Below are 56970 nucleotides of genomic sequence, written 5' to 3' on the forward strand. Positions count from 1 at the left end.
GAGACACCGTCTGTGCCCCGAGGCGCAGGTTGTGCACCGGTGTCTCGGGGCACAACGGGTGTCTCGCGGGTGGTCAGGAGGGGCGGGCGCGCGTGTGATGGCCGATTTCCGCTAGGGGGGATGCTGGGGGCGTGTCAGGCTGGGAGGGTGTTCACCTCCATGACCTTCGACGAGCGCTACCGCGCGATCGACGCACGCGATGCGCGCTTCGACGGTCAGTTCGTCACGGCGGTGCGCTCGACGGGGATCTACTGCCGACCGAGCTGTCCGGCGCGCACCCCGAAGCCGGCCAATGTGAGTTTCTTCCCCACCTCGGCGGCGGCGCACGAAGCCGGCTATCGCGCCTGCAAGCGGTGCCTGCCGGAAGCGGCTCCCGGGTCACCCGAGTGGAACCTGCGCGGCGATGTCGCCGGCCGCGCGATGCGGTTGATCGCCGACGGCGTGATCGAGCGGGAGGGCGTTCCGGGGCTCGCTGCGCGGCTCGGGTACTCGACGCGCCATCTGACACGACTCCTGACCGCCGAGCTCGGCGCCGGGCCGCTCGCGCTCGCGCGTGCCCAGCGCGCGCACACGGCGCGGATGCTCCTGGTCGCCACTGATCTGCCCGTCGCCGATGTCGCGTTCTCCGCCGGGTTCGCCAGCATCCGCCAGTGCAACGACACGATCCGTGAAGTGTTCGGGATGCCGCCCGTTCAGCTGCGTGCGCGGCGCCATGCTCCGCGAGACCTCTCTCAGGTTGCGCACAGCGGCTCCGAGACCGCCACGGGCGAGGTCTTGCGGGAGGTGCGCGGAGCGATCGACCTTGTTCTTCCGTATCGGGGTCCGCTCGATGGCACGGGACTCTTCGCCTGGATGGCCGCGCGCGCCGTCGCCGGTGTCGAGACCGCGAGAGCCGACGCGTTCGCCCGCACCCTGCGGCTTCCCGGAGGTCCCGCGTGGTTCGAGCTCCGCGTCGATGACACAGGCAGCGCCCGCCTGCGCGTGCAGCTTTCGGAGCTGCGCGACCTGCCGGTGGTCGTCGCGCGCGTCCGGCGCCTGTTCGACCTCGACGCCGATCCGCTCGCGGTCGACGCGTCCCTCGCTGCCCATCCCGAGCTCGCGCCGCTCGTCGCACAGACGCCCGGCATCCGGATGCCGGGCGCCGCCGATCCGCACGAAATGCTCATTCGCGCCATGATCGGTCAGCAGATCACAGTAGCGTCGGCCACGGCGGCGCTGAGCGCATTGACCGAGGCGCTGGGTGAACGGATCACCGCGCACGAGGGCACCGACCGGCTGTTCCCCACGATGACGGCGATCGCCGAGCACGGCGCCGAGGTGCTGCGCGGCCCAGGGGCACGCATCCGCGCGATCACCGGAGCCGCCGCGGCCCTGGCCGATGGGTCGCTGACCCTGACCTCGGGCGATGACGGGCCGCGCCAGCGTGCGGCGCTGCTCGCCATGCCCGGGATCGGGCCGTGGACGGCCGACTACGTCCGCATGCGCGTGCTGGGCGGCACCGATGTGTGCCTCCCCGGCGACGTGGCCGTGCGAGCTGGTGCGGCGGCGGCCGGCATCCCGTCGGATCCGCGTGGATTCGAGGCGTGGTCTGCGCGTACCGCACCCTGGCGCAGCTACCTCATGGCGCACCTCTGGCGCGCCGCGCCGGGTGGCCGCGTTCAAGACGACGCCCCCGCGGCACCCGCCTCGCACACAGCGACGAGGACCAGGCGATCCGCATCGCGGTCGCGGTCCACCGTGACTGAGTGCCCGCACCAGGAGAAGACATGACCGCGACCATCCAGACCCTCGATACACCCGACGGACCGTTCACACTGCTGGTCGATGACCGCCAGCGCGTGCTCGCGAGCGGCTGGACGGACGACCACGGCGCCATCCTCGGCCGGCTCCAGGTGACGACCGCCGCCATCCGGGAGGGTGAGGCGGATGCCGCGGCGGCCGTCCGCGCATACTACGCGGGTGACCTCGGCGCGATCGATGCCGTCGAGGTCCACCAGCCGGGTACGGCGCTTCAGCTCGCCGGCTGGTCGGCTCTGCGTCGCATCGTGGTGGGGCATCCGCTCAGCTACCGCGAGTTCGCCGGTGTCCTCGGCCGCCCGTCGGCCGTGCGGGCCGCGGCGTCCGTCTGCGCGCGGAATGCGCCGGCGCTCTTCGTACCGTGCCACCGCGTGCTCCGTGGCGATGGTGCGCTCGGCGGATTCGCTTGGGGGATCGAGATCAAGCGATCGCTTCTCGCACGCGAGGCGGCGGCGAGCTCATAGGGTGACTTGCATTCGATGAATCCTCCGGCATAGTCTGGAAGGCTGTTGCGTCTCCGGTTCGGGGACCTCGGCACCGCGTCCGCACGACAGAGGAGGTAGCCATGTATCAGGCCATCGTCATCGCCACGCCGTCGGCTGCCGTCCCCGCCCGCGGGCTCCGCATCCTCCAGGGATAGTTCGAACCGGTCCGAGGCGGCGCGCGCCGCCCGCAGTCGTTTCCTCCAGGGTCTCATCCCGGCGCCGTTGCGCCCGCCATCATTCGCCGTTCCCCGGCATCCGCACCACCAGCCCAGTCAAGGATCATGACTACTTCTGCCGAGACACCCCTCGAGAAACAGCCGCAGCTATCCACTCTGCGCGCGCTCGCGCGCCTCTATCCGTTCGCCAAGCCGGTTCTGCCGCGGCTGGTGATGGGCGCGTCGAGCGCGCTCGCCGCCGCGCTTCTGGCCCTGTCGATTCCCCTCGTGCTCGAGGTCCTCGTGCAGGGGCCGATCAGTTCTGGCGACCAGGCCCAGTTGATCTGGGGCGCCGTCGCGGTGCTGGTCCTCGGGCTCCTCGAAGCGCTGATGGTGTGGCTGCGCCGCTGGTTCGTTCTCGGGCCGTCGACCGCGGTCGAGTACACCCTCCGTATCAGCTTCTACGAGCGACTGCAGCGTCTTCCGGTCGCCTTCCACGATCGCTGGCAGTCCGGTCAGCTGCTCAGTCGCATGATGCAGGACATCAGCATGCTGCGCCGCTGGCTCGCTTTCGGCGTGGTGCTGCTCGTCGTCAATGTCCTCACGATCGTGGTCGGGGCGGCGCTTCTCTTCCGCTGGCACTGGGCACTGGGTGTGACGTTCCTCGTCGTGTGCGGGCCGCTCTGGTACGCCGGATACCGCTTCCAAAGCAGCTATGGGGATCTGGCACGTCAGAGCCAGGACCAGACCGGCGACCTCGCGACCGCGGTGGAGGAGAGCGTCCACGGCATCCGGGTGCTCAAGGCATTCGGTCGCGGCGGCCATGCGCTGCAGAAGTTCACGCGGCAGGCGGAAACGCTCCGCGAGACCGAGATCAGCAAGGCGCACGCCATGGGCTGGATCTGGTTCTGGCTCGTGCTGCTTCCCGACATCGCCTTCGCTCTGTGCCTCGGTGTGGGCATCGCGCTGCAGCAATTCGGTCAGCTGAGTGTCGCCGAACTGGTCGCCTTCTTCGCCATGGCGACGGTCTTGCGGTGGCCGATGGAATCCATCGGGTTCCTCTTCTCCTTCCTCCTGGATGCCCGCACCGCCACAGATCGCATCTACGAGGTGTTCGACGAAGAGAACACGATCGTCGACCCGGTCGCGCCGACCACGCTGCGGACGGTTCGCGGCGCGCTCGCATTCGAGGCGACGCATTTCCGGTATCAGGATGCCGCGGCTCAGGAGCGCGACCTGCTCGACGGAATCGACCTCACGGTCGAGCCCGGTGAGACGATGGCGCTCGTGGGTCTCACGGGCTCCGGCAAGACGACCCTGACGACCCTGCCCGCGCGCCTGTACGACGTGACGGCGGGGCGCGTCACTCTCGACGGGGTCGACGTGCGCGATCTCACGCTGCGCGAGCTTCGCACGCACATCGGCATGGCGTTCGAGGATGCGACGCTGTTCTCTCAGACCGTGCGCGAAAACGTCCTGCTCGGGCGTGAGGATCTCGCGCCCGGCAGCGCCGACGCTGAGGCAGTCCTGCGAGAAGCACTCGGTGTTGCACAGGCCGGCTTCGTCGAGGATCTGCCGAACGGGGTCGATACCGTCATCGGCGAAGAGGGTCTCAGCCTGTCGGGCGGGCAGCGTCAGCGCCTCGCTCTCGCGAGGGCGGTCGCGGCACGTCCTGCCGTCCTCGTGCTGGACGATCCGCTGTCGGCGCTGGATGTCGAGACCGAAGCCCTCGTCGAGGAGGCACTCCACCGCGTGATGGCCGCGACGACGACGCTGGTCGTCGCGCACCGGCCGTCAACGGTCATGCTCGCCGATCGGGTCGCGCTGCTCGAAGCCGGACGCATCTCGGCGGTCGGCACGCACAGCGAACTCCTCCGCACGAGCGAGCACTATCGCTACGTGATCTCGAGCCTTGAGAGTGGTCTTCGGCGAGCGCAGGGTCAGACCCGGACCCAGACCCGGACCGAGGAGGTGGACCTGTGAGCACAACCGTCACCGGAACCAGCGGCGAAGACCGCTCCGACTACACGCGTGATGAGTCCCGCGCGATACGACGCCGTTCGCTGCGCCTGCTCGGTTCGCTCGTCGAACCGCTGAGGCTCCAACTCGCGCTCGCCGGAATCGTGCTGGTCGTCTCGACAGCGCTGCGGGTGGCCGGGCCGGCACTGATCGCCTACGGCATCAACTCGGCGCTCCCGCAGGTGATCGAGGACACGAACTGGATGCCGACGATCGCGGTCGTCGCGGTCTACCTCGTGTCCGGCATCGGCGGTGCGGCGCTCATCGGCTGGTACGCCGTCGTCGCCGCGCGCCTGACACAGGCCGTCATGCTCGATCTCCGCACACGCATCTTCCTGCACACGCAGCGGCTCAGTCTGGAGTTCCACGAGTCGTACACGTCGGGCCGGATCATCTCGCGCCAGACGAGCGACCTCGACTCGATCCGCGAACTCCTCGACGGCGGTCTGAACGAGCTCGTGTCGGGCGTTCTCTACGGCGGTTTCACCCTGGTCGCGCTCCTGCTGATCGACTGGCGATCGGGGTTGGTCCTGGCTGCCGCCGGTGTGCCGCTGTATCTCCTGATGCGGTGGTTCTACCGCAACTCTCAGCGTGCGTACCGCGAATCGCGGGTGATCAGCGCGAAGGTGATCGTCAAGTTCGTCGAGACGATGACCGGCATCCGCGCCGTGAAGGCGTTCCGCAAGGAGGAGCGCAACGACGACGAGTTCGGCGAGCTGTCCGGGCAGTACCGTGACGTGAATGTCCGCTCGCTGCGCCTGTTCGGCACGTTCGAGCCGGGAATGATGGTCGTCTCGGCGGTCGCGGTCGCGGGGGTGCTCCTCTGGGGCGGTTTGCGCGTGGGTTCCGGGACGCTGGCGATCGGCACCCTGCTGGCGGCCGTGCTGTACGTGCGCAACTTCTTCTCGCCGTTGCAGGATGTCGCGTTCTTCCTGAACTCGTATCAGTCCGCCACCGCTGCGCTCGAGAAGGTGTCGGGGGTGCTCGAGGAGCAACCCACGGTCGCCGACCCCACCCGCCCGGTGGACCTCTGGAACGCGCGCGGGCACGTCGAGTTCCGCGACGTCGTCTTCGGCTACGCGAGCGACCGGACGATCCTGCCGCGCTTCTCGCTCGACATCCCGGCGGGGCAGACGATCGCCCTGGTCGGGACGACGGGCGCGGGAAAGACGACGCTCGCGAAACTGGTGTCGCGGTTCTACGACCCGTCGAGCGGGGTGGTGACTCTCGACGGCGTCGACCTGCGGTCGCTGCACCCGAAGGATCTGCGCCGCGCGATCGTCATGGTCACGCAGGAGGCGTACCTGTTCAGCGGCACGGTCGCCGACAACATCGCACTCGGCAAGCCCGACGCGACGCTCGACGAGATCAAGGCCGCCGCCCGCGCAGTCGGGGCGGAGGGCTTCATCGAGAGGTTGCCGCAGAGCTACGCCACCGACGTGAACAAGCGTGGCGGCCGGGTCTCGGCGGGTCAGCGCCAGCTGATCTCGTTCGCGCGCGCGTTCCTGGCCGATCCCGCGGTGTTGATCCTCGACGAGGCGACCGCCTCGCTCGACATCCCGAGTGAGCGCCAGATCCAGCATGCCCTCCAGACGCTGCTCGCCGACCGGACCGCGATCATCATCGCGCACCGCCTGTCGACGGTGGCGATCGCCGATCGCGTGCTCGTGATGGAGAAGGGCGAGATCATCGAGGACGGCGCCCCCGAGACCCTGATCGCCGGCGCGGGCACGTTCGCGCGACTGCACTCGGCCTGGCAGGAATCGCTCGTCTGACGGTCATGCGGCCGACCCGTCGGCGGGGGAGGATGCCGGGGGTCGGCGTTACAGGCGGATCTCGGCAACGACCTCGCCGAACTCGGTCTCACCGGTCGGAGTGAACCCCACGCGGCGGAAGAACGCTTCCGGGCCCTCTTTGCCGGCTTCGTAGATCACGTCGACATGGTCGATTCCGCGCGCGCGCGCCTCCGCAAGGAGCCCGTCGATGGCGAACCTGCCGACTCCGCGGCCCTGGTCGTCGGCGTCGACGTTGATACGCCACAGTACGGAACGGAAGTGCTCCTGGGGCGCTTCGGGATCGAAGTTCGCACTGACGAACCCGACGACCTCATCGCCGTCGAGCACGACGCGCTGCCACGCGGTCGTCGGATTGACGACGGCTCCGGCGACGGCGTAACTGATCGGGGCCAGAAACTGCTCCTGACCGGGTTTGAGGGACATCGTGTTCACCGCGACGATGGTCGCGGCGGACAGTTCCACGAGGCGCAACTCGGTCATGACCCCAGGGTAGCGGTCGATTCGTACTTCGGTACCCGCTGCGGCCGGGTTTACTCGACCGGTGGTGCCCGCGAGACGGCCGCGAGATATCTCGATATCGAGATACTTTCGGGCGGTGGGGTAGGCTGAATCGCGAACCGCGACGATCGAGCAGAGAGATCAGACGTGTCTGAATCCACCATCATTTACACCCACACCGACGAGGCTCCGGCACTCGCGACCGCTTCGTTCCTGCCGATCGTGCGGGCCGTGGCCGGACGGGCCGGAGTCGAGGTCGACAGCCGCGACATCTCGCTCGCGGGCCGTATTCTCGCCGCGTTCCCACAGCGGCTCACGCCCGAGCAGCAGGTCGGAGATTCTCTCGCGGAGCTCGGCGGTCTCGCCACGCTCCCCAAGGCCAACATCATCAAGCTCCCGAACATATCGGCATCCACCCCTCAGCTGAAGGCAGCCGTCGCGGAGCTTCAGGAGCAGGGCTACGACATCCCCGACTATCCCGACGACGCGTCGACGATCGAGGCGAAGGATGTGCGCGCGCGCTACGACCGCATCAAGGGCTCGGCCGTGAACCCCGTCCTGCGGGAGGGGAACAGCGACCGTCGTGCACCCCTGTCGGTCAAGAACTACGCCCGTAAGCATCCGCACCGCAACAAGGCGTTCCCGATCGGCTCGAAGACCCGCGTCGCCACGATGGCGCGCGACGACTTCAAAAGCAACGAGAAGAGCTGGGTAGCCGCACACGACGACGTGCTCTCGATCCGCCACACGGCCCCGGACGGCACAGTGACCGTACTCAAGCAGGGATTGAAAGTCCTGCCGCGCGAGGTCATCGACGCGACGTTCCTGTCGGCATCCGCCCTCGACGCCTTCCTCGCCGAGACGATCGCGCAGGCGAAAGCCGAGGACGTGCTTTATTCGGTCCATCTGAAGGCCACGATGATGAAGGTCAGCGACCCGATCATCTTCGGCCATGTGGTCCGCGCGTTCTTTGCGGATGTCTTCGACACCTACGGCGAGCAGCTGTTCGCGGCCGGTCTCGATGGCAACAATGGGCTCGGCGCGATCCTCGCCGGTCTCGCCGAGGTCGAGGGCGGTGCCGACATCGCGGCCGCGTTCACGGCCGGCCTCGAGAGCGGCCCGCGTCTGTCCTACGTGAACAGCGACAAGGGCATCACGAACCTGCATGTGCCCAGCGACGTCATCGTGGACGCGTCGATGCCCGCCCTCGTCCGCAACGGCGGAAAGCTCTGGGGCGTCGACGGCAGCGAGGACGACACGATCGCCGTCATCCCCGACTCGTCCTACGCGGGCGTGTATCAGGCCGTTCTGGACGATGTCATCGCGAACGGACCCCTGGACCCGGCGACGATCGGCACCGTGCCCAACGTCGGTCTCATGGCCCAGGCGGCCGAAGAGTACGGCAGCCATGACAAGACATTTGAGATCCCGTCCGCGGGTGTCGTGCACGTGCTCGACAGCAAGGGGACCGTGCTGATCGAGCACGAAGTGGGCGCTGGGGACATCTGGCGCGCGACACAGACCAAGCACATCGCCGTGATCGACTGGGTGCGCCTGGCCGTCGGGCGAGCGCGCGCGACGGGAGTGCCGGCCGTGTTCTGGCTCGACGTCACGCGCGCGCACGATGCTCAGCTCATTGCGAAAGTCCACCAGGCGCTCGCGACGCTGGACACGCACGACATCACGATCGTGATCCTCCCGCCGGCCGAGGCCACGCGGTATTCCCTCGCGCGCATGCGCAGGGGGGAGGACACGATTTCGGTCACAGGCAACGTGCTGCGCGACTACCTCACCGACCTCTTCCCGATCCTCGAGGTCGGCACGAGCGCCAAGATGCTCTCGATCGTGCCACTGCTCGCCGGCGGTGGACTGTTCGAGACCGGTGCCGGCGGCTCAGCCCCCAAGCACATGCAACAGCTGCTGGCGGAGGACTACCTGCGCTGGGATTCGCTCGGTGAGTTCTTCGCCCTTGCCGCGTCGCTCGAGCACTTGTCGGAGTACACCGGCAACGCGAAGGCCAAAGTGCTCGCCGACACGCTCGACGCTGCGACCGGCACTTTCCTCGAGAACGACAGGTCGCCGGGGCGCGCACTCGGCACGATCGACAACCGCGGCAGCCACTTCTACCTCGCGCTGTACTGGGCACAGGAGCTCGCAGCGCAGACCGCTGACGCCGAGCTCGCCGCCGCGTTCGCGCCGATCGCGGCGGACCTGGCTGCTGGCGAACACCAGATCGTCGACGAACTGCTCGCTGTGCAGGGAAACGCGGTCGACATCGGCGGCTACTACCACCCGGACACGGCAAAGGTCCAGGCCGTCATGCGCCCGTCGGCCACGCTGAACAAGATCATCGACGCGCTCTGAGGGTGACGTGGTGCGGCGCTTGTCCCACTTTCGGCTGGCTTCCACGGCGCTAGACAACCAGAATCGGGACATGGTGGCCGAGCTGATCAACGCCGGCAGCTGATCAACGCCGGGAGCTGATCAACGCCGGGAGCTGATCGACGCCGGGTTGCTCGACTCAGTCGTGAATCCACACATCGGCGCCGGTGGGCGCCCAGTCGTAGATGCGCTTGGCCTGCGAGTTCGGCATGCCGACGCAGCCGTGGCTTCGCGGGTTGCCGAAGTCGTTGTGCCAGTAGACGCCGTGGAAGGCCTGGTCGCCGTTGTAGTACATGACCCACTGGACGTTCTCGACCTCGTAGTTCCAGTACGGGTTGTCCGGATCGGAACTGGTCATTGTCTGCGAAGTGATGTGGCTGTTGATCCGATAGTGTCCCGTGTGGGTGGGCGACTCGGCGATGCCGCTCGAGATCGGCCACGAATCGACGACCGCGCCATTCTCTTTGAGGTAGAGAACCTGTGCGCCGAGGTCGACCTCGAGAAGCCGCGCGAGCGTCGTCGTGGTCGCGGGCGTGATGCCGACGGGCAGCGTGTAGACGCCGTTCGCGGAGCTGAGCTGCGCCGCGAAGTCCGTCGCGATCGACGAGGTGTCACCGAGCACGCGTCCGTCTAGGCCGGCTTCACTCGTCGAGAGGACCGTGTTGTCGGAGTTGACGACCACCGTGCCGTTGACCGGGCTGCGATCCACGGCGGCGGGAAGTGTATCGACGACGGACTGGATCTTCGCGGCATCCGCCGTGATGGAGAACGCGCCGGTCTCGTCGGGGGCGATCGTCAGCCAGTTCGCGGCGGTTGCGGCGTCGACCGGCACCGTACGCTCGTCGCCGACGTAGAAGCCGATCGTCCCGAGCATCGCATTGGCAGTGTCCGCGGCGCCCTGCGCGGCGTCGGTGGTGGCCGCTGCGGGGACCACCGCGGGGTCGGTGGAGACGATGGAATCGGAGGATGCGCCGCCGAGCGCGCTGCCGAGCGCTGCGGTGACGGCGGTCAGGTCGATGCCGGCGCCATCGACGGCGGGCGTGACGGTGAACTGCCCATCCGAGAAGACCACGGCCGCGGGCGTCGGGTCGGTGTAGGCGGCCGGAAGCGCGTCTCGGAGCGCCTCAGCGGCCATGGCCGGATCGACGGCGATCTCCACGTCGATGGGGTCACCGAACCACTGCGGCAGGTTCCAGAGCGGCCGCTCGGCGAAAGCGCCCCCGGCCAGGGCGGCGGCTTCGATGGTCGCGCCGAGCTCCGCACCGCTCAGCGCGGGTCCGTCCGCGCCGAGCACGACTGCCGTCTCGGCAAGACGCTGCTCTATCGCGTCCGTCGCTGCGCCCTCGGTGAGGAAGCCGACCGAAACGCCCCCGACGGACGTTCCGGGGGCGATGAGGACCATGGATGCTGCTGCCGCGCCACCGGCGACGACGAGGGCGGGGATGCCGATCCAGAGCCACCGCCGACGCTTCTTGGGTACGGCGGATCCGGCGGGCGTCCACTCGACGGGAGCGGATTCCTGTGGCGAGGGCCCCGACGGGGTGTCGGTCACCAGGGTCGGAGCGGTGTCGTCAGCCTCATTCTTGGTGGCCAGGTCAGTCACGTCTTCTCCCCGGATTGGCGCATTCACGTCCCTCCATGGTACGGGACGGCCGACGATGGCGGGGGCGGGGCGAACACCTTCCCCGGGTTGAGGATGCCGGCCGGATCGAAGACCCGGGCGATCTGCCGCTGCAGCTGCCACTGGTCCTCTCCGAGCTCGACCTTCAGCCACCGGCGCTTGAGCACCCCGATGCCGTGCTCACCGGTGAGGGTTCCGCCCAGCCGGAGGGCGGCGCGGAAGAGATCATCGGCGGCCGCCCACACGGCATCCGGCACGTCTGGCCCGGTGAAGACGAAATTCGGATGCAGGTTTCCGTCGCCGGCGTGGCAGACGGTCGGAATCGTGAGGGCGTACTCGCGCTCGATGCGGGCGATCTCGTCGAACATCGCCGGCAGCGCGCTGCGCGGGACCGACACGTCTTCGATGAGCGTCGTCCCGAGCGCTTCCATCGCGGGGTGCAGCGACCGGCGTACGCGCCACAGCTGCGCGGCGTCGGAGTCGTCCTCCGCGAGGCGAACCTCCCCGCCGCACGCGGCGAGGACAGCCGCGATCGCGCCGGCGTCGTCGGCGGCTGTGGGACCATCGGTCTGAACCGTCAGCTGGGCTTCCCCGCGGCTCGGGTCCGGGAGCGCGAGGTGGGCGTGCACCGCCGCGAGGGAGGCGGCATCCATCAGCTCCATGATCGCGGGCTGCCTGCCCGAGGCGGTCACTGCGGCGGCAGCATTCGCTGCGTCTCTGACTCCGGTGAACGTGGCGGTGAGCGTACGGGGTGCGCCGGGGACTCGACGGCGAAGCTTCAGCGTCGCACCGACGATGACCCCGAGTGTGCCTTCGGAGCCGATCATGAGTGCGGTGAGGTCGAGTCCCGTCACGCCCTTCACGCTCCGGTGCCCGAGGTGCAGCAGGCGCCCGTCCGCGAGGACGACGTCGAGGGCGAGCACCGCATCGCGGACGACCCCGTACTTGGCGCACAGAAGTCCGCCGGCGCCCGTGGCGATGTTGCCGCCGACGGTCGACACCTCGCGACTGGCGGGGTCCGGGGGCCACCACAATCCGTGCGGCGCGAGCCCGCGATCGAGGTCGGCGTTGAGGATGCCGGGTTCGACGACAGCGAGGAGATCCTCGGCCCGCACCTCGAGGAGGCGGTTCATCGACCTCATCGACAGCGCGATCTCGCCTGCGCCCGCGTTCGCGCCACCGGCGAGCCCCGTCGCGGCACCGCGTGTGACGACGGGCGTACCGGTCGCCGAGGCGGTCCGCAGCGTCTCCTGGACGTCGCGGACCGAGGTCGCGTGGACGATCGCGAGCGGTGTCCCCACGGCGGCGTGCCCCGATTTGTCGGCGCGGGCGGCTTCCCGCGATGCGGTGGAGGTGTCGACGCGGTCGCCCAGCGCTGCGCGCAGGAGTGCGACGACATCGGCGGTCATGCGAGGCGGCGGCGTCCCGTGATGAGGCCCGCGGCGACGGCGACGGCGGCGAATGCGAGACCGGCCCACGGTGATCCGCTGGTCCACCAGACGATCGTCGCAGAGGCGTAGACCAAGAGCTCGACGAGTGCCCGGATGAAGGGATGCACGACCACGACGGCGCGCGGAGAGACGAACAGCGCCCAGAGCAGGATCGCGATCACCGGCGCGCCGATGCCGACGACGATGTTCCACGGGAACGGCCATGCTGTGAAGCCCCAGACGGCGAGCGTGCCGATGGCGAACAGCTCGCAGAGAAGCGTCACAGCGTCGACAGCATCGACGGACGGACGCATGCCCGCCGGAAGCGGCTCGGCCGGCATCTCGGGTCGGACGGGGGGAAGATCGGCCATGCTCTCAGTTTAGGCGGCCGGCCGGGTGAAGGCTGGGCTCGGCGTTCCGGTCGGCTCGGCTCGCAGCGGACGGGTCACGAGAGGGCGAAGAACCTCCAGATGGTCTCGGTGGCGGTGATCGCCGAGCCGCCAGGACCGCACCTCGTCGCCCGCCGCTCATGGCGTCCTGGTTTCGTGGCGGAGGTGGATGCCGCGGTCCTGGAACGCCTGCTCGAGTTCGGCGAGTATGGCCTGCACGTCGGCGCCGTACCCGCCTGCCTCGGCGTTCTCGCGGATCTGCTGCCGGAGCTCCGGCCGATCCTCGGCAGGCGCGGCCTGGACCTCGGCGATGTCGGACCTCAACTCTGCAGGCAGGGCATCCAGGCGCTCGTCGATGCGGTGGGCGACGACCAGGGCGCGCCGCCCGTAGTCACCGGCCTCGGCCTGTTCGATGATCTTCCGGAACAGCTCAGGTCGGTCCTCGGGGTCGGCCGCGGCGAGCCCTCGGAGGTCTTCCCGCAGCGCCGGCGGGATCGCAAGGCGCCCGGGGGTGTCAGCGGTCACGGTCGCAGCGGGCTCCGCGCCGACGGCGCTGGTGACGGCCACCGTCCCGACGGCGCCGACCACGAGGCCGGCCGCTGCGACACCGGCGACGAGCCGGCGGGTGCGCCGCGCGAGCCGGTTCGTCGGCATGGCCGGCGCTGCGGTGCCGACCGTGGGGGTGGGATCGGGGGTCGGGGTCGAGTCGCTCTGGTTCATGGTGGTCCTCCTCGGTGGTTCGCCGGTCACCGGCGGGTATGGGGTGTTGCCGCCGAGCGTACGAGGGGGATGTGCGGGGCCGATTCGGCTCGTGTTCGGGAAATGTTCGGGCGCGTTCGGGCGCCCCGGAGCGGAATCGTACCCGAATACCATTGCTCGCATGGACGAGGCGCGCGGGCTGGTGATGGTGCTGGAGGACGAACCGCACATCGCCGAGCTCGAGCGCGAATACCTGCGAGCCGCCGGATACGGGGTGCACATCGAAAGCGACGGCCTGACGGCGCTGGCTTCCGTCGAGCGGCTGAGCCCGGTGCTGATCGTGCTGGATGTCGGCGTGCCCGGCATCGACGGGGTCGAGTTGTGCCGACGACTGCGGGCGCGGGGGGACTGGACTCCGGTGATGTTCGTCACCGCTCGCGACGACGAGGTCGACCGGGTCCTCGGGCTCGAGCTCGGTGGCGACGACTACCTCACCAAACCGTTCTCCCCCCGCGAGCTGGTCGCCCGGGTCGGCAGCATCCTGCGTCGCCATCACGGCCCACCCACCCTCGCCCCGCTGAGCCTCGGTCAGGTCGTGCTGCACCGGGACAGCCGCCGGGTCGAGGCGGACGGGCGTCCGGTGGAACTCACCCCGACCGAGTTCGACCTCCTCGCCGAACTCATCGGGAGCCCGGGGCGGGTGTTCAGCCGACCCCGGTTGCTGGCGTCGGTCTGGGGCCAGGCCGACTACGGACAGCAGCGCACTGTTGACGTGCACGTCGCCCAACTGCGCTCCAAGCTCGGCCAGGCCTGCCCGATCCGCACGGTGCACGGCATCGGCTACCGGGCCGATGACTCCTGATCCGGCCGATCCGCCTGCGAGCCGCGCTCGGGCAGGATGGGGCCTGCGCGCCCGCATCACCGCCCTCGTCGTCGCGGTCGCTGCGCTCGTCGCCCTGATCGGCGGCCTGCTCAGCGTCCAGTTCGTCAGGACAGCCCTCGAAGGCCAAGCCCGCGAGCAGCTCCGCACCAGTCTCACTGCCCTCGACGATCGTGGTGACCTTCTCGTCGGCGACGCGCTGGCTGACCTCGTCGGTGCAGGCATCCTCTGGGCGGTCGTGCCCGCCGACGGCAGTGTGCGCGGACCGGCGGCCCGCTACATCGATGAGGTGATGGCAGAGACGCTGCGCGGCGGGCATCCCGTCTCCGACACCGCACGCGTCTGGCGCGCCCCCGTCGTACTCGAAGGCGTTCCCGTCGGCGGCGGCGGACTTGTGCTGGCCACCGCCGAGGGGCAGATCAACACGGTGACCCGGCAACTGGTGTGGCGGATCGCCACGGCCCTCGCCATCGGGGTGCTCGTCGCCGCGACGGCCGGGGCGTGGTTCGCCAGGCAGCTCTCCGGCCCGCTCACCCGCACCGCGGCGGCCGCCGACCGCATCGCGCGCGGAGAGCGCGGAGTGACCGTCTCCTCGGGCGGCACGATCCCCGAGGTGGCGGCGGTCACCGACGCGCTCACCGCCCTCGACCGGAGCCTCGCGGCGAGCGAAGGTCGACAGCGGGAGTTTCTGCTGTCGATCTCTCACGAGCTGCGCACCCCGCTCACCGCGATCCGCGGCTACGCCGAGGGACTCGCGGACGGCACCTTCCACGGGGATGCGGTCATCCGCGCCGGCGAGATCCTTCAAGCCGAGACCGCGCGGCTGCACCGTTTCGTCGACGATCTGCTCGAGCTCGCCCGACTCGAGGCCGACGACTTCACGCTCGACATCCATCCGACGGCCCCCGCCGAACTGCTTCTCGCCGTACGCGATGCCTGGAGCGCGACCGCCGCGCGTCACACCATCGCCATCGAGGTGCGGTACGACGGCGCGTCCGGGGACCTCCGGGTCGACGTCGACGCGCGTCGGCTCCGCCAGATCGTCGACGGTGTTGTCGAGAACGCGCTTCGTGTCGCCCCCTCCGGCAGCACGCTCACCCTCGAACTGACCGGGGGTGCCGAGCCTGCCCTCTCGGTCCGCGACCGCGGCCCCGGACTCACCGATGAAGACCTCGCCCGCGCCTTCGATCGCGGCGTCCTCGCCGCACGCTACCGAGGCACCCGCCCCGTAGGATCGGGTCTCGGACTGAGCATCGGGCACCGGATGGCCGCCCGGCTCGGCCTCAGGATCGAAGCCGCCCGCCCGCCCTCGGGGCCGGGCACGATCATGACCATCTACCTGCCGCCTGCGGTGCGTGTCCGGCCAACGTGAGTAGCGCTGGCGCTCCGCCGCAGCGGTAGCGTGAGCACGTGGCCTGGAGTGTCGTGAGTTCGCTGCTCGGTGTGGCGATCATCGGCTACGGGCTGACGGACGTGTTCCTCACGCTCGTCCACCCGCACGCGCGCGGACGACTGACCCGCGCGATCTTCGCGGGCGTCTGGCGCGTCACTGCACGTCTCGGAAGCCGCGCCCGGGCCGCGGCGGGCCCGATCGCCGCGATCACGGCCGTGCTCGTCTGGGCGGCGACTCAGACGGTCGGCTGGGCGTTCGTCTACCTGCCGCACGTTCCCGACGGGTTCTTCTACAGCGACGGGGTCGATCCCTCGCATTACGGGGACTTCTCCGAAGCGCTGTACTTCTCACTCGTCTCCCTCTCGACGCTCGGGTTCGGCGACGTCGTCCCCACCGACCCGGTGATCCGGGTGCTCTCGCCGCTGCAGGCGGTGACAGGGTTCGCCCTGCTCACCTGCGCGGCGACCTGGTTGCTGCAGGTCTTCCCGACGCTCGCGCGCCGACGCTCGGCTGCGCTCTCGCTCACCTTCCTGGGCAGCGTGACCTACGCCGAGCGGATCAAAGAAATGGATGCCGGCGCGGCAGCGTCGGTGATCCTCGGTGTCGCGCAGCAGATGGCGGTCGTGCGGGTCGACCTCAGCCAGAATCCCGAGTCGTATTACTTCCGCGAGGGGGAGGCGCCGACCTCGCTCGGTCACGCGCTGCCCATCGCTGAGGCGCTGGCGAACGCGGCATCCGGCTCCTCTCACGTGGAGTTGCAGACCGCGGCGGCAGTGCTCGATCACGCGCTCGAAGATCTCGGGGCATGCCTTCGAGACAACTTCGGTGCGCAGGGTGAGTCGCGGTCCGAACTGATCGACTCGTTCGCCCGCGATCACTCGTGACAAGAGTCCGGCGGAGAACGGCTCCAGCGTGACCCGAGGATCGCGCATTGCGGTGATTCGCGGCCGATCGCGGCCAAGATCCCCCATCCCCTCGAGACCAGGAACCTCGCAGCGGGGTCGCAGCGGGGTCGCATCGACCCGGCACCGTCGACCCGGCATCCGCTAGGATCGGAGCGTCGCGACTGGCGTTGAGGTGGGCCACCACCGGGGAGCGATCGACATGGCATTTTCGACCGTTCGCCTGGGTCGGCCCTGGTTTGGACATACCGCCGACTGCGATCCCCGGGGATCGCCGGGCAGCGGCACTCAACCACCGGAGGACCCATGACCGATTCGTACTTCAACGCCCCGCTCTCGGAGGTCGACCCCGAGATCGCCGCGGTGCTCGAGCGCGAGCTCGATCGTCAGCGCGGCTACCTCGAGATGATCGCCTCTGAGAACTTCGTGCCGGTCTCGGTGCTGCAGTCGCAGGGTTCGGTGCTCACCAACAAGTACGCCGAGGGATACCCCGGCCGCCGCTACTACGGCGGCTGCGAGGAAGTCGACGTCGCCGAAGAGCTCGCGATCTCCCGCGCCAAGTCGCTCTTCGGTGCGGAGTTCGCCAACGTCCAGCCGCACTCGGGTGCAACCGCCAATGCGGCGGTGCTGCACGCGATCGCTCGCCCGGGCGACACGCTCCTCGGGCTCTCGCTCGACCACGGTGGTCACCTCACCCACGGCATGAAGATCAACTTCTCCGGCCGGCTCTACAACATCGTGGCGTACGGCGTCGACCCCGAAACCTCGATCATCGACATGGAGGAGGTTGCTCGTCTCGCACGTGAGCACCGCCCCAAGGTCATCATCGCGGGCTGGTCGGCATACCCCCGGCAGCTCGACTTCGCACGGTTCCGCGAGATCGCCGATGAGGTCGGCGCCCTCCTGTGGGTCGACATGGCGCACTTCGCCGGGCTCGTGGCCGCCGGCATCCACCCCTCACCCGTGCCGCACGCGCACGTGGTCTCGTCGACCGTGCACAAGACGATCGGCGGCCCGCGCTCGGGCTTCATCCTCACGAACGACGCCGACCTCGCCAAGAAGATCAACAGCGCGGTCTTCCCCGGGCAGCAGGGTGGCCCGCTCATGCACGTGATCGCCGCGAAGGCGACCGCCTTCAAGCTCGCGGCGACGCCGGAGTTCAAAGAGCGGCAGGAGCGTGTCCTTCGTGGCGCGGCCCTGCTCGCCGATCGCCTTTCTCAACAGGACGTGAAGGATGCCGGCATCACGGTCCGCTCCGGCGGCACCGACGTCCACCTCGTGCTCGTCGATCTCCGCGATGCCGCGATCGACGGCAAGCAGGCCGAGGATCTGCTGCACGAGATCCGCATCACGGTGAATCGCAACGCGGTGCCGAACGATCCGCGTCCGCCGATGGTGACGTCGGGCCTGCGCATCGGGACTCCGGCGCTCGCGACCCGCGGGTTCGGCGACGCCGATTTCACCGAGGTGGCCGACATCATCGCCCTCGCGCTCCTGCCCGGCGCCGACGTCGAATCGCTCCGCGCCCGCGCGATCGCGCTGACCCAAGCCTTCCCCCTCTACCCCCACCTCCACCAGTAACCCCGCCCCGCCCCGCCCCCCCGCGAGACACCGTCCCTGCCCCGAGACACGCGTTGTGGACCGGTGTCTCGGGGCGAGACCGGGGTCTCGCGGCAGGCGAACGGGGGCGAACGGGGGGAGAGAGAGAAAGAGAGAAAGAGAGAACATGACGGCGCAGATGCTCGATGGGACTGCCGCGGCGGCGGCGATCAAGGCCGAACTGACCACGCGGGTGGCGGCGCTCGCCGAGCGCGGGATCGTGCCGGGGCTCGGAACCCTGCTGGTGGGCGCGGACCCGGCATCCCGCTCATACGTCACCGGCAAGCACCGCGACTGCGCCGAGGTCGGCGTCGCCTCGATCTCGGTCGAGCTCCCCGAGACCGCGACACAGGAGGAGATCGCCGACGCGGTGCTCGCTCTCAACGCCGATCCCGCGGTCACGGGGTTCATCGTCCAGCTGCCGCTGCCGTGGGGCATCGACCAGAACACGATCCTCGAGCTGATCGATCCGGACAAGGATGCCGACGGACTGCACCCCACCAACCTCGGTCGCCTGGTGCTGGGGGTCGATCCGGCGACGGCGGTCGCGGCGCCGTTGCCGTGCACGCCGGCGGGGATCGTCGAGCTGCTCAGCCGGCACGGTGTCGAGATCGCCGGTCGGCACGTCACCGTCATCGGCCGAGGCATCACGGTCGGCCGCCCGCTGGGATTGCTGCTGACACGCAAGGGCATCGATGCGACGGTGACGCTCACGCACTCGCGCACGCCCGACCTGGCCGCCGACGTTCGCCGCGCCGACATCGTCGTGGCCGCCGTCGGTCAGCCGTACCTCGTGCAGGCGGACTGGATCAAGCCCGGCGCAGCCGTCCTCGACGTGGGGGTCACTCGGGTCGGCACGACCGAGTCGGGGGGCGCGAAGCTCGCCGGTGACGTCGACCCGGCGGTGGCCGAGGTCGCCGGCTGGCTGTCGCCCAACCCGGGCGGGGTGGGGCCGATGACTCGCGCGATGCTGGTCGCGAACGTCGTGGAGATCGCCACCCGGCTCACCCGCTGAGCCCGGGATGCCTGGGCGAGCGCCTCAGGCCGGCAAGCGTGCGAGGAACTCGCGCGTGCGCGCCTCTCGGGGGGAGCCGAACACCGCAGTCGGGGTCCCCTGTTCGATGATGGTCCCCGCATCGAGGAACACGACCCGGTCGGCGATCTCACGGGCGAAGGCCATCTCGTGTGTGGCCATCAGGATCGTCGCTCCCTCTCCGGCGAGTTCACGCACGAGTGCGAGCACATCGCCGACCAGTTCCGGATCCAGCGCCGAGGTGATCTCGTCGAGCAGCAGCACTTCGGGGTCGGTGGCGATCGCGCGTGCGATCGCCACGCGTTGCTGCTGTCCGCCGGACAGGCGATCGGGATGCTCGTCGACCTTGTCGGCGAGTCCGACTCGCTCCAGGAGCGCCAGGGCCCGTGCATCGGCCTCACGCCGCGGCATCCGGTGCACGACGCGCGAGGCGAGCGTGATGTTCTGTTGCACGCTGAGGTGGGGGAACAGGTTGTATGCCTGGAAGACGATCCCGAACCGGGCGCGGACGGCATTCTCGTCGATGCGCGGATCGGAGATGTCCTGCCCGTCGAGCAGGATCTGCCCGTCGTCGATCGGCTCGAGGAGATTGAGGCAGCGCAGCAGGGTCGACTTGCCCGATCCGCTCGCCCCGATGAGGGCGACGACCTCGTGCTGGTTGAGCTCCAGCGACACGCCGCGCAGCACGGCGCGATCGGCGAAGGACTTCCAGAGGCCGGAGGCCTTCAGCAGCGCGCTCACAGGAGCGAGCCTTGCTGCTCGCGCTCGCGCAGCCGCGCGGTGTACCAGTCGGTCAGCCGGATGCTCGGGATCGCCATCAGGATGAACAGGATGCCGGCCAGCACATACGGCGTGAAGTTGTAGCTCTGCGATGCCTCGATCTGAGCGGCGCGCACCGCGTCGACGGCGCCGAGGATCGAGATGAGCCCGACGTCCTTCTGCATCGAGATGAAGTCGTTCATCAACGGTGGGGTCATCTTCCGGAGAGCCTGTGGCAGCACCACTCGGCGCAGGGTCTGCAGGTGGCTGAGTCCCAGTGCGCGGGCCGCGAGTCGCTGCGACGGATGCACGGCCTCGATCCCCGCGCGGATCACCTCGGCGACGTATGCCGAGTAGGTCAGCGTGATGGCGAGCACGCCCAGCCACAGCACGGAGATGCGGGTGTTCGTGATCGTGGGCAGCCCGAACCCGACGAGGTAGGCCACGATGATGAAGGGCAGTCCGCGGAAGATGTCGGTGTAGCCGGCCACGAGCGCCCGTGCCGGGAAGAACACCGGGCCCCGGAGCGTCCGGATGCTCGCCAGCACGAGCGCGACCAGGCCGACGGAGATGACGGACAGGCCGAGCACCTGCAGGTTGAAGAGGAACCCGTTCCACACGCGGGGGAGTGCCTGCAGTGCGACCTGCGGATCGAAGAACGCCTGCTGGACGGCAGCCCACCCGGGGGTGTCGATGACGGTGACCCAGACGATCGCGGCGAACGCGAGGGTCGAGACGATCGCGACCAGCACCGAACGCTGCTCGCGACGGCGCCGGAAGGCACGCCGATCGAGCTCGAGCGCACTCGGCTCGTACCCTGCGGACAGCTCTACACCCACGAGACGACGTTAGCGGAGCTGTTCGGCCTCACTTCAACCGGGTCACGCCGTCGGTGAAGACCGACAGCCACTTCTTCTCGAGCGAGTCGAGCGTCCCGTCCTCGCGCAGCGTGTCGACGGCGGTGGTCACCGACGCCGTCAGCGGGGAGTTCTTCGCCAACAGCAGACCCCACTGATCGGGCACACCCGCGGTCGGCAGCTCGCCCACGATGAAGGAGTTCTCGATGTAGACGTTGGCCGCGACGTAGGCCGTCGGGGTGTCGAGGACGATTGCGTCGATCAGGTTGGCGCCCAGCGCGGCGACGGCGTCTTCGTTGGAGTTGTACAGCTTCGGGGCGACCGACGGCTTCACGGCTTCCGAGATCGTGGTCGCGCTGGTCGACCCGGCCATCGCGCCGAGCTCCAGCCCCTTCAACCCTGCGATGTCGGTGACTCCGTCCGCGGCGCCGCCTTTCAGCGCCACGACCGACTGGCCCGCCTCATAGTAGGGGGAAGAGAAATCCACGGCCTGCCTGCGCTCATCGGTGATCGTGTACTGCTGGATGTTGATGTCGAAGCTCTTCGGCCCGGGTGCGATCGCCGACTCGAAGCTCGTGCGCACCCAGACGACGTCTTCCTTCGCGAATCCCAGCTGGTCGGCCACCGCGTACGCGACGGCCGACTCGAAGCCTTCACCGGTGCCGGGGTCGTCGTTGATCACGTACGGCTCATACGCGGTCTCGCCGGTGGCGAAGGTGAGTTTCCCCGCAGTGACGAAGTCGTCGGGCGCCGGGGCGCCGCCCGACTCGGATCCCGACGGAGCTGTCGATCCGGACGCGCAGCCGGCGAGCAGGAGGGCAGCCGCCGCGGCGGTCGTGGCGAGGACGGTGCGCAGGGCAGAACGCGTCATGGGAGGTCCTTCGGGTGTGGGATACGGGGCCGCGCCTTCGCGGGCGAACGGGCGCGGCCGGTTCTCAGGCGATCGAGACGAGCTGATCGATGTCGTCCACGGGAAGCCTATCGGCGACTGCCGTGATCTCGGTGGAGACGAGATCGGCGCGGCCGCTCAGGACGTTCAGGAACGCCGTGTCGGCGGCATCCCGTCCGGTCGAGATCCGCACCAGGGTCTGGCGTGGCGCGAGCGTGGTCGCGTCGACGACTCTCCACGCTTCGTCGACCCACGCTTCGGCGACGGCGTGGAAGTCCATCGGGTCGAGACCCGGTGCGTAGACGGCGACGAGGCGCGCCGGAACGCCGGAGGCCCGCAGGAGTGCGATGCACAGGTGTGCGTAGTCGCGACAGACGCCCTGGCGGTTCATCAGGGTGCGCGTCGCGCCATCGGTCGGCAGGGAGGATCCGCTCACGTAGCTCAGGTGAGTGCCGACCCATGACGACACCGCGGTGAGGAGGGATGCCGGCTCCTCGATGCCGGCGAACTCTGCCGCTGCGGTCGGTGCGAGCGAGTCGGACTCGGCGTAGCGGCTCGGCCGCACGTAGACCAGTGGTGCCGATTCATCGGTTTCGGGGGATGCGCCGATGCCATCGATCGTCGCGGAGTAGGTCACCACCAGTTCTCCCGGGTGCGCCACCAGGCGGTGCAGGCGGCCGCCGTGGATGTCGTCGATCTCCCGGAGCTGCACGGTGCTGCCATCGACCGTCGCGGTGAGCGTCTCGGTGGTCGGCGTGTACGCGTGACTCACGGCGATGGCGAACACGAGGTCGGCTGTCTCGGAGACGTTCAGGACGATACGACTGGTCACGGTGCGCTGCATCGTCCCAGCCTGTCACGGGTACGCCACCGGCAGATGACAGCCGCATGAAGTTCCGTGCGTCAGGCGAACATGCCCGCACCGACATACGATCCCGCCGGCGCTCCGGGGGGCACGGCCCACACGCCCGACCCGATGTGCTTCACGTACTCGGCCATCAGGTCGGTCGACAGAGCTCGCTGGATCGTGACGAACTGCTCGGGGGAGCGCTGGTACGCGAGGAAGAAGAGCCCGGCATCCAGGCGACCGAGGGCATTGTTGCCGTCGACGTAGTTGTACCCGCGACGCAGGATCCGGGAGCCGCCGTTGGACTTCGGGTGGGCCAAGCGCACGTGGCTGTGGGCATCGATTGCGGTGCCTCCGGTCGCGCCGGGCGCCGAGAAGTCCGGTTCGCTCGCCTCGGTGCCGCCCGACAGCGGCGCGCCGTGCGCTTTGTCTCGCCCCGTGATGCGCTCTTGCTCGGACAGACGCACGCGATCCCACGTCTCGATGAGCATGGCGATCTTCCGCGCCACGAGGTACGAGCCTCCGGCGAGCCACGCGGGCTCGTCAGACGGGCCCACCCAGACGTGCGTGTCGAGGGCCGCCGTGTCGTCGGCGAGGATGTTGGCGGTTCCGTCCTTGAACCCGAAGAGATTTCGGGGCGTGGCCTGGGCGGCCGTCGTCTTCGAGGTCTTCCCGAAGCCCAGCTGCGACCAGCGCAGCCGCGCTCGGCCGAAGGCGATCCGGCTGAGGTTGCGAATCGCGTGCACCGCGACCTGCGGGTCGTCAGCGCAGGCCTGGATGCAGAGGTCGCCGCCCGAGAGCTGAGGATCGAGGTCGTCGCCGAGAAACGCCGGCAGCGTCCGCAGCAGTGCGGGCTGCCGGGACGCCAGCCCGTACCGATCGGCGCCGTCTGCGGCGCGGAACAGGCTCGGCCCGAAGCCGAAGGTGATGGTGAGGCCGTTCGCGGCGAGCCCGAGTGCTTCGCCCGTGTCGTCCGGCGGAGCCTGGGGAGAGCCACCCACCGCGCCGGTTGCGCTGACATCGAGCCCCTGCGTCAGCCGCGCGGCCGCGTATGACCAGTCCTGCAGAAGTTCGATCAGGTCGGCGCGGTTCGTGCGGGCCATCATGTCGAACGCCGCGAAGTGCAGGTGCTCCTGTACGGGCGTCGTGATGCCGGCCTGGTGCTCTCCGAAGAACGCGTGGGCGGATGCCGCGTCCTCGCCCGCCCGCGCACGCCCCGTCGCCACCCCGGCCGCAGTGCCGGCGCCGGCGCCGAGCGCGAGTCCGGCGGCCCCGATGCCCGCGGCGAGCCCGAGCATCCCGCGACGGCTGAGCCCCGCGGTCGGGATCGACTCCGGTGTCTCGGCGGTCACGTCACTCCAGGATCGTGGAGGTGAGCTGCGAAAGAGGCTCCGCGAGGGCGTTGATGAGGTCGATCAGCTGACGCTTGTCGGCATCGGTGAGCTCGCGGAACCCCACGAACCCGGCACTGAGCGAACCGTGTGTGCCCAGCGCCGCGTCGAGGTCGGCGTAGCCCCGGTCGATCGCGGCGACGAGAGTCTCGCCCTCTTCGCCCTGCGCTGCAGCGAAGTCGCGGACGAGTGAGAATGCCATCTCGGAACCCTCGACGTTCGCCGCGAAGTCCCACAGGTCGGTCCCCGACCACCAGTCCTCCTCGCCCGAGATCTTGCCCGTCGCGACTTCGTCGAGCAGGGCGATCGCGCCGTTGGAGATCCCGGCGATGCCCTGGGCATCGAGCGCGTCCGTGAAGTCGTCGGAGTGGACGTAGTCGTTGAGCTCGGCGACGTCGGCGATGAGCTGATCGCCGAATGCCGCCCGCTCCGATGCGCTGGAGGGCTGCCAGTTCTGCCACGCCGGCGCGCCGTCGGAGTTGACGGCATCCTGCGCGGGCTGCCAGAGGTCCTTCTCGATGCGGTGGAATCCGGTCCAGTCCAGGCCCTCGGCCACGGCATCCACCTCCCGGAAATCGATGCGCGGGTCGAGATCGCCGAGAGACTCCGCGACGGGTTCGATGCGCTCGTAGAACGCGCGTACGTCGGGGAACTGCGCCCGTGCGGCCGCGTCGTCCCCCGACTCGTATGCCGTCACGAACGTGTCGGTGGCCGGTACGAGCTGCTCGACCTGGTCTTTCACGAAAGCCGCATAGAGGTCGACCGCCTGTTGCTTCTGCTCGGCGTTGTCACCGGTGGCGATGACCTGTGCGCCGGTGATCGAGAAGCTCGCTTTGCCGACGCCGTCGCCGACCATACCCGGCTTGCAGAGCGTGAAGTAGTCGCCGGGCTGCGCGAGGACGCTGAGGGTGCGCGAGGCGCCGGGTGCGATGTTCTCGACCTCGCCGACGATGCGCAGGCCGTCATCGGCGAGCAGATAGAACTCGGTGATCTGTGAGCTTGCGTTGCTGATCTCGAATGTCAGTGTGCCGCTGGTCGCCGTGGCCGTCGACACCTCGCACGATGTGTCGGTCGAGGTGACGGTGAGCGAGTCGGACGCGGCGAGGTCGGCCTTTGCGACGCATCCCGAGAGCGCCAGCGCCCCGAGGCCGACGACGGCGACGGCGGCGAGGGTGCGGGGACGGATCATGATGCTCCTTGAGCTGAGGGGACCGATGCGGCCGCCATGGCGGGGGTGGCGCTGCGGCGCGGAAAGGCCCCTCGGGCGAAGAACGCGCCGACGACGATGATGTAGAGCGCCCACGTGATCACCTGGAGCCACGACATCTGCGGCATGAACCCGACCGTGGCCTGAAGCACGACGGCGAGCGGTCCGCCGGGCGGGATCGTGGCGCTCAGGTCGAACGCCCACCCGAACGGGAACCCGGCTGCGCCGATCGCGACGGCGCCGGTGGCCGGATCGAGCGGGGCAGCGGCGGTGAAGGGCCCGGGGAGCGCGCCCGCTTCCTGGAGGTCATGGACGGCGTAGGCGAGAACACCCGCCGCGACGATCACGAGGAAGGCCCCCGTCCAGGTGAAGAAGCGACGCAGGTCGAGATTCAGCATGCCGCGTGCGAGGAGCCACCCCAGCAGAGCGGCCGTCGACAGCCCGATGAGGGCGCCGAGGAGGGCGGCGGGGGCATCGCCGAAGGACTGCACCATGGACCAGAGCAGGAGCGTGGTCTCGAGGCCCTCTCGGGCCACCGATACGAAGCCGATCACGACGATCGCCCATAGGCCGCCCTCAGCGAGCGCCCGGGCCAGCCCGCCCTCGAGCGATTTCTTCAACGTCCGGGCGGTCTTCTGCATCCAGAAGATCATCCAGGTCACCATCGCGACCGCGACGAGCGACAAGAGGCCGCCGACCAGTTCTTGGGCCTGGAAGGTGAGTCCGTACGCGCCGAAAGTCAGGACGGCGCCGATCACGAGCGAGAGCACGGCGGCCGAACCGACGCCCATCCACATGCGGGGGAGGACGTCGCGGCGATCGATGCGCGTGAGGTAGGCCACGAGGATGCCGATGACAAGGGCGGCTTCGAGGCCCTCGCGGAGGCCGATCAGGATGGTGGCGAGCACGGTGATCGTTGTCGATTCAGGTCGGAGGAGTCGGTGCCGCAGCGGCGGCGTCGCCGGCGCCCGGGACACCAGCTCCGGCAAGCAAGGTTAGGGTTACCTCACCGCGAATCGACAGTACACCGCTTCTTCGCCGCAATCAAAGCCGGCCGCGCCGAAGAGCTCGAATCGGGTCGGGCACCTACTCGGCCGCGTGGCGCTCGAGGAAGGTGTAGACCTCGCCGTCGTCTACTCCGGGGAAGGCGCCGCTGGGCAGCGGAGAGAACATCTGCTGGTGCACGCGGGCGCTGGGCCAGGCTTTGCCGGCCCAGCGGGCGGTCACGTCGGCCGGCGGGCGCCGGCAACACGACTCGTCGGGGCACAGCGAGACGGCGCGCTTCGGCGTCTCGCGCCCCCGGAACCAGCGTGCGTCGTCGAACGGCACCCCGACGGTCACCGAGAACTCGCCGTCGGACGTGGTCCCGGTCTGCGTGGAACACCAGAATGTGCCTGCAGGCGTATCGGTGTACTGGTAATGCTCGGTCGTGCGGTTGTGCTCCTCGAAGGCCGAGCGCGCGAGAAAGCGCCGGCATGCGATCTGCCCCTCGACCGACCCGGTCACGTCTTCCGGGAGCGGCAGGCCATCGTTCTCATAGACGCGATTGATGGCGCCGGCCCCGTCTACGCGCAGGAAGTGCAGGCGAATGTCGAAGTGCTCGGTGAGGAGGTTCGTCAGCCGCATCGCGGCGGCTTCGTGCGTCACGCCGAAGGCATCGCGGAAGTCCTCGACGGCGAGGTTCCTGTTTTTCTTCGCCTGGTCGAGGAACTCGATCGAGGCGGTCTCGGGCATGAGGCAGCACGCCGCGAAGTAGTTGATTTCGAGGCGTTGCCAGAGGAACTCGGCGTAGTCCGTCGGCGGCTGGTGGCCGAGCAGCCGGTGCGCCATGGCCTGCAGCGCCATCGAGCGCAGGCCGTGCCCGCCGGGGATCGATGCGGGAGGCAAGTAGATCCGGCCGTTCTCGAGGTCGGTGACCGAGCGTGCCGAGTGCGGCAGGTCATTGACGTAGATCAGTTCGAACCCCAGCTGCTCGGCCATGACCCCGACCGTGCGGTGCTTGAGGGCGCCCGACACGTGCCCGGCCGCCTTGAGCTGCCTTTCGGCGAGTTTCTCTATCTCGGGGAGGTAGTTGTGCTGCTCGCGCATCCGCAGCCGCTGCTCGGTGTTGGCTCGACGCGCCTCCTCCGGCGTGGCGATCGCTTGCCGTTCACGCCGCTGCAGTTCGCGATGCAGGCCCAGTACGCTCTCGATCGTCTCGTCGGTCATGTTCTTGCTGGGTTTGACGGGCGGGATGCCGAGTCTGCGGAACGCGGTGCTCGATTGCGCACGCGCGAGCTCGAGTTCGAGGGCGGCGCGCGGATTGGGGGGCTCGGGCGAGAGGAGATCGGTGACATCGGTGTCTGTCGCGACGGCGATCGCCTGAAGCAGCGAGAGTTTCGGCTCGCGCTTCCCGTTCTCGATGAGGCTCAGCTGGCTGCCGGCAACCCCGACGATCGCGCCGAGTTCGTCGAGCGTGTGGCCGTGGGCGAGACGTTGGTGCCGGATGCGGTGACCAAGCGTCGACAGTTCCAATCCGGACGGAGTCATTCTTTAATCATATGAAAGAATCGCGATTCTTGCACCGTAGCGGCTCATAAAGTGTGTGATGACGCGAGTGAGAATCGAGATACCAGTCCCCCGCCGACGCCACGCACGAAGGAGATCGAGATGGCCATCGCCGACATCGTCACCCGCCAGACCCCGAACGACCGCGCCGACGGCAGTGCGACAGTACCCCGCTACGGGGAGCGTCCTCGGATCACCGGGCCTTCGATGGCGGAGTTGGAGGCGTGGGTGGCGGAGATCGCCGAGCTCACTCAGCCCGCCCGCATCCACTGGGTCGACGGGTCGCGCGCGGAGAACGACGCTCTCCTGCGCGAACAGGTCGACGAGGGCAAGCTGATCAAACTCAACCCCGAATGGCGTCCCGGGTCGTACCTCGCTCGTTCGCACCCGAGCGACGTCGCCCGCACGGAGGCGCGCACCTTCATCGCCTCCGAGAGGGAAGAAGATGCCGGGCCCACGAACAACTGGGTTGCACCGGCGGAGATCCGCGCGACCATCACGCCGCTCTTCCGCGGCTCGATGCGCGGTCGAACGATGTACGTCGTGCCGTTCTCGATGGGTCCCGTCGGCGGCCCGCTCTCGCACATCGGGGTTCAGATCACCGACTCGGCGTACGCCGTCACCTCGATCGGGATCATGACCCGCGTCGGCACCGAGGTGCTGGAGCAGATCGCTGCGGGCAAGCCCTGGGTGAAGACCGTCCACTCGGTCGGCGCACCGCTCGCAGCGGGCGAAAAGGACGTCGCGTGGCCGTGCAATGACGAGAAGTACATCGTGCACTTCCCCGAAACCCTCGAGGTCTGGTCATTCGGCTCCGGCTATGGCGGCAACGCGATCCTCGCCAAGAAGTGCTTCGCCCTGCGTATCGCGTCGGTCATCGGCCGGGATGAGGGTTGGCTCGCCGAGCACATGCTCCTCATCCGCGTGATCGACCCGAAGGGGAAGGCGTACCACCTGGCCGCCGCATTCCCCTCCGCGTGCGGCAAGACGAACCTGGCGATGCTGCGTCCGACGATCCCCGGCTGGCGCGTGGAGACGCTCGGCGACGACATCGCGTGGATCCGGCCCGGCGAGGACGGACGTCTGCACGCCATCAACCCCGAAGCCGGGTTCTTCGGCGTTGCTCCGGGAACGGGCCAGTCCACCAACGTCGCCGCGGTCGAGACCCTGTGGGGAAACACCATCTTCACGAATGTCGCCTTGCGTCCGGACGGCGATGTCTGGTGGGAGGGTCTCACCGATGAGGTGCCGGCCGAACTCATCGACTGGGAGGGGAACGCGTGGACCCCGGCATCCGGCCGCCCCGCCGCCCACCCCAACTCTCGCTTCACCGTTGCAGCGGCCCAGTGCCCGCAGATCGCTCCCGACTGGGAGGCTGCTGAGGGTGTCCCGCTCGATGCGATCCTCTTCGGCGGTCGTCGGGCCACGAATGTGCCGCTGGTGCTCGAGGCCACGGACTGGACGCACGGCGTGTTCCTGGGGTCGAACATCTCGTCCGAGCGCACGGCGGCCGCCGAGGGCACGGTCGGGGAGCTTCGCCGCGACCCGTTCGCAATGCTTCCGTTCTGCGGGTACAACATGGCGGACTACTTCGCCCACTGGCTCGATGTGGGCCGGAAGCTGCGCTTCGATCGCGCGCCGCGGATCTTCCAGGTGAACTGGTTCCGCAAGGGCGCGGACGGCCGGTTCCTGTGGCCCGGTTTCGGCGACAACTCGCGCGTCATCGAGTGGATCATCCGTCGCATCGATGGCAGCGTGCCCGCGGTCGACAGCCCCATCGGCCGTCTGCCGCGGACGGAGGATCTGAACCTCGACGGGATCCACGTACCGCAGGAAGACCTCGACGAGCTCTTCGCGGTCGACCCGGAGCTCTGGCTGCACGAAGCCGACCTCACAGAGGAGTTCTACCAGACCTTCGGGGGCAAAGTGCCTGCGGCGCTCTACTCGGAGCTCGCTGCCCTGCGTTACCGGCTCAAGCTCGCGCAGCGCTGACGGCTCAGAGATCGGTCCGTACTGAACGAGGAGTCGAGCCGCAGCCCCGTCAGGGGACGGTGATGCGGCTCACGCGCACCGTGACACGCGCATCCGGTTCGTCGAGCACGGCGCGCACTCGCGCGGCAACGGTGCGAGCCACATCGGCCGCGCGTCCGTGGGAGACGCCGATGCTGACGACTGCCTCAAGCACCCCATTGCGCCGCAGCACGTCGCTGTAGACCTCTCGTCGCTCTACGGTCGCGGTCCATAACCGGGCAGGGAGTGCCGCGGCGTGGTACAGCTCTGCCACCCCCGACACCTCACGGACGGCAGCGTCGACCTGTGCGATCAGTTCGGCGACTTCTCGCATCATCGGCTCTCCCCCTGCAGTCGCAGGGAGTCGATGGTGACATCCACCCGATCGACCGCCCAGGTCGTGTGCTCGAGGAGTGCGCGGCGTACTTCGTTGCGCACGTCCCCGGCGACGGTCGGCAGGGTCAGTCCGTGCAGAACGCTGATCGACAGCGCGATGCTGACCGTGCGTGCACCGTCCGGCGCTGCGCCGTCGATCAGCACCTCGACGCGCTCGACCAGTACCCCGGGCACCCTGTCTCCCGCTGCGCGCACGAGGCCGCGCACCGCGCCCTCGGTCACAACGAGCTGGACGTCACCTCCGCCTTCCATCGGCATGTCCCTGCCTGCACGCGACTCGCGCGCGACTTGCCCCAGGATCTTCTGCAACCACGATTCCGAGAGGTCGAGCGCGGAGTCGCTCTCGAGGAGATTCCGCGAGAGCATCCCGAGGTGATCCATCGAATCCAGCACCGAGCAACACTGCGGGTCGCCGTCGATCGCCGGATCCGCGGGAACACGGCCGCGATCGTGGTACGCAGCGAGATCCTCGAGGGTGTACCCCGACTCGCCGATGCCGTCTCCCATGGCGTTCACCTCCACTCCTGCATGCGTTGATAGATTGTCGCGCGTGCGCGGGCGAGGCGGCCACGGACAGCCGTCCCGGAGATGCCCATTTCGCGGGCGATCTCGTCGTATCCGTATCCACTGGCTTCGCGCAGCAACCATACGGTGCGCTGTTCGAGAGGCAGGCTGTCGATCACGGCCCTCAGCGAGTCCAGCTGGGAGGACGTGATCGCCGCCTCATCGGGGCGCGGTGCGGTCGCGACCGGCTCCGCGTCGTCGATGCGCGTCGTCGGCCGGGCCGAGCGCAGCCGGTCGGTGGCCTTCCGCGCGACGATGGCCGACAGCCAGGCGCGCACCTGCGCGGGGTCTCGCAGATCGGGCAGCCGGCGCCACGCGACGATCAACGCCTCCTGCACACAGTCATCGGCATCGGAGCGAGAGCCCAGAAGTCGGGTCGCGAAGCCGAGGAGATACCCCCCGTGCCGGCGCACAAGCGTGGCGAAGGCCCGCTCATCGCCGTCGGCGGCGCGCCTTGCGAGGATCGCATCCTCGATATCTGCCCACGAATCCATCGTTCTCCTGAGCGGGATCTCGCATCCCGCCTCACCGAGGGTGCCACACGCACCCGGAGTTTCCGCGGGGGTTGCGATCCGGACGGCGGCATGCTGTGCAGGGCCGCGCTCAGGAAACTGCCAGCATCACGACCGTGACGAATCGGCCGCGGCGGACGTCTCACTCCTGAACGCCCCCGCACGAGGGGCCGCGGAAAGGACCACATCATGGCCACCACGAACATGCCTGCTGCCGGATCGAGCGTCGGAGCCGTTATGCCTGCGGAGCAGGGCAAGACCGTCATCGTCGACCCGGTCATCGCGAAGATCGCCGGAATCGCGGCGGCGTCCGTTCCCGGCGTCTACGCCCTCGGAGGTGGAGCGGCGCGCGTCCTCGGCAGCATCCGTGAGGCGGTCGGTGCGAAGGACCTCTCTCAGGGAGTGAGCGTGGAGGTCGGCGAGACACAGGTCGCTGCCGACATCACGATCGTCGCTGAGTACCCCGTACAGCTGCAGCGGGTCGCCCAGGATGTGCGCGGTGCGGTCGCCGACGCCATCACCCAACTCGCCGGGATGGAGGTCGCGGAGATCAATGTGACCGTCGTCGATGTCCGGATTCCCGGTGACGAGGACTCGGCTCCGGAGCGTGTCCAGTGACACCGATCGCCTGGGGAGCGACGGTGGGCGCTATTCTGGCGTTCGCCGCCCTCGCCTTCGGCTTCTGGGGAATGGTGCTCGTTGCCGCGTTGGCGGCCGTCGGCGGACTCATCGGCGGCGCCGTGTCCGGACGCATCAACGTCCGTGCGGGTCTCGACGCCGCCCGCGGACGGCGAGTGGGCTGATCATGGACGCCATGCAGCTGCCTGGCCGGGTCATGATTGCGGCTCGGGCCTACGAGCGTGTCGCTGCGACCGTGATCGCCGACGAACTCGGAGTCGCCGCGCGGGGCGCCCGCGCCGTCGTGCGCGACGCCGACGGAGCGATCGCCGCGGATCTCACCTGCGGCATCGGTCTCGGCGAAGCGCCGATAGCGCAGCGCGCCGCACGGGCGCGCACGCGTACCGCCGAGAGGCTGGCTGAGATCACCGGCGCCCGGGTGGCCGATGTGCGACTACGCGTGTCCCATGTCGTCGATGAACGGGGGGGAGCATCGTGACCCACGAGCCGGCGCCGACAGCTGTCGCCGATCAGCGCCGCGACGCCCGTCTCGCGCGTCGCCTCCTGCACCGCACCCGAAGCATATGGGTGTCCATCGCTCTGATCCTCGCAATGGCCCTCGCGATCCTCGTGATCGTCGAGACGCTTCTGTGGGGACGAGACCTGCCTCCCGCACTCGTGGCTCCTGACGCGGTGCGCGCCGCTATGACCGAAGGAGGATTCTTCGGCGGCGTGGTCGCGGGGATCGCGCTCGTGCTGGGCCTGGCGTGCCTCTGGGGCGCCCTCGCCCCCGGCGGCACGCACCGCCGCATCGTGACGACCGAGCGCGCGCCGATCGTCGTCGACGACGCGATCCTGGCGGGTGGGCTCTCGCGGACCTGCGCGCATGCGGCGGGCGTATCGGCGACGCAGGTCACGACGCGGGTCACCCGGCACCGCGCCCTCATCGCCGTGACACCCTCGAGCGGCTTCGCGGTCGACGCGAGCGAGGTCGAGCGCGCCGCCGGCGAACTGCTCGAGGTCCTCGGTGCAGGAACGCACATGAAGACCCGGGTAGAGCTGGCCAGGAAAGGAAACCTGTCATGAATGCCCGCGGTCGCGTTCTCAACCGGACGCTGCTCACGCTGCTCGCTCTGACCGCCTTCGCCGTCTGCGCAGTGGCAGCATGGCCGCTCGTCACCGGTGCACCCGCGCCCGTGCTGGATCAGGGGGCGCGTTTCGCGGAGGAACTCGGAGTCGGCTTGCCGGCTCTCATGTGGGTCGGCGTCGCCCCGCTGGTCGTCGCGGTCATCGTCGCCCTCGCCGTGATCCTGACCCGCCCACCGCGGCACGTTCGCGCTGCGTTCGAGGACGGCGGGCTCACGATCGACGCGGCGGTCGTCGAAGGGGTCTTCCACTCGGCGCTGGCTGCGACGCCCGACGTGCTCGGCGTCTCGTCATCGACCTCGGAGCACCGGCGTCGACGCACGGTCGTGCTCCGGGTGCGGGTGCGGCCTCGCGCTGACCTGGAGACCGTGCTGACCCAGGTGCGGTCGGCCCTCGAGACGACCGACCGACGGATCGGCGTGCGCCTGCCGTTGATCGTGCACATCACGGGTGGCATCCGCTCGACGTTCGCGCACGACCGGCGAGTGGTGTGATCCGTCGGCGGCGCGGCGGCGCTGCGGCGCGGCGGGGGATCGGCTCACACCAGCAGCTGGTGCCGAGCGAGTTCGCGGTACAGCGGCACGGTCTCGACGAGGTCGGAGTGGGTTCCCTGCCCGACAACCGTGCCGTGGTCGAGCACGATGATCAGATCGCTGTCGACCACGGTCGACAGCCGGTGCGCGATCACAACGAGGGTCCGCCCGGTCGCGACGGCATCGATCGCGTCGCGCATCCTCTGTTCGTTGAGCCCATCAAGCGACGACGTCGACTCATCCAGGAGCAGGATCGGCGGGGCTGCCAGCAGTGCACGTGCGATCGCCAGCCGCTGACGTTCACCACCCGAGAGCATGACGCCGCCCTCGCCGACCGGAGCGTTCAGCCGGAGGGGACTGCGCTCCAGCACCTCACCGAGATTCACGGCGCGGAGCACTCTCTCGCATTCGGCATCACTCGCGGCGGGCGAAGCGAGCCGCAGATTCTCGGCGATCGTGCCGGCCAGGGTCGGGGCATCCTGCTCGACGTACCCCAGTTGCGCGCGCAGGTCACGCCGGTCGAGAGTGCGCACATCCCGCCCGTTCAGGAGTATTGCACCCTCGCTCGGGTCGTAGAACCGTTCGATGAGGGCGAGCGTCGTCGACTTGCCGGCGCCCGACGGACCGACCAGGGCGACACGCGCTCCACGCGGCACGCGGAACGAGACCCCGCGCAGCACCTCACGAGGGGAGGCCTGTTCCGCCGATGGCAGAGTGATCGCCGCGGAGTCGACGTGGGCGTCTTCGAGGGCCGCAAGTGCCTCGGTCTCGGCCTTGCGTCGAGCCGCGACGACGTGCTCGGGATACCGGAAGCGGACGTCGCGGAACTCGAGTGCATCTGACCCCGCGACGTCGCCGACCGCGCCGCGGGCGAGGTGCGGATCGCCCGCGGTCTCGGTCGGCAGATCCAGAATCTCCTGGATGCGTCCGAGGGCGCCCAGCGCCTGATTCACGGAGGTGATCGCCCCGAAGAAGGATCCGAGCGGCGCCACAAGCAGGAAGAGGAACATGACGAAGGTGATCAGGCTCGCGATCGGGATCGCGCCGGATGCCACGCGGAACCCGCCGAGGCCGAGCACCACCAGCAGCGACACCTGAAGAGCGATGCCGGCGATCGGGACGACGAGCGCCGACACCTTCGCGATCCTCACGCCGATGCCGTAGACGTCGGTCGCGACGGCGGTCACCGCTTCGGTTTCGCGGTCGGTGGCACCGGCGGCGCGTACGGTGCGGATCGAGCCGATGGCTCGCTCGACGCCGGAGGCGAGTTCGCCGACCTTCTCCTGCTGCTGCTGTGTCGCCCGGCGGATGCGGCCGCTCAGCAGGGCGACGCCCCCGACAGACAGGCCGATGACGACGACGATCGCCACCAGCAGGATCGGGTCGAGGAAGGCCATCGCGAGGATCGCTCCGATGAAGAGCAGGGCATTGCCGACCGAATCGGCGAGGCCCTGGGTCAGTACGGCGTAGAGAAGCGTCGTGTCGGTGCCGACCCGTGAAACGAGATCTCCGGTGCGGCGCGAGTCGAATTCGCTGATCGGGAGGTGGAGGATCCGGGCGATCAGCTGGCGCCGTGACGAATAGACGACGGCGGTGCCTGTGCGCTGCAGGAGATAGTGCTGGTATCCCGTGATGAGCGAACCTCCGATCACGAGAGCGACGATTCCCCAGATGAGCGTCCCGAGACCTTGTTCGTTCTGCACCCGCTCGATGATCTGCCCCACCAGCAGCGGCTGGGCGAGAGTTGCCCCGGCGCCGACGATGCTCAGCACGACGATCAGGACGAGGACGCGCTTGTGCTCGAAGATGTAGGGGAGCAGTTGCGTGAGGCGAGCGCGGGGCCCGCCCTCGGGCGCGGAGCGGCGGCCGCGGCGACGCGGTGATGCGGTGGCAGAGGACATATCGGCTTTCTGGAGAATCGGGTGGTTCCATTCTCACCCGCGCTTCCCCCGGGGGCTCCGTCGATCGCGCTACAGTGATCCGGTCTCGCCGAGCCCGAGATTGGCGTCGTAGTCGACGTCCTTCGTCTCTTTCGACAGCAGCAGCGCGACGAGCGTCAGAATCGCGGAGCCGCTGAGGTAGACGCCCACGAGCCACGGCTGCCCACCCGCGGCTGCCCACAGCGCGACGGCGACGATCGGAGCAAGCGCGGCGCCGAGGATCGAGGAGACGTTGTACGCGATCGCCGAACCCGTGTAGCGCACGTTCGTCGGGAAGAGCTCTGGAAGGATGGCGCCCATCGGGCCGAACGTGGAACCCATCAGCACGAAGCCGAAGACCAGGAACGCCTGAACGAGCGCGCCCGTGAACTTCGGATCCGCTTGCGGCAGCAGGAACACGTTGAACAGCAGACCGAAGACCGCGATGCCGCCCGTCACCCAGAGGAGCAGCTTGCGGCGGCCGACGGCGTCGGCGATCGGACCCGACAGCAGGGTGAAGACGCCGAAGAAGATGACGCCGACGATCTGCATGAGCACGAAGTCGGTATAGCCGAATCCGAGCCCCGCGACGTAGGTGTTCGGGTCGAATGCTGTGCCGGCGGCGTCGGCGGCGGCCCGAGCGGCATCCGTCGTCGGCTTCGTTCCGTACGAGAGCGTGAAGCTCGTCATGAGGTAGAAGAGGACGTACGTCGCGAGCATGATGAACGTGCCGAGGATGAGATTCTTCCAATGGGAACGGATGACCTCGCCGAGCGGGAAGCGGCGAATAGCGCCGGCGGACTCGGCCTTCGCGAACGTCTCGGATTCGACCAGGCGCAGACGCACCCAGAGGCCGATGATGACCATGACCGCAGAGAAGAGGAACGGCACCCGCCAGCCGAAGGCCAGAAACGCCTCCGAGCGCTGGGTGGGTCCGTCCGGGTGCGGCAGCGCGAAGTTGATGACGAGGAAGATCGTGTTGGCGATGATGAAGCCGATGGGCGCACCCAACTGCGGGAAGGTGCCGTACCAGGCGCGCTTCCCCTTCGGTGCATTCTCGGTGGCCACGAGGGCGGCGCCCGACCACTCGCCGCCGAGCGCGAATCCCTGAAAGAGTCGCAGGATCAGCAGGAGCAGCGCTGCCCACCAGCCGATCTCGTTGAAAGTGGGCAGGAATCCGATCAGGAACGTCGCGATCCCCATCGTCAGCAGAGACGCGACGAGTGTCGCCTTGCGGCCGAATCGGTCGCCGAAGTGCCCGAAGATGACAGCTCCGACCGGGCGCGCGACCATCGCGGCTCCGAACACGGCGAATGACGACAGCAGTGCCGTGGTTTCGTTGCCGGTCGGGAAGAAGAGGATCGGGAAGACGAGTACAGCGGCCGTCGCATAGACGTAGAAATCGTAGAACTCGATCGTGGTGCCTATGAGACTCGCCGTGATGACCCGCGAGCGGGGATTGGCCGGAGCGAGGGCGGGGGCAGGGGTGGAGGCGGAGGACATGCGCGTGGGACTACCTGTCGAATCAGTCTGGAAGGTCCTCGTGGGACGCGGCGGTGGCGGGCATGCGCGCGATCAGCGCCAGAGGACGGCGAGAGCGGCGTTGACGAAGGTCAGGATGCCGACGAGCCAGAACAGCGCCGGAGCCACGGAGCCGCTCTTACGCTGGCGGGCCGTCCCGATGCCCAAGAGTGCGCCGATGATCAGGAGGATGACGAGCTTCGTGCCGATCTTGGCGTAGTTCAACTCCTCCGTGATGCCCCACGGCGCGGAGAGGGCGAGGCCTGCGACAGCGGCGATGAGCATGCCCCAGGTCATGATCGGGGTGATCCGGCGCGCGCCGACGGCCTCGACGACCCAGGAGCCGAAGAGGACGGCGAAACCGACGAGATGGACGAGGACGACGGCGTGACGCAGGATTTCCATACCCTCAGACTAGCTGAAGGGGCTCAGGCGCGCAGGCGGCGCAAGAGGAGTGCGGTGCGCAGCGCCGCCTCGGCGGCCTCGGCACCCTTGTCCTCGAGCGAACCCGGAAGCCCCGCCCGCTCGAGCCCCTGCTGCTCGTCATCCAGGGTCAGCAGCCCGAAGCCGACGGGCTTGCCGCAGTCGAGTGCAACCCGGGTGAGTCCATCCGTAGCTGCGGCCGACACATACTCGAAGTGCGGAGTGCCGCCTCGGATGATGACGCCGAGCGCCACGACGGCATCCGCCCCGGCATCCAGGACCGCCCTGCTCACGACGGGGAGCTCGAACGAACCGGCGACGCGTTCCAGACGCCATGAGGCTCCGGATGCCTCGAGCACCCGCTCAGCACCGGCGATCAGCCCGTTGCTGATGACCTGGTGCCACTGGCCGGCGACGATCACGACGTTCAGGCCCGTCGCGTCGACGAGCTGGGTGTCGGGTGCGCCGTGCCCGCTCACACCGGCTCCTCTCTGACGCTCAGGGCCCCGTCAAGCAGCGCGCCATCGATGAGGTGCCCCATACGGTCGCGCTTCGTCGCCAGGTACTCATGGTTGCTCGCGCCGATCCCGACGAGCAGCGGCACCTGTTCGACGACATCGATCCCCCGATCGCGCAGCTGAGTGACCTTGTCGATGTTGTTGGTGAGGAGGCGGATCTTCGTGATCCCGAGATCGTCGAGGATTCCGGCGGCTGCGCCGTAGTCCCGCGAATCGGCCGGAAGACCGAGGGCGAGGTTCGCGTCGACGGTGTCCAGGCCACGCTCCTGCAGGCTGTATGCGCGCAGTTTGTTGATGAGACCGATGCCGCGCCCCTCGTGCCCGCGCATGTAGATGACGACGCCGCCATGGCTCGCGATGAGGTCGAGGGCCATATCGAGCTGAGGGCCGCACTCGCACTTGAGCGAACCCAGCGCCTCGCCGGTGAGGCATTCGGAGTGCACGCGCACGAGGGGTGCGTCGTCGGTGAGGTCACCCGAGACGACCGCGACGTGGTCGGTGCCGCTGACGCGATCTTTGTACGCGAGGAAACGGAAGGGCCCGTGCGATGTCGGAACCTGGGCTTCTGCCCGCAGGCTCACCCGGCGGCGCGGCGCGTGCTCGACGGGGGAGCCCTCGCTCGAGTCCAGGTGCGCGATCAGCTGCTCGATCGTGATCACCGGGATTCCCTCGCGCTCGCCCATCGCCAGCAGGCCCGGCAGGCGCATCATCGATCCGTCCTCGGCGACGACCTCGCCGATCGCCGCGACCGGCTGCAGTCCCGCGAGTCGCATGAGCTCGACGCCCGCTTCGGTGTGGCCGGCGCGTTCCCGCACGCCGCCGTCGACGGCGCGCAGCGGCAGGACGTGTCCCGGCCGGATCACCGAGGTGGGAACGGACGCCGGATCTGCCAGCACGTTGAGGGTGTGCGATCGGTCGGCCGCGCTGATGCCCGTCGAGATGCGGTCGGCGGCATCCACACTCACGGTGTACGCGGTGCCGCGGCTGTCCTCGTTGACGGCCACCATGGGCGGCAGGTCCAGCCGATCGGCCCAGTCCGCGGGCATCGGCGCGCAGAGGAACCCGCTGGACCACCGGATCGTCCACGCGAGCCACTCGGGCGTCGCGAGCTGGGCGGACAGGATGATGTCGCCCTCGTTCTCGCGGTTCTCGTCATCGGCGACGATGACCGGCTTCCCGGCGCGGAGCGCGTCGAGGGCCTCGGGGATGGTGGAAAGACTCATCGGGAGCCTCCTTCATGGGTCGGTGCGGAAAAGGCGAGCAGGCGCTGAACGTGGCGCGCGAGGATGTCGGTCTCGAGGTTGACGGTGTCACCGATCGCACGGGCGCCCAGAGTCGTGACCTCGAGCGTCTCGGGGATGAGTGAGACCTCGAGCCACTGCGGTGTGTCGCCGGCGGTGCTGGCGTCCGAGACGGTCAGCGAGACACCGTCGATCGTGATCGATCCCTTGTCCACCACGAGCGGGGCCAGCTCCGCCGGAATCCCGATCCGGATGACGCGCCACTGCGCCCCGGGCCGGATGTCGGTGACCGTGCCGACGCCGTCGACGTGACCCTGCACGATGTGTCCGCCGAGGCGGTCGTGTGCGGCCATCGCGCGCTCGATGTTCACGCGCGTGCCGGACTCGAATGCATCCAGGCCCGACATGTCGAGCGTCTGACGCATGACATCGGCCGTGAACCAGTCCTCGCCCTGCTCGATGACCGTCAGGCACACTCCGCTGACCGCGATCGAATCCCCGCGGTGTGCATCTGAGACCGCCAGCGGAGCGCGGACGGTCACGCGCACACCGTCGCCGGAGGGCGCCACCGCGGTCACGGTTCCCTGTTCTTCGATGATTCCCGTAAACATTCAGTTCTCCTGTTCGGTGGGGGCCGGGTGGGCGAGGATCACCAGGTCCTCGCCGAGCGGGGTGACGGAGCTGACCGCCAGGCGGCGCTGCTGAACGATGGTCTCGACTCCGATGTCGGAGACGGCGACCCGCGGGCCGCCGAGCAGCGTGGGCGCGAGATAGATCAGCACATCGTCGACGAGACCCGCGCGGAGGAACGAGCTGACCACGCTCGGACCGCCCTCGATGAAGACGCGGTGCATGCCGAGCTCGCGCAGCCGATCGAGAAGGTCCGGCAGGTCTTCGCCCCCGTCCTGCATGAACGGGAGGGGATGGCGTCGCACCCGCGCGTCTTGAGGTGTCGCTCGCGTGCCGAGGATCACAGGGCGAGGCTGGTGCTCGTGAAGGCTTCCATCGGGCCGCCGGGCGGTCAGGGCCGGATCGTCGGCCAGCAGCGTGCCGGTGCCGACGACGATCGCGTCGGCGGCGCTGCGCCGCACATGCACGTCGGCGCGGGCATCCGGCCCGGTGATCCATCGGCTCGTGCCGTCGGCGGCTGCAGCGCGCCCATCGAGGGACTGCGCCCACTTGACGGTGACGTGCGGGCGTCCGAGCTCCTGCACCGAGAGCCAGGTGTCCAGCACCGCGCGCCCTTCGGCTTCCAGGACACCGGCTTCCACGTCGATCCCGGACGCACGAAGGCGCGCTGCGCCGCCCGCCGACGCATGCCCTGGATCGGCGACGGCGAAGACGACCCGCGCGACACCGGCGGCGATCAGGGCATCGGCGCACGGCCCCGTCCGTCCGGAGTGGTTGCAGGGTTCCAGGCTCACGACGGCGGTCGCTCCCCGGACGGCATGCGGCGACACCTGCGACAGCGCGTCCACTTCGGCGTGGGCCGTGCCCGCGCCCCGGTGCCACCCTTCGGCGAGTACGTCACCGGCGGGTGAGAGCAGCACGGCGCCCACTTGCGGATTGACGCCCCGGGGACCGTTCAGCGCGAGGGCGAACGCGCGACGCATCGCCTGGCGTTCACGGTCTGTCGCGACCATCGGTCTTCCTCCTGTGAGGCACCGGGTACGGTCGACACCGCAGACGTCGTGACCGACGCTGCGTGCTGCCTTCCATCCGGACTAGCGACAAGAGTTCTCGAAGAACTGTGTCGATCACCGTCGGTCCCGGAATTTCACCGGGTCGGCCCCGCGTCGAGACCAGGTCTCTGTGACGAAGGGTTCGCGGACTGTCACCGCCGGTTCGGATTCTCACCGACCCCGGAGCACGTTGAACTGCTTCAATCCTACCCAACGAGACGGCGTGGGTTTCATTCCCGAATACTGGATGAAGAGTTGCTGTCCGATCGGCCTCGACGCGCCGGGGCGTTCCGCGGCGGACGTAGCCTGGGAGAGGAGGGGGCCGGGGTATGGACACAGTGCGCACGGGGGTCGAGGAGCTGAGGGAGCGCCCGCACGCGGACGTGCTCATCATCGGGGGCGGGGTCAACGGCCTGGCCACGCTGCGCGATCTCGCACTGCAGGGTGTGGATGTGGTGCTCGTCGAGCAGAACGACTTCGTATCGGGCGCCTCGGCGGCGTCGAGCCATATGATCCACGGCGGCATCCGGTATCTCGAGAACGGCGAGTTCCGGCTCGTTCACGAGGCCGTGACGGAGCGCAACGGCCTTCTGAAGATCGCCCCGCACTACGTGCGTCCCCTTCAGACCACGATCCCGATCTACTCGACGTTCTCGGGCCTGCTCTCGGCGCCCGTGCGATTCCTGCGCCACGGCGGCGGCAAGCCGAAAGAGCGCGGTGCAGCGCTCATCAAGATCGGTCTCGTCATCTACGACTCCTTCTCGCGCGGTGGCGGGCGGGTCCCCCGCCACGCGTTCCACGGTCGCAGGCGATCTCTCGAGGAACTGCCTCAGCTCAACCCCGGGGTCAAGTACACGGCCACCTATTGGGACGCATCCCTGCAGGACCCGGAACGGCTCGCGATCGATCTCCTTCGCGATGGTCTTCGTGCGGGCGGCGCGCGGGCACGCGCGTCGAACTACACCGCGGCGATCGGGGTTCGGGACGGCCGCGTGCTTCTTCGCGGCGAGGACGGTGGGGAGTTCGCTTTCGCGGCATCCGTCATCGTCAACGCGTCGGGACCATGGACAGATCTGACCAACCGCGACCTCGGCCATCGGACGCACTACATGGGCGGAACGAAAGGGTCGCACGTCGTCCTCGATCATGAGGAGCTGTTTCTCGCGACCGGCGGACGCGAGATCTTCTTCGAGCACTCCGACGGACGGATCGTGCTGATCTACCCGCTCAAGGGCAGAGTGCTCGTCGGCACGACCGATCTCGAACACGACATGGCCGATCCGATCGTGTGCACCGAGGCGGAGGTCGACTACTTCTTCGATCTCATCTCGCACGTGTTCCCGGGCATCGCCGTGGACCGCGAGCAGATCGTCTACCGTTTCTCCGGCGTGCGGCCGTTGCCGGGGCACGGCGACGTCGCGCCCGGCTTCGTTTCGCGCGACTACCGCATCGAGGCCGAGACCTCGCCCGGGCTCGATGAGGCGACGGTGCTGAGCCTCGTCGGCGGCAAATGGACGACATTCCGTGCCTCGGCGGCCCACCTCACCGACCGCGTGCTCGATCTGCTCGCCCGCCCCCGCGTGCGCAGCACAGAGGGCATTCCCATCGGCGGCGGTCTGGGCTATCCGAAGTCCGAACGCGCGCGTCGCCAGTGGATCTCCGCGCACTCGCCGGGCATCGGATCCGACCGGGCGGCCACGCTTCTCGATCGCTACGGCACGGTGGCCTCGGGGCTGATCGACGCTCTGGGTGATGACGACGCGCCGCTGCAGTCGCTGCCCGCCTACAGTACCGGCGAGCTGAGGTACGTGGCATCCACAGAGCGTGTCGTGCACCTTGCCGATGTGCTCCTGCGTCGCACCTCGATCGCCTTCACCGGCGCGGCGACGGCGCCCGTCGCCGTCGAGATCGCCGCGGTGCTCGCGCCGGTCCTCGGGTGGGATGCCGCCGCGCAGGCGGCCGAAGTCGACGCCGCCCTGGCCGAGGTGCACGCGGCTGACCCCGCGGGCCCCCCGATCCCGGTGGGGGAGCCGATCGCAGCACGGTAGCGTGGGAGGGACGCACCTCGAAGGAGAGACCCACGTGGCAGATCATGTGATCGCGCTCGATCAGGGCACCACGTCGACGCGCGCGATCGTCTTCGACGGACGCGGGTCCATCGTCGCGACCGCGCAGCGGGAGCACGCGCAGATCTTCCCGCGCGCGGGGCGCGTCGAGCACGACCCGGCCGAGATCTGGGTGAACGCCCGGGAGGTCCTCGCCGCTGCGCTGCGGGATGCCGGGCTGCAGGCGGCCGACATCGCCGCGGTGGGCGTCACGAATCAGCGCGAGACGGTGGTCGTGTGGGACCGCCGCACGGGCGTGCCCGTGCACAATGCTCTGGTCTGGCAAGACACCCGCACGCAGCCGGCGATCGACCGCCTGATCTCCGCGCACGGCGTCGATGCGTTCGCCGTGCAGACGGGACTCCCGCTGGCGACCTACTTCTCCGCATCCAAGATCGCATGGATCCTCGACCACGTCGACGGTGCTCGGGAGCGCGCCGAGGCGGGGGAACTCCTGTTCGGAACGCCGGACACCTGGGTCGTGTGGAACCTCACCGGCGGCGCGGACGGCGGCATCCATGTCACCGACGTGACCAACGCCAGCCGTACTCTGCTGATGGACCTGCGAACCCTGGACTGGGCCGAGGAACTCCTCGATGTCTGGCGGATTCCCCGGGCCATGCTGCCCGAGATCCGCTCGTCGGCCGAGGTGGTCGGCGAGGTGAGCCGGCCCGCCGAGCTCCGGGGAGTTCCGATCGCGGCCATTCTGGGCGACCAGCAGGCGGCGACCTTCGGACAGACCGCCTTCGACGCGGGCGAGTCGAAGAACACGTATGGCACGGGCAACTTCCTGCTCGTCAGCACGGGGACCGACATCGTGCGCTCGCGCGCGGGGCTGATCACCACTGTCGCCTACCGGATCGGCGAGGAACCTGCCCGCTACGCCCTCGAGGGCTCGATCGCCGTCACCGGGTCGCTCGTGCAATGGCTGCGCGACAACCTCGGGATCATCCGCGACTCCGAAGAGATCGGGCCCCTCGCCGCTTCGGTCAGCGACAACGGCGGCGCCTACTTCGTGCCCGCGTTCTCGGGCCTGTTCGCGCCGTATTGGCGACCCGACGCGCGCGGCGCGCTCGTCGGACTCACCCGGTACGTCACGAAGGCGCACATCGCGCGCGCGGCGCTGGAGGCGACCGCGTTCCAAACCCGCGATGTGATCGAGGCGGTCGTGACCGACGCGGGACGGGAGCTCGAAGAGCTGCGCGTCGACGGCGGGATGACCCGCAACGAGGTTCTCATGCAGTTCCAAGCAGACATCCTCGGGATCCCGGTGGTGCGCCCGAAGATCGTCGAGACCACGGCGCTCGGCGCTGCGTATGCGGCCGGACTCGCGGTGGGCCTGTGGAAGGACCGGGAAGAGCTCCGCTCGCACTGGCAGGAGGACGTGCGGTTCGAGCCGCAGATGAATGCTGTGGAGGCCGGCCGCCGCTATCGCCAGTGGAAGAAGGCGGTGGGCAAGTCGATCGACTGGGTCGATGACGATGCCCGTATCCTGATGGGCACCACCGACTGACCGGGTCCGGCAGGTGCGCGGCGCTGCGTTCGGCGAGAACGCGACCGCCTACTTGAGCAGCCGGCTGAGCCTCCGGTCGGCGAGCAGCTTCCCGCCGGTCTGGCACGTCGGGCAGTACTCCAGCGACCTGTCGGCGAAGAACACCGAGCGCACCTGGTCGCCGCAGACCGGGCAGGCCTCGCCGCGGCGGCCATGGACGGCCATTCCACGTCGCTTGGCATCCTTCAGGTCGGCGGGCGGCGTGCCGGAAGCCGCCGCGACCGCCTCGGTCAGGGTACGACTCAGCGCTGCATACAGAGCATCGATGTCGTCGGCATCCAGACCCGTCGCGAGCGCATACGGTGACATGCGCGCGGCGTGGAGGATCTCATCCGAGTACGCGTTGCCGATGCCGGCGATGATCGACTGGTCGCGCAGGACGCCTTTGATCTGGGTGCGCCGGCCCGCGAGCAGACCCGCCAGGGTGTCGCGGGTGAATTCGCCGGTGAGGGGATCCGGACCCAGCCGGGCGATGGCGGGCACATCCCCGGGGTCGCGGGCCGCGTAGACAGCCAGCGACTTCCTGGTCCCGGCCTCGGTCAGATCGAATCCCGATTTGTCGTCGAAGGCGACTCGAAGTGCGATCGCGCTCTTGCCCGGGCGGATCAGGGTGCCGGGCAGCTGCTCATACCACCGGAGCCATCCCGCTCTGGCCAAGTGGAAGATGAGGTGGATGCCGGCATCCGTCATCACATCGACGAACTTGCCGTGCCGCGCGGCCGCTGTCACCGTCGACCCGACGAGCGCGTCGAGCGGCGGGTCGTAGGTCTTGAGCGCCGCGATGTTCGCGACGGTCGCCTTCGTCACCTTCAGCCCGGCTGCACGCGCCGCGAGGAAATCGACGAGGCCCTGCACCTCCGGCATCTCCGGCATGTGCACATCCTGCCACGTGGCCTGAGTACTGTCAGTCCGCCAGCACCGGCCACGGGGACGGGGCGCGGTCTTCGGTTCTCCGCAGCGCCGCGAGCCAGCAGTCGTCGCGGTCGTCGACCCCGGCGATGCCATCGCGCAGGTACCCCTCGTATCGGAAGCCGAGCGCGCGCGCCGACCGTGCCGATGCGACATTGCCGACGACGGCGCGCCACTCGATCCGGTGGAGGTCGGCCCCCTCCGGCGCGAACCCCCAGTCGAGCACGGCGCGGGCGGCTTCCGTGCTGAGCCCGCGCCGCCGTGACCACGGGGAGACCCAGTATCCGAGCTCGCCGGTTCCGGCGCCGTCGAGGCGATAGAGCCCGACCGTGCCCGCGAGAACGGCGCCCTCGCGCATCGCCCAGGTCAGGTGCACGCCGTCGTCCCATTCCGCGGCGACCCGAGGAATGAACTCCTCCGCATGCCGTCGCTCGTAGGGGGAGGGTACTGTCGTGAAGCGCTGGATGTCGGCATCCTGGCACGCCTCGTAGATCGCGTCGATGTCGCTCGCGCGCGGCGGAGAGAGCACGAGGCGCTCCGTCCGCAGGGTCACGGGTTGCATCCTCCGACCCTACTCGCGGCGCCGCCGGGGCCGCGGAGGACCTACAGCCGCCGGAGGAGCCCGATCTTGTCGTAGACGTCGGCCAGGGTCGCGTCGGCGACCTCGTCTGCACGCTCGGCGTTCGCGGCGAGCACGCGGTCGAGCTCGGCGGGGTCATCCAACAGCTCGAGAGCGCGGGCGCGGACGGGCCCGAACTCCTCGACCACGACGTCGGCCAGCCCCTTCTTGAAATCCCCGTACCCGCGGCCGGCGTACTCATCCTCGATGGCCGGCATCTGGCGACCGGTGAGCGCTGCGTAGATCACGAGCAGGTTCGAGACACCCGGCTTGTTCTCGCGGTCATAGCGCACCGTGCCGTCCGAGTCGGTCACCGCACGCATGACCTTCTTCGCCGACACGGCCGGGTCATCGAGCAGCCACAGCACGCCGGCGTCGGACTCGGCCGACTTGCTCATCTTCGCGGCCGGGTTCTGGAGGTCGTAGATGCGTGCCGTGTCTTTCTGGATCACCGGCATCGGCACCGTGAACGCCTCTCCGTAGCGCGAGTTGAAGCGCTCGGCGAGATCACGGGTCAGTTCGACGTGCTGCTTCTGGTCGTCACCCACGGGGACGATGTCGGTCTGGTACAGCAGGATGTCGGCCGCCATCAGGACCGGGTACGTGAACAGCCCCACACTGGTCGCGTCGGCGCCGTAGCGGGCGGATTTGTCTTTGAACTGCGTCATTCGGCTGGCCTCGCCGAATCCGGTGATGGTCGACAGGATCCACGCGAGCTCGGCGTGCGCACGCACGTGCGACTGGACGTACAGGGTCGATCGCGACGGCTCGATCCCCGCGGCGATGTACTGAGCGGCCGTGCGGCGGGTCTTGGCGCGAAGATCCGCCGGGTTGCTCGGCTGCGTCAGGGCGTGCAGGTCGACGACCGAGAAGAACGCCTCGTACGACTCCTGCAGGTCGCGCCACTGCATGAGCGCCCCGATGTAGTTGCCGATCTGGAGGGAGTCGGCCGAAGGCTGCATTCCGGAGTACAGGCGGGGTTTGCTCACCTGTCCAGTCTATTGAGCCGATGCGGCGCGGCCCGCCGAGCGTCAGAACGCGTAGTCGGCCACCACGGGCGCGTGATCGCTCCACCGAGTGTTCCATGACGGCGCGCGGACGACGCGATAGTCGACCACCCGCTCCGCGAGCGCCGGCGTCGCGAGGTGGTAGTCGATCCGCCATCCGGTGTCGGTGTCGAAGGCCTTGCCGCGGTTCGACCACCAGGAGTACGGTCCAGGGACGTCCCCCGCCCAGCGACGTCCCACATCCACCCAGCCGAGCCCGATTCCGGTCGTACCGTCGACGCACGCGATATCGCTCCCGGCCGGTCCGAGGAAGCGATCGAAGTAGGCGCGCTCGCGCGGGAGGAAACCGGCCTTCTTGACGTTGCCCCTCCAGTTGCGGATGTCGAGCTCCCGGTGCCCGACATTCAGGTCACCGGTGATCAGCGCGAGCTCGCCGAGGTGCTGCATCCGGGCCTCCATGGCGTCGAGAAAGGCATACTTCGCGAGCTGCTTCTCGGTGCCGTCCTCGCCGGTGAAGACGTAGGCGCTGACGACCGTCACGCGCTCGCCATCCACGTCGATGTCGGCCTCGACCCAGCGCCCCCGTGAGTCGAGCGTTCCGTCGCCGAGGTCGACCCGCCAGATGTCGATCGGCGCACGCGCCGCGATGGCGACGCCCGCGCGTCCCTTGGCCAGGGCTTCGTCGTTCACGATGTGCCACCCGGGCAGCGCTTCGACCAGATGCGTCGCCTCCGCACGAACTTCCTGCAGGCTCAGCACGTCGACGTCGGCGGCCTCGAGCCATGACGACATGCCGTTGCGGGTGGCGGCTCGAATGCCGTTGACGTTGACTGAGGCGATGCGAAGAGTCCGGGGCACCGGATCAGCCTAGGGTGCGCCCGTGACGCTCAGTCCAGCAGTCCGCGCCGCGGCGGCGGGGGAGCGGATGCCTGCACCCGCGCCAGCTCGTCCTCGGCGCGGCGCACGGCACGCTCGGCCTGAAGCCCGCGCCACCACGGTGCGGCACCTCGCGTGAGCTCCGCATCGCGGACCCGCACCCGCGCCGCGGTCAACAGGGCGGCGTGCTCGGCGGCGCGCCGTTCGCGCTCGGAAAGCTCGACAAGCGGCACGTCCTCGTCCGCTGCGCGCACCGCGACCCATGACGCAGCCACCAGGATCACGATGCCGGCCAGCCGGAACCACAGGAGGAGGCCGACGAAGACCGAGAACGTGGCCAGCAGGGGATTCGAGGGGGTGTAGAACAGCAGGAGTCCGGCGCCCACCTGCAACACGATGAGCGCCCCGCCGCCGAGCAGCGCGCCCGGCCAGATCAGCCGCCAGTGCAAGGATGTGCCGGTCAGAAAGCGGATGAGTGAGGCCAGGGCGGCCGTGTTGATCGCAAACCCGGCTGCCACCGACGCCACGCGACCGATCAGTGAGACCCACCCGGATGAGCCCGAGACGCCGAGCAGCTCGAACAGCAGTCCCACGGCACCGCTGGCGAGCCAGGCCGCGACGGCGCCGATGACCAGCGCGATACCGAAGAGCAGCGCGGCGACCAGGTCGCGTGCCTTGAGGATGACGTAGTTGCGGCGGTCGAACGACAAGCCGAAGATGTCGCGGACGGCGCGCCGCGTGAACGTGACGAAACTGATCGCCGTCCAGATCGCGACGACGAACGCCGCCGCACCGGTCACCGCCAGCACCCCGGTCGAGGCCTGGGCTATGGCGGCCACGTCGTCGTCACTGATCAGTCCCGGTTGCTCCCCGTTCCCGATCAGGCCCGGGATGTACGAATTGACGATGGCGATCAGGCCGGCGATCGCCGGTTCGCTGCCGCCGAGCCACACCCCGACGACAGCGCCGCCGAAGTAGATGACGGCGAAGATGGCGAAGAGCGACTGGTAGCTGATCGCGGCGGCCAGCAGGAATCCATTGTGCTGAAGGAAGTGGCGCCAGACCCGGATCGGAAACCAGGCGAGCGTCTTGCGCGTCAGCTCGGTCGCACGCTCGATCGGCTCGTCCCAGCGTTCACGCAGGCCGGAATGCTCCCACAGTGCGCGCCAATCCGCATCCGACTGCCTGTCGTGCTCGCTCACGGCCACAGACTATCGACTGCCGGCGACCGAGCCCTGCGGCCGAATCAACGACCGCGCAGAACCGCCTGCTTCACCTCGGCGATCGCCTTGGTCACCTCGATGCCGCGGGGGCAGGCCTCGGTGCAGTTGAAGGTCGTTCGGCAGCGCCACACGCCTTCTTTGTCATTGAGGATGTCGAGGCGCACGTCGCCCGCATCGTCGCGCGAGTCGAAGATGAAGCGGTGTGCATTGACGATCGCCGCGGGGCCGAAGTACTGGCCGTCGGTCCAGAACACGGGGCACGACGAGGTGCATGCCGCGCACAGAATGCACTTGGTCGTGTCATCGAAAATGGCGCGATCGGCGATCGACTGGACGCGCTCCTTGCCGGCTTCGGGCTTCGAGTTCGCGATCAGGAAGGGCTGCACTTCGCGGTACGACGCGAAGAACGGCTCCATGTCGACGATCAGATCCTTTTCCAGGGGCAGGCCCTTGATGGCCTCGACATAGATCGGCTTCGAGATGTCGAGGTCCTTGATCAGCGTCTTGCATGCCAGGCGGTTGCGCCCGTTGATGCGCATCGCGTCGGACCCGCAGATGCCGTGCGCGCACGAGCGGCGGAAGGAGAGCGAGCCGTCGACCTCCCATTTGATCTTGTGGAGCGCATCGAGCACGCGGTCGGTCGGGTAGAGCTCGACGTCGTAGTCGACCCAGCGCGGCTCGTCGTCGATCTCGGGATCGAAGCGGCGGATGATGAAGGTGACCAGGTAGGACTGGATGCCGGAATCCGTGCCGGCGGCTGATTCCACCGCCGAAGCGTCAACGAGGGTCATCAGTACTTCCTCTCCATCGGCGGGTAGTTGAACTCGCCCTTGTCGTTCTTGGTGAAGACGACCGGCTTCCAACCCAGCGTGATGTGATCATCGGGATCCGGCGAATGCGGGTCACCGGTGAGATAGGCCATCGTGTGCTGCATGTAGTTCTCGTCGTCGCGTGCTTCGTAGTCTTCCCGCATGTGGCCGCCGCGGCTCTCCTTGCGATTGCGGGCAGCGTAGGCGACGATCTCGGCCAGATCCAGCAGGAAGCCGAGTTCGACGGCCTCGAGCAGATCCGTGTTGAACCGCTTGCCCTTGTCATCGACGTGGATGTTCTTGTACCGCTGGCGGAGGTCGTGGATCGTGCCCATGACGTTGGTCAGCGTCTCGTGCGTGCGGAAGACCTGCGCGTTCGCATCCATCTCTTCCTGGAGCGTCTTGCGGAGGACGGCGATCCGCTCGCCGCCGGGGTTGTTGCGAAGGCCCTCGATGAGCTCGCGGACCTCTTTGGCGGGGTCCTCGGGGAGCGGGACGAGCTCGGCCGTCTGAACGTACTCGACCGCCTTGCGTCCGGATCGCTTGCCGAACACGTTGATGTCGAGCAGCGAGTTGGTCCCGAGTCGGTTGGCGCCGTGCACCGAGACACACGCGCATTCGCCGGCGGCGTAGAGGCCCGGCACGACGGTGTCGTTGTTCTGCAGCACTTCGCCGTCGGTGTTCGTCGGGATTCCGCCCATCGCGTAGTGCGCGGTCGGCATGACCGGCACGGGCTCGGTGACCGGGTCGACGCCGAGATAGGTGCGGGCGAACTCGGTGATGTCAGGGAGCTTTGTCTCGAGGACCTCCGCGCCCAGGTGCGTGCAGTCGAGGTAGACGTAGTCCTTGTTGGGGCCGGCGCCGCGGCCCTCGAGGACCTCTTTGACCATGCAGCGGGCGACGATGTCGCGGGGAGCGAGATCCTTGATCGTCGGGGCATAACGCTCCATGAATCGCTCTCCCGAGGCGTTGCGCAGAATCGCACCCTCGCCGCGGGCGCCCTCGGTCAGCAGGATGCCGAGCCCGGCGAGTCCGGTCGGGTGGAACTGGAAGAACTCGATGTCCTCGAGCGGCAGTCCCTTGCGCCAGATGATGCCGACGCCATCGCCGGTGAGAGTGTGGGCGTTGGACGTCGTCTTGTAGATCTTTCCGAAGCCGCCCGTCGCGAAGATCACGGCTTTCGAGTGGAAGACGTGCAGGTCGCCGGTCGCGAGTTCGTATGCCACGACACCGGCGATCTGGGTCTTGCCGTCGGCATCCTTCACCGTGATCAGGTCGAGAGCGTAGAACTCGTTGAAGAAGTTGATGCCCAGCTTGACGCAGTTCTGGAAGAGGGTCTGCAGGATCATGTGACCGGTGCGGTCCGCGGCGTAGCACGCTCGGCGGACGGGGGTCTTGCCGTGGTCGGCGGTGTGCCCGCCGAAGCGGCGCTGGTCGATCTTGCCTTCGGGGGTGCGGTTGAAGGGCAGGCCCATGTTCTCGAGGTCGATGACGGCGTCGATGGCTTCTTTCGCGAGGATTTCCGCGGCATCCTGGTCGACGAGGTAGTCACCGCCCTTGACGGTGTCGAAGGTGTGCCATTCCCACGAGTCCTCTTCGACGTTGGCGAGCGCCGCCGCCATGCCGCCCTGCGCCGCACCCGTGTGCGAACGCGTGGGGTAGAGCTTGGTGATCACGGCCGTCTTCGCCCCGGGGCCGGCCTCGATGGCGGCTCGCATGCCCGCGCCTCCGGCGCCGACGATGACGACGTCGAACTCGTGGTAGAACACGCCGTCCTTCAGGACGGCGTCGGGATAGTTGCTCACGTCAGGATGCCTCTTCGTCTACTCTTCGTCGCCGACCCGACTCACAGAGCCTGGCAGGCCTCCCAGAACGCACTGTCGGTGGTCACGCCGTTGCACGGGTCGAACGCGAACACGACGAGCGTGCCGAGGACGATCAGCAGGCCCGCGGCCGCGACGATCGCCCACACGAGGGTCTTGCGCACCGCTTCGCCGGTCACATAGTCGTTGACGATCGTGCGCATGCCATTGGCGCCATGGATGAGGGCCAGCCACAGCATGAGGATGTCCCACACCTGCCAGAAGGGGTTCGCGAGCTTGCCGGCCACGAAGCCCCAGTCAAGCGCGTGGATGCCCTCCCCCGCCACGAGGTTGGTGAACAGATGGCCGAAGATGAGCACCACCAGCACGACGCCGGAGATGCGCATGTAGAGCCAGCCCCACTTCTCGAGGTTGGGGCCCTTCCTCCGGATGCGGGGGTCGGTGCCCTGCGGCGACCGGGGAGCGGCCAGCGTGTCGGCGGTCATCAGTTTCCCCCTCCCGTGCTGGCGAACACGTTCATCAGGTGACGCGGCGCGAACCCCGCAAGCGTCACGGCCCACAGGCCGAGGACGCCCCACCACAGCTGACGCTGGTGGCGCGTGGCCCACGGCCACAGATCGACGGCGATGATGCGCAGGCCGTTGTAGGCGTGATAGGCGATCGCGGCCACCAGCACGAGCTCGCCGATGCCCATGATCGGGTTCTTGTAGGTGCCGATCACCGTGTCATAGGCCTCGGGCGAGAGGCGGATGAGCGCCGTGTCGAGTACGTGCACCAGTAAGAAGAAGAAGATGGCGATGCCGGTGATGCGGTGCAGAACCCACGACCACATGCCCTCTCGGCCGCGGTACAGCGTGCCGCGCGGGGTCCTGGACGTGGTTTCAGCTGCCGACGTCGTGACGCGTGCTGGTGCAGACACTTCGTCCTCCCTGGGGGTGATCGGACACCTCGATACGACGGGGGACGAATCCCCGGGGCGTTTCGGCCCTCGGCGTCGCACGCGGGCGCATCCATCATCCTATGTGTCGTCCTCGGCTGTGAGCGAGTGAGGTCGACCTAAGTTCTCCGCAGATCGAGGAACACCGGGCGCGATGCCGACTTTCGGGGAGGAAGGTGACGGGCGGTACTCTCGAGGCATGCCCCAGCCGATCGAGGACTTCTACGCCGTCATCCCCGCTGGAGGTGTGGGCAGCAGACTCTGGCCGCTCTCTCGGGCGGATGCCCCGAAGTTCCTGCACGACCTCACCGGGTCGGGTCACTCGCTGCTGCGTGACACCTGGGACCGTCTTGAACCGCTGACCGGTCCCGACCGGATCGCCGTGGTCACCGGGCGTGCCCACCGCGCGGCCGTCGAAGAGCAGCTGCCGGGCATAGCCGATCTGAATGTGATCCTCGAATCGGAGCCGCGCGATTCGGCGGCTGCGATCGGCTTGGCCGCGGCGATCCTGCACCGCCGCGAGCCGGACGTGATCATCGGCTCGTTCGCCGCCGACCACGTCATTCGCGGCACGCGCGTGTTCGAGTTCGCGGTCCGCGACGCCGTCGAGGTCGCGCGCGAGGGCTATGTCTGCACGATCGGGATCACGCCCTCGGAACCCGCGGTCGGGTTCGGGTACATCAAGCGGGGTGACGAGCTCATCGTCGACGGCGCGCGCGATGCGTCACTCGTCGAGCGCTTCGTCGAGAAGCCCGACCTCGAGACCGCGAAGCAGTACGTCGCCGATCGTGACTATCTCTGGAACGCGGGCATGTTCATCTCGCGCGCAGACGTTCTTCTCTCCGAGATCGAAGCATCCAACCCGGACATGTACGCGGGACTGATCGCGCTCGCCGAAGCGTGGGACGACCGCGATCGCCGGGGCCCCGCGGTCGATCGCATCTGGCCGACCCTCCCGAAGATCGCGATCGACTACGTCGTTGCCGAACCAGCCGCCGAGCGCGGGCGTCTGGCCGTCGTACCGGGGCACTTCGACTGGGACGACGTCGGTGACTTCGCGAGTCTCGCGAAGCTCAATTCGCACGGCCGGAAGAACGATCTCGCCATCCTCGGCGAGAACGCACGCATCCTCTCCGACGCGGCCAGCGGCATCGTCGTCAGCCACACGGACCGCGTCATCAGTCTCATCGGCGTCAAGGACATCGTCGTCGTCGACACGCCCGACGCGCTGCTGGTGACCACGAGCGAACACGCGCAGCGCGTCAAGGGCGTCGTCGACGCGCTCAAGCTCACCGGTGGCAGCGACGTCCTGTAGATCTGCTCAGCCGCAGAGTGCACAGCATGCCGGGCGCGTGACGGCTTGATTGCGTCTTTGTAACCATTCCTGCGGAGGGGCGGAAGGAGCGTGCAGATCGGGGGTCGCACTCGGTAACTTCGTCAGGTGCGTCCGCGAAATCCGCGGTCATATCAATGTGGAGGCTGCATTGACCATTTCGACCACCAAGAAGCTCGCCGGCATCACCGCGGCCGCGGGACTCATCATCGCCCTCGCCGGTTGCGGCTCCGCACCCGAGGCCACTCCCACGAGCAGCGGCGCCGCCGGTGAGATCGTGGACGGGTTCCAGCCCTGCCTGATCTCAGACGCGGGAGGCTGGAACGACAAGTCGTTCAACGAGTCCGCCAAGAACGGAATGGACAAGGCTGCCGACGAGCTGGGCATCGAGCCTCTCGAGTTCGAGTCGACCAACGACAACGACTACGCGCCCAACATCGCGACCGCGGTTTCGGAGGGCTGCAGCCTGATCATCGCCGTCGGGTTCAAGCTCGCCGCCGCGACGGTAGAGGCCGCGACCGCGAACCCCGAACTCGACTTCGCGATCATCGACGACTACGCCGACGGCACGACTGTGGACGCGGACGGCAACCCGGTGTTTGACGGCGCGCCCGATGCACCGAACATCAAGCCGCTCGTCTTCAACACGGCCGAGGCGGCGTACCTCGGCGGCTATGCCGCCGCCGCGTGGTCGGCCGAGTCGGGTGTGAACAAGGTCGGGACGTTCGGCGGAATGCAGATCCCGTCGGTCGCCGTGTTCATGGACGGCTACCAGCTCGGTGTCGAGAAGTACAACGAGGACAAGGGCGCCGACGTCCAGGTCTTCGGATGGGACACCGCCACGCAGGAAGGCGCCTTCACCGGCGGCTTCGACGCGAATGACACAGCGAAGCAGACTGCCCAGTCCGTGCTCGACCAGGGTGTGGACGTCATCCTCCCCGTCGGCGGCCCGATCTACCAGAGCGCTGCAGCGGCCATCGCCGACGGTGGCACCGATACGCTGATGCTCGGCGTCGACAGTGACCTCGCCGTCGCCGACCCGAGCGTGACCGACGTCACGCTGGTGTCGATCATGAAGGCGATCGATGTCGCCGTCTACGATGCGACGATTGCCGCCTCGACGGGTGACTTCGACCCCGCGCCGTACATCGGCACGTTGGACAACGAGGGCGTGAAGCTCTCGAGCTTCCACGACTTCGAGTCGCAGCTGCCCGACGGCCTGCTCGACGAGCTCGCCGCTCTTCAGGCGTCGATCATCGCCGGCGACATCACGGTAGAGTCGCCGAACTCCCCGTAAGGAATTCTCGCGAGAACGGGGCCGTGAGGGTGAGTCCTCTCGGCCCCGTTCTGTGTGAGGTGATCTCCGTTGTCGATAGATTGGCCGATATGAAGCTCGAGCTCCGCGGGATCACGAAGAGATTCGGCACCCTCGTCGCCAACGACCACATCGATCTCGTGGTCGAACCGGGGGAGATCCACGCTCTTCTCGGTGAGAACGGCGCGGGCAAGTCCACACTCATGAACGTGCTGTACGGCCTGTACCGCGCCGATGAGGGCGAAATCGTGCTGGACGGCATCGTCCAGCACTTTCGCGGCCCCGGCGACGCGATGTCGGCCGGAATCGGCATGGTCCACCAGCACTTCATGCTGATTCCCGTGTTCACGGTTGCCGAGAACGTCATGCTGGGGCACGAGGAGACGAAAGGGCTCGGTCGGCTCGATCTGACCCGGGCGCGTGAGCACGTGCGCTCTGTCGCCGACCGCTTCGGCTTCCAGATCGATCCCGACGCTCTTGTCGGAGACCTGCCGGTCGGGGTGCAGCAGCGCGTCGAGATCATCAAAGCGCTCTCCCGCGACGCGAAGGTGCTGGTCTTCGACGAGCCCACCGCGGTCTTGACGCCTCAGGAGACCGACGAGCTGATGTCGATCATGCGCCAGCTCCGTGACGAGGGCACCTCGATCGTGTTCATCACGCACAAGCTGCGCGAGGTGCGCGAAGTCGCAGACCGTATCACGGTCATCCGCCTCGGCGCCGTCGTCGGTGAAGCGTCTCCGACTGCGACCAATGCCGAACTCGCCTCGCTCATGGTCGGCCGCGCGGTAGAGCTGACCGTGCACAAGCAGCCGTCCGAGCCGGGCGAGGGCGGGCTGCAGATCCGCGACCTCCGGGTGCTGACCTCCACCGGGGCGATCGTCGTCGACGATGTCAGCTTCGACGTGCGGCCCGGCGAGGTGCTCGCTGTCGCCGGAGTTCAGGGCAACGGTCAGACCGAACTCGTCGAAGCCATTGTCGGCCTCGCGGCACGCGCGGAAGGCTCGATCCGACTCGGCGACGAAGAACTCCTCGGCAAGAGCGTCCGCGGCATCCTCGAGTGCGGGGTGGGATTCGTCCCCGAAGACCGCACGGAGGACGGCCTGGTCGGCGGGTTCTCCGTCGCGGAGAACCTCATTCTCGACCGGTCGACCGACCCCGACTTCTCGCGCCTGGGGACGATCCGGCGCGGCGCGCTCGATGAGTTCGCGCGCGCCCGCATCACCGAGTACGACATCCGCACTCAGGGGCCCGACGCCCTGGCGGAGACCCTGTCCGGCGGAAACCAGCAGAAGGTCGTGATCGCGCGCGAGATGAGCCGTGATCTCCGGTTGCTCGTGGCCGCGCAGCCGACGCGGGGTGTTGACGTCGGGTCGATCGAATTCATCCACAAGCGCATCATCGACACGCGGGATGCCGGCATTCCCGTCGTCGTCGTCTCGACCGAGCTCGACGAGGTCACCGCCCTGGCCGACCGCATCGCGGTGATGTATCGCGGGACGATCGTCGGGATCGTTCCCGGCGGTACTCCGCGCGAGATCCTCGGGCTCATGATGGCGGGCGCCACCGAACCGGAGGTGGCCGCATGACCAGTGACGAGACCCCCGGTCCTTCGCGCGCGAACAGCGCGATGAAGGAGATTCTGCGGGGCAGCGCGGTGACGACCTTCCTCGCGATCGTGCTCGCGATGGTCGTCGGCGGTGTGCTCATCGCCGTCACCAATTCGGAGGTCCAGAGCGCCGCAGGCTACTTTTTCTCGCGTCCCGGCGACACGATCGTCGCGGTGTGGAACGCCGTCTACAACGGC

The 56970-nt window shown here is 68.6% G+C and carries 54 protein-coding genes and 1 riboswitch (1 of these 55 only partly in view); of the genes, 22 read left to right on the top strand and 32 right to left on the bottom strand.

Annotated elements, in window-relative coordinates; genetic code table 11:
* Positions 1-159 precede the first annotated feature (159 nt).
* The 4 genes from QZV81_RS01045 (at position 160) to QZV81_RS01060 (ending at position 6231) form a co-directional block, all read left to right on the top strand.
* Entirely contained in the window at positions 160-1770 is a 1611-nt protein-coding gene (locus QZV81_RS01045) for a DNA-3-methyladenine glycosylase 2 family protein (RefSeq protein ID WP_292831416.1), read from the top strand.
* On the top strand, positions 1767-2261 hold the full coding sequence (locus tag QZV81_RS01050; protein WP_292831178.1) for a methylated-DNA--[protein]-cysteine S-methyltransferase: 495 nt from the start codon (positions 1767-1769) through the stop codon (positions 2259-2261). The genes QZV81_RS01045 and QZV81_RS01050 overlap by 4 nt, the downstream gene beginning before the upstream one ends.
* Before the next feature lie 302 nt (positions 2262-2563).
* Positions 2564-4420: an ABC transporter ATP-binding protein gene (locus tag QZV81_RS01055; RefSeq protein ID WP_292831180.1), complete on the top strand. Its 1857-nt coding sequence runs from the start codon at positions 2564-2566 to the stop codon at positions 4418-4420.
* A complete protein-coding gene (locus QZV81_RS01060; protein WP_292831183.1) occupies positions 4417-6231 on the top strand; it encodes an ABC transporter ATP-binding protein in 1815 nt (604 codons plus the stop codon). The genes QZV81_RS01055 and QZV81_RS01060 overlap by 4 nt, the downstream gene beginning before the upstream one ends.
* A gap of 48 nt (positions 6232-6279) precedes the next feature.
* Here the strand turns inward: QZV81_RS01060 and QZV81_RS01065 are convergent, their stop codons facing one another.
* Positions 6280-6732, bottom strand: coding sequence for a GNAT family N-acetyltransferase (locus tag QZV81_RS01065; RefSeq protein ID WP_292831186.1), 453 nt, complete (start codon positions 6730-6732; stop codon positions 6280-6282).
* Between the two features lie 165 nt (positions 6733-6897).
* Here QZV81_RS01065 and QZV81_RS01070 point away from each other — a divergent pair, with 165 nt between their 5' ends.
* Entirely contained in the window at positions 6898-9114 is a 2217-nt protein-coding gene (locus tag QZV81_RS01070; protein ID WP_292831189.1) for an NADP-dependent isocitrate dehydrogenase, read from the top strand.
* Positions 9115-9271: 157 nt separating this feature from the next.
* Here QZV81_RS01070 and QZV81_RS01075 read toward each other — a convergent pair whose 3' ends face one another.
* The 4 genes from QZV81_RS01075 to QZV81_RS01090 all read right to left on the bottom strand — a co-directional run bounded on the left by QZV81_RS01075 (position 9272) and on the right by QZV81_RS01090 (position 13292).
* Positions 9272-10735 carry a L,D-transpeptidase family protein gene (locus QZV81_RS01075; RefSeq protein WP_292831192.1) on the bottom strand — a complete coding sequence of 488 codons (1464 nt, stop codon included), beginning with the start codon at positions 10733-10735 and terminating at the stop codon, positions 9272-9274.
* 23 nt (positions 10736-10758) lie between these two features.
* Complete coding sequence (locus QZV81_RS01080; protein ID WP_292831195.1) at positions 10759-12162, bottom strand: FAD-linked oxidase C-terminal domain-containing protein; 1404 nt, start codon at positions 12160-12162, stop codon at positions 10759-10761.
* Positions 12159-12554, bottom strand: coding sequence for a YrdB family protein (locus QZV81_RS01085; RefSeq protein WP_292831198.1), 396 nt, complete (start codon positions 12552-12554; stop codon positions 12159-12161). The genes QZV81_RS01080 and QZV81_RS01085 overlap by 4 nt, the downstream gene beginning before the upstream one ends.
* A gap of 156 nt (positions 12555-12710) precedes the next feature.
* Positions 12711-13292 carry a hypothetical protein gene (locus QZV81_RS01090; RefSeq protein WP_292831201.1) on the bottom strand — a complete coding sequence of 194 codons (582 nt, stop codon included), beginning with the start codon at positions 13290-13292 and terminating at the stop codon, positions 12711-12713.
* A gap of 160 nt (positions 13293-13452) precedes the next feature.
* Between QZV81_RS01090 and QZV81_RS01095 the strand changes: the two genes are divergently transcribed.
* From QZV81_RS01095 to QZV81_RS01115, 5 genes are all read left to right on the top strand, one after another.
* The gene (locus QZV81_RS01095) at positions 13453-14133 is read left to right on the top strand and encodes a response regulator transcription factor (protein ID WP_292831203.1); all 681 of its coding nucleotides are present in this window, start codon (positions 13453-13455) and stop codon (positions 14131-14133) included.
* Positions 14123-15523, top strand: coding sequence for a HAMP domain-containing sensor histidine kinase (locus tag QZV81_RS01100; RefSeq protein WP_292831206.1), 1401 nt, complete (start codon positions 14123-14125; stop codon positions 15521-15523). The genes QZV81_RS01095 and QZV81_RS01100 overlap by 11 nt, the downstream gene beginning before the upstream one ends.
* Before the next feature lie 38 nt (positions 15524-15561).
* Positions 15562-16428 carry a potassium channel family protein gene (locus tag QZV81_RS01105; protein ID WP_292831209.1) on the top strand — a complete coding sequence of 289 codons (867 nt, stop codon included), beginning with the start codon at positions 15562-15564 and terminating at the stop codon, positions 16426-16428.
* A 168-nt stretch (positions 16429-16596) separates the two neighbouring features.
* Positions 16597-16682: riboswitch (ZMP/ZTP riboswitch) on the top strand.
* 70 nt (positions 16683-16752) lie between these two features.
* Entirely contained in the window at positions 16753-18027 is a 1275-nt protein-coding gene (gene glyA / locus QZV81_RS01110; RefSeq protein WP_292831212.1) for a serine hydroxymethyltransferase, read from the top strand.
* 145 nt (positions 18028-18172) lie between these two features.
* A complete protein-coding gene (locus tag QZV81_RS01115) occupies positions 18173-19060 on the top strand; it encodes a bifunctional methylenetetrahydrofolate dehydrogenase/methenyltetrahydrofolate cyclohydrolase (protein WP_292831215.1) in 888 nt (295 codons plus the stop codon).
* 24 nt (positions 19061-19084) lie between these two features.
* Here the strand turns inward: QZV81_RS01115 and QZV81_RS01120 are convergent, their stop codons facing one another.
* The 8 genes from QZV81_RS01120 to QZV81_RS01155 form a co-directional block, all read right to left on the bottom strand.
* A complete protein-coding gene (locus QZV81_RS01120; RefSeq protein ID WP_292831218.1) occupies positions 19085-19819 on the bottom strand; it encodes an amino acid ABC transporter ATP-binding protein in 735 nt (244 codons plus the stop codon).
* A complete protein-coding gene (locus QZV81_RS01125) occupies positions 19816-20676 on the bottom strand; it encodes an amino acid ABC transporter permease (RefSeq protein ID WP_292831221.1) in 861 nt (286 codons plus the stop codon). Before QZV81_RS01125 ends, QZV81_RS01120 begins: the two co-directional genes overlap by 4 nt.
* 28 nt (positions 20677-20704) lie before the next feature.
* Entirely contained in the window at positions 20705-21565 is an 861-nt protein-coding gene (locus QZV81_RS01130) for a transporter substrate-binding domain-containing protein (RefSeq protein ID WP_292831224.1), read from the bottom strand.
* Between the two features lie 64 nt (positions 21566-21629).
* The gene (locus tag QZV81_RS01135) at positions 21630-22427 is read right to left on the bottom strand and encodes a transglutaminase domain-containing protein (protein WP_292831227.1); all 798 of its coding nucleotides are present in this window, start codon (positions 22425-22427) and stop codon (positions 21630-21632) included.
* Positions 22428-22486: 59 nt separating this feature from the next.
* Positions 22487-23782: an iron uptake transporter deferrochelatase/peroxidase subunit gene (efeB, locus tag QZV81_RS01140; protein ID WP_292831230.1), complete on the bottom strand. Its 1296-nt coding sequence runs from the start codon at positions 23780-23782 to the stop codon at positions 22487-22489.
* 1 nt (position 23783) lies between these two features.
* Positions 23784-25010, bottom strand: a complete 1227-nt coding sequence (efeO, locus tag QZV81_RS01145; protein WP_292831233.1) for an iron uptake system protein EfeO — start codon at positions 25008-25010, stop codon at positions 23784-23786.
* The gene (efeU, locus tag QZV81_RS01150) at positions 25007-25936 is read right to left on the bottom strand and encodes an iron uptake transporter permease EfeU (RefSeq protein WP_292831236.1); all 930 of its coding nucleotides are present in this window, start codon (positions 25934-25936) and stop codon (positions 25007-25009) included. The genes efeO and efeU overlap by 4 nt, the downstream gene beginning before the upstream one ends.
* Positions 25937-26114: 178 nt before the next feature.
* On the bottom strand, positions 26115-27557 hold the full coding sequence (locus QZV81_RS01155; protein WP_292831239.1) for an XRE family transcriptional regulator: 1443 nt from the start codon (positions 27555-27557) through the stop codon (positions 26115-26117).
* A gap of 120 nt (positions 27558-27677) precedes the next feature.
* Between QZV81_RS01155 and QZV81_RS01160 the strand changes: the two genes are divergently transcribed.
* Positions 27678-29567, top strand: coding sequence for a phosphoenolpyruvate carboxykinase (GTP) (locus tag QZV81_RS01160; protein ID WP_292831242.1), 1890 nt, complete (start codon positions 27678-27680; stop codon positions 29565-29567).
* A 49-nt stretch (positions 29568-29616) separates the two neighbouring features.
* Here the strand turns inward: QZV81_RS01160 and QZV81_RS01165 are convergent, their stop codons facing one another.
* From QZV81_RS01165 to QZV81_RS01175, 3 genes are read right to left on the bottom strand one after another with little or no spacing between them, the layout of a single operon-like run.
* Positions 29617-29922 (bottom strand): hypothetical protein, encoded by a 306-nt coding sequence (locus tag QZV81_RS01165; protein ID WP_292831245.1) that lies wholly within the window; start codon positions 29920-29922, stop codon positions 29617-29619.
* Positions 29919-30488 (bottom strand): Asp23/Gls24 family envelope stress response protein, encoded by a 570-nt coding sequence (locus QZV81_RS01170; RefSeq protein ID WP_292831248.1) that lies wholly within the window; start codon positions 30486-30488, stop codon positions 29919-29921. Before QZV81_RS01170 ends, QZV81_RS01165 begins: the two co-directional genes overlap by 4 nt.
* A 5-nt stretch (positions 30489-30493) precedes the next feature.
* Positions 30494-31039, bottom strand: a complete 546-nt coding sequence (locus QZV81_RS01175) for an RNA polymerase sigma factor (protein WP_292831251.1) — start codon at positions 31037-31039, stop codon at positions 30494-30496.
* A gap of 222 nt (positions 31040-31261) precedes the next feature.
* Here QZV81_RS01175 and QZV81_RS01180 point away from each other — a divergent pair, with 222 nt between their 5' ends.
* The 5 genes from QZV81_RS01180 (at position 31262) to QZV81_RS01200 (ending at position 33315) form a co-directional block, all read left to right on the top strand.
* Positions 31262-31675, top strand: coding sequence for an Asp23/Gls24 family envelope stress response protein (locus tag QZV81_RS01180; RefSeq protein WP_292831419.1), 414 nt, complete (start codon positions 31262-31264; stop codon positions 31673-31675).
* Positions 31672-31860 carry a hypothetical protein gene (locus QZV81_RS01185; protein ID WP_292831254.1) on the top strand — a complete coding sequence of 63 codons (189 nt, stop codon included), beginning with the start codon at positions 31672-31674 and terminating at the stop codon, positions 31858-31860. Before QZV81_RS01180 ends, QZV81_RS01185 begins: the two co-directional genes overlap by 4 nt.
* Positions 31861-31871: 11 nt before the next feature.
* Positions 31872-32174 carry a hypothetical protein gene (locus tag QZV81_RS01190; protein WP_292831257.1) on the top strand — a complete coding sequence of 101 codons (303 nt, stop codon included), beginning with the start codon at positions 31872-31874 and terminating at the stop codon, positions 32172-32174.
* Between the two features lie 89 nt (positions 32175-32263).
* Positions 32264-32761, top strand: a complete 498-nt coding sequence (locus QZV81_RS01195; RefSeq protein ID WP_292831260.1) for a hypothetical protein — start codon at positions 32264-32266, stop codon at positions 32759-32761.
* Positions 32758-33315 carry a hypothetical protein gene (locus QZV81_RS01200; RefSeq protein ID WP_292831263.1) on the top strand — a complete coding sequence of 186 codons (558 nt, stop codon included), beginning with the start codon at positions 32758-32760 and terminating at the stop codon, positions 33313-33315. Before QZV81_RS01195 ends, QZV81_RS01200 begins: the two co-directional genes overlap by 4 nt.
* 44 nt (positions 33316-33359) lie before the next feature.
* Here QZV81_RS01200 and QZV81_RS01205 read toward each other — a convergent pair whose 3' ends face one another.
* The 7 genes from QZV81_RS01205 to ribD all read right to left on the bottom strand — a co-directional run bounded on the left by QZV81_RS01205 (position 33360) and on the right by ribD (position 40619).
* Entirely contained in the window at positions 33360-35255 is a 1896-nt protein-coding gene (locus QZV81_RS01205) for an ABC transporter ATP-binding protein (RefSeq protein ID WP_292831266.1), read from the bottom strand.
* Between the two features lie 69 nt (positions 35256-35324).
* On the bottom strand, positions 35325-36776 hold the full coding sequence (locus QZV81_RS01210) for an MFS transporter (protein WP_292831269.1): 1452 nt from the start codon (positions 36774-36776) through the stop codon (positions 35325-35327).
* 72 nt (positions 36777-36848) lie between these two features.
* Complete coding sequence (locus QZV81_RS01215) at positions 36849-37199, bottom strand: Fe-S protein (RefSeq protein WP_292831273.1); 351 nt, start codon at positions 37197-37199, stop codon at positions 36849-36851.
* Positions 37200-37222: 23 nt separating this feature from the next.
* A complete protein-coding gene (ribH, locus tag QZV81_RS01220) occupies positions 37223-37696 on the bottom strand; it encodes a 6,7-dimethyl-8-ribityllumazine synthase (RefSeq protein ID WP_292831275.1) in 474 nt (157 codons plus the stop codon).
* Entirely contained in the window at positions 37693-38958 is a 1266-nt protein-coding gene (gene ribA / locus QZV81_RS01225) for a GTP cyclohydrolase II (protein ID WP_292831277.1), read from the bottom strand. The genes ribH and ribA overlap by 4 nt, the downstream gene beginning before the upstream one ends.
* Positions 38955-39587 carry a riboflavin synthase gene (locus QZV81_RS01230; RefSeq protein ID WP_292831278.1) on the bottom strand — a complete coding sequence of 211 codons (633 nt, stop codon included), beginning with the start codon at positions 39585-39587 and terminating at the stop codon, positions 38955-38957. The genes ribA and QZV81_RS01230 overlap by 4 nt, the downstream gene beginning before the upstream one ends.
* Complete coding sequence (gene ribD / locus QZV81_RS01235; RefSeq protein ID WP_292831279.1) at positions 39588-40619, bottom strand: bifunctional diaminohydroxyphosphoribosylaminopyrimidine deaminase/5-amino-6-(5-phosphoribosylamino)uracil reductase RibD; 1032 nt, start codon at positions 40617-40619, stop codon at positions 39588-39590. It abuts the gene before it with no gap.
* Positions 40620-40987: 368 nt separating this feature from the next.
* Between ribD and QZV81_RS01240 the strand changes: the two genes are divergently transcribed.
* Positions 40988-42706 carry a glycerol-3-phosphate dehydrogenase/oxidase gene (locus tag QZV81_RS01240; RefSeq protein WP_292831280.1) on the top strand — a complete coding sequence of 573 codons (1719 nt, stop codon included), beginning with the start codon at positions 40988-40990 and terminating at the stop codon, positions 42704-42706.
* Positions 42707-42740: 34 nt separating this feature from the next.
* Entirely contained in the window at positions 42741-44276 is a 1536-nt protein-coding gene (gene glpK, locus QZV81_RS01245; RefSeq protein ID WP_292831281.1) for a glycerol kinase GlpK, read from the top strand.
* A 48-nt stretch (positions 44277-44324) separates the two neighbouring features.
* Here the strand turns inward: glpK and QZV81_RS01250 are convergent, their stop codons facing one another.
* From QZV81_RS01250 to sdhC, 9 genes are read right to left on the bottom strand one after another with little or no spacing between them, the layout of a single operon-like run.
* Positions 44325-45188, bottom strand: coding sequence for a DNA-formamidopyrimidine glycosylase family protein (locus QZV81_RS01250; protein WP_292831282.1), 864 nt, complete (start codon positions 45186-45188; stop codon positions 44325-44327).
* 31 nt (positions 45189-45219) lie between these two features.
* Positions 45220-45786 carry a GNAT family protein gene (locus QZV81_RS01255; protein WP_292831283.1) on the bottom strand — a complete coding sequence of 189 codons (567 nt, stop codon included), beginning with the start codon at positions 45784-45786 and terminating at the stop codon, positions 45220-45222.
* Positions 45787-45827: 41 nt separating this feature from the next.
* Positions 45828-46832 (bottom strand): tryptophan--tRNA ligase, encoded by a 1005-nt coding sequence (gene trpS, locus QZV81_RS01260; RefSeq protein WP_292831284.1) that lies wholly within the window; start codon positions 46830-46832, stop codon positions 45828-45830.
* A 42-nt stretch (positions 46833-46874) separates the two neighbouring features.
* Positions 46875-47708, bottom strand: coding sequence for an exodeoxyribonuclease III (locus QZV81_RS01265; protein WP_292831285.1), 834 nt, complete (start codon positions 47706-47708; stop codon positions 46875-46877).
* A 29-nt stretch (positions 47709-47737) separates the two neighbouring features.
* On the bottom strand, positions 47738-48928 hold the full coding sequence (locus QZV81_RS01270; RefSeq protein ID WP_292831286.1) for a YihY/virulence factor BrkB family protein: 1191 nt from the start codon (positions 48926-48928) through the stop codon (positions 47738-47740).
* A gap of 44 nt (positions 48929-48972) precedes the next feature.
* A complete protein-coding gene (locus QZV81_RS01275) occupies positions 48973-49740 on the bottom strand; it encodes a succinate dehydrogenase iron-sulfur subunit (RefSeq protein ID WP_292831289.1) in 768 nt (255 codons plus the stop codon).
* Complete coding sequence (gene sdhA / locus QZV81_RS01280; RefSeq protein ID WP_292831292.1) at positions 49740-51563, bottom strand: succinate dehydrogenase flavoprotein subunit; 1824 nt, start codon at positions 51561-51563, stop codon at positions 49740-49742. Before sdhA ends, QZV81_RS01275 begins: the two co-directional genes overlap by 1 nt.
* A 41-nt stretch (positions 51564-51604) precedes the next feature.
* The gene (locus tag QZV81_RS01285; RefSeq protein ID WP_292831295.1) at positions 51605-52066 is read right to left on the bottom strand and encodes a succinate dehydrogenase hydrophobic membrane anchor subunit; all 462 of its coding nucleotides are present in this window, start codon (positions 52064-52066) and stop codon (positions 51605-51607) included.
* Complete coding sequence (gene sdhC / locus QZV81_RS01290; protein ID WP_292831298.1) at positions 52066-52500, bottom strand: succinate dehydrogenase, cytochrome b556 subunit; 435 nt, start codon at positions 52498-52500, stop codon at positions 52066-52068. Before sdhC ends, QZV81_RS01285 begins: the two co-directional genes overlap by 1 nt.
* A 217-nt stretch (positions 52501-52717) precedes the next feature.
* On the opposite strand from sdhC, the gene QZV81_RS01295 reads away from it, so the two are divergent.
* The 4 genes from QZV81_RS01295 to QZV81_RS01310 all read left to right on the top strand — a co-directional run.
* On the top strand, positions 52718-53833 hold the full coding sequence (locus tag QZV81_RS01295; protein WP_292831301.1) for a mannose-1-phosphate guanylyltransferase: 1116 nt from the start codon (positions 52718-52720) through the stop codon (positions 53831-53833).
* A gap of 169 nt (positions 53834-54002) precedes the next feature.
* Positions 54003-55148 (top strand): BMP family ABC transporter substrate-binding protein, encoded by a 1146-nt coding sequence (locus tag QZV81_RS01300; RefSeq protein WP_292831304.1) that lies wholly within the window; start codon positions 54003-54005, stop codon positions 55146-55148.
* An 89-nt stretch (positions 55149-55237) separates the two neighbouring features.
* On the top strand, positions 55238-56752 hold the full coding sequence (locus tag QZV81_RS01305) for an ABC transporter ATP-binding protein (protein ID WP_292831307.1): 1515 nt from the start codon (positions 55238-55240) through the stop codon (positions 56750-56752).
* Positions 56749-56970 carry the beginning of an ABC transporter permease gene (locus QZV81_RS01310; RefSeq protein WP_292831310.1) on the top strand. The gene runs 1014 nt beyond the window's last position, so the window shows 222 of its 1236 coding nt (coding positions 1-222); it begins with the start codon at positions 56749-56751; the stop codon falls past the right edge of the window. Before QZV81_RS01305 ends, QZV81_RS01310 begins: the two co-directional genes overlap by 4 nt.

This window comes from Microbacterium sp. (assembly GCF_011620665.1).
Lineage (GTDB): Bacteria > Actinomycetota > Actinomycetes > Actinomycetales > Microbacteriaceae > Microbacterium.

Excerpts from the sequence above, each read along its gene's own strand:
- QZV81_RS01115 (WP_292831215.1), top strand. The coding sequence starts at position 18,173 with ATGACGGCGCAGATGCTCGATGGGACTGCCGCGGCGGCGGCGATCAAG.
- QZV81_RS01210 (WP_292831269.1), bottom strand. The coding sequence starts at position 36,776 with ATGTCCTCCGCCTCCACCCCTGCCCCCGCCCTCGCTCCGGCCAATCCC.
- QZV81_RS01305 (WP_292831307.1), top strand. The coding sequence starts at position 55,238 with ATGAAGCTCGAGCTCCGCGGGATCACGAAGAGATTCGGCACCCTCGTC.
- glyA (WP_292831212.1), top strand. The coding sequence starts at position 16,753 with ATGACCGATTCGTACTTCAACGCCCCGCTCTCGGAGGTCGACCCCGAG.
- QZV81_RS01100 (WP_292831206.1), top strand. The coding sequence starts at position 14,123 with ATGACTCCTGATCCGGCCGATCCGCCTGCGAGCCGCGCTCGGGCAGGA.
- QZV81_RS01295 (WP_292831301.1), top strand. The coding sequence starts at position 52,718 with ATGCCCCAGCCGATCGAGGACTTCTACGCCGTCATCCCCGCTGGAGGT.
- QZV81_RS01285 (WP_292831295.1), bottom strand. The coding sequence starts at position 52,066 with ATGACCGCCGACACGCTGGCCGCTCCCCGGTCGCCGCAGGGCACCGAC.
- QZV81_RS01050 (WP_292831178.1), top strand. The coding sequence starts at position 1,767 with ATGACCGCGACCATCCAGACCCTCGATACACCCGACGGACCGTTCACA.
- ribA (WP_292831277.1), bottom strand. The coding sequence starts at position 38,958 with ATGAGTCTTTCCACCATCCCCGAGGCCCTCGACGCGCTCCGCGCCGGG.
- QZV81_RS01205 (WP_292831266.1), bottom strand. The coding sequence starts at position 35,255 with ATGTCCTCTGCCACCGCATCACCGCGTCGCCGCGGCCGCCGCTCCGCG.
- QZV81_RS01065 (WP_292831186.1), bottom strand. The coding sequence starts at position 6,732 with ATGACCGAGTTGCGCCTCGTGGAACTGTCCGCCGCGACCATCGTCGCG.
- QZV81_RS01250 (WP_292831282.1), bottom strand. The coding sequence starts at position 45,188 with ATGCCGGAGATGCCGGAGGTGCAGGGCCTCGTCGATTTCCTCGCGGCG.
- QZV81_RS01175 (WP_292831251.1), bottom strand. The coding sequence starts at position 31,039 with ATGGATTCGTGGGCAGATATCGAGGATGCGATCCTCGCAAGGCGCGCC.
- QZV81_RS01130 (WP_292831224.1), bottom strand. The coding sequence starts at position 21,565 with ATGACGCGTTCTGCCCTGCGCACCGTCCTCGCCACGACCGCCGCGGCG.
- QZV81_RS01255 (WP_292831283.1), bottom strand. The coding sequence starts at position 45,786 with ATGCAACCCGTGACCCTGCGGACGGAGCGCCTCGTGCTCTCTCCGCCG.
- efeO (WP_292831233.1), bottom strand. The coding sequence starts at position 25,010 with ATGATCCGTCCCCGCACCCTCGCCGCCGTCGCCGTCGTCGGCCTCGGG.
- QZV81_RS01045 (WP_292831416.1), top strand. The coding sequence starts at position 160 with ATGACCTTCGACGAGCGCTACCGCGCGATCGACGCACGCGATGCGCGC.
- QZV81_RS01240 (WP_292831280.1), top strand. The coding sequence starts at position 40,988 with ATGGACACAGTGCGCACGGGGGTCGAGGAGCTGAGGGAGCGCCCGCAC.
- QZV81_RS01275 (WP_292831289.1), bottom strand. The coding sequence starts at position 49,740 with ATGACCCTCGTTGACGCTTCGGCGGTGGAATCAGCCGCCGGCACGGAT.
- QZV81_RS01230 (WP_292831278.1), bottom strand. The coding sequence starts at position 39,587 with ATGTTTACGGGAATCATCGAAGAACAGGGAACCGTGACCGCGGTGGCG.
- QZV81_RS01155 (WP_292831239.1), bottom strand. The coding sequence starts at position 27,557 with ATGACTCCGTCCGGATTGGAACTGTCGACGCTTGGTCACCGCATCCGG.
- QZV81_RS01095 (WP_292831203.1), top strand. The coding sequence starts at position 13,453 with ATGGACGAGGCGCGCGGGCTGGTGATGGTGCTGGAGGACGAACCGCAC.
- QZV81_RS01160 (WP_292831242.1), top strand. The coding sequence starts at position 27,678 with ATGGCCATCGCCGACATCGTCACCCGCCAGACCCCGAACGACCGCGCC.
- QZV81_RS01090 (WP_292831201.1), bottom strand. The coding sequence starts at position 13,292 with ATGAACCAGAGCGACTCGACCCCGACCCCCGATCCCACCCCCACGGTC.
- QZV81_RS01190 (WP_292831257.1), top strand. The coding sequence starts at position 31,872 with ATGCAGCTGCCTGGCCGGGTCATGATTGCGGCTCGGGCCTACGAGCGT.
- QZV81_RS01165 (WP_292831245.1), bottom strand. The coding sequence starts at position 29,922 with ATGATGCGAGAAGTCGCCGAACTGATCGCACAGGTCGACGCTGCCGTC.
- QZV81_RS01085 (WP_292831198.1), bottom strand. The coding sequence starts at position 12,554 with ATGGCCGATCTTCCCCCCGTCCGACCCGAGATGCCGGCCGAGCCGCTT.
- QZV81_RS01180 (WP_292831419.1), top strand. The coding sequence starts at position 31,262 with ATGCCTGCTGCCGGATCGAGCGTCGGAGCCGTTATGCCTGCGGAGCAG.
- QZV81_RS01080 (WP_292831195.1), bottom strand. The coding sequence starts at position 12,162 with ATGACCGCCGATGTCGTCGCACTCCTGCGCGCAGCGCTGGGCGACCGC.
- QZV81_RS01170 (WP_292831248.1), bottom strand. The coding sequence starts at position 30,488 with ATGGGAGACGGCATCGGCGAGTCGGGGTACACCCTCGAGGATCTCGCT.
- QZV81_RS01200 (WP_292831263.1), top strand. The coding sequence starts at position 32,758 with ATGAATGCCCGCGGTCGCGTTCTCAACCGGACGCTGCTCACGCTGCTC.
- ribD (WP_292831279.1), bottom strand. The coding sequence starts at position 40,619 with ATGGTCGCGACAGACCGTGAACGCCAGGCGATGCGTCGCGCGTTCGCC.
- QZV81_RS01135 (WP_292831227.1), bottom strand. The coding sequence starts at position 22,427 with ATGCAGCGCACCGTGACCAGTCGTATCGTCCTGAACGTCTCCGAGACA.
- QZV81_RS01215 (WP_292831273.1), bottom strand. The coding sequence starts at position 37,199 with ATGGAAATCCTGCGTCACGCCGTCGTCCTCGTCCATCTCGTCGGTTTC.
- QZV81_RS01055 (WP_292831180.1), top strand. The coding sequence starts at position 2,564 with ATGACTACTTCTGCCGAGACACCCCTCGAGAAACAGCCGCAGCTATCC.